A 57671-nucleotide genomic window follows, 5' to 3' on the forward strand; every position below is an offset into this window, starting at 1 on the left:
CTTGCACATCGACCTGGACGTGCTCGATCCCGCCCACCTCGCCGGCGTCTCGCGGGCCGCTCCGTTCGGGCCGAACCCGCGCCCGATCCGCGAGCCCGCGCCGGATCGGGCGCGGGCTCGGCGAACGAGGGCGGGTTCGGCGAAATCGTCAGCGGTCGAAGAGGGACCAGGACGGGCGGGGGGAGTCCGTCGCGTCGCCGTCCACGGCGGGGCGCGCGTCGGCGATGAAGCGGTCCAGCTCCTCGCCGTGGGCGACCTTCGCGGGGTGGGGGCCGGCGGCCATCAGGCGCGGCAGCCACTCCACCGGCAGCGGGCGCGCGGAGGCGGCCATCACGAGGTTCCCGAACCGGCGGCCCTTGAGCACCTGCACCTCGGCGAGCACGGCGAGCTCGGGCAGCACCCGGCGGATGGTCGCCGCCTGGCGCCGCGCGAACGCGAGTCCCGCGCCGTCGGCCGCGTTCACGAGCAGCACGCCCGTCGGCGCGAGCAGCCGCGCGGCCTCGCGGTAGAACTCCACGGTCGTCAGGTGCGCCGGCGTCTGCGCGCCCGAGTACACGTCCGAGACGAGCAGATCCACCGAACCGTGCATCCCCTGCGGCAGCCGCGCCAGCCCCTCGCGCGCGTCGCCGATCCGGATGCGGATGGCCGCCCCGCGCGGCAGCGGCAGCGATTCCCGCACGAGATCCACGAGCGCCGGTTCGAGCTCGATCACCTGCTGCCGCGATCCCGGCCGCGTCGCCTCGATGTACCGCGGGATCGTCAGGCCGCCGGCGCCCAGGTGCACCGCCGTGAGCGGCCCGCCCGGAAGCAGGTCGATGACGGCGCCCATGCGCGCCACGTACTCGAAGTGCAGGTGCGTGGGATCGTCCGGATCGACGTGCGACTGCGGGGTGCCGTCCACGTCGACCTCGTAGCCCGCCGCGTACTCGCTCGGCAGGATCCGCGCGATGCGCCCGTCCGACAGCCGCGCCGTCGGCACCTCCCGATCCGTCCCTCGCTGTCGTCCCACGGCTCGAGCGTACGTCGCCCAGAGCAGGCCGGTGGCCGACCTAGGATATATCGCATGCCGGTTCCGCAGGGTGCAGGGGTCCATCGTCGAGGGCTTCTGCGCGACGACGTCTATACCACCATTCGCGACGCGATCGTCCGGGGCGACTTCGAGCCGGGGGAGCGGATTCGGGATCTCGATCTCGTCGACTGGCTCGGCGTGAGCCGCACGCCGATCCGTGAGGCCTTCCTGCAGCTGGAGCGCGCGGGGCTCCTGGAGTCGCGGCCGGGTCAGGCCACCATCGTCGCGCCGCTCGACGGAGAGCAGGTGCGGGGGGCGCAGGAGATCGCCGCTGTGCTGCATGGCCTCGCCGTGGAGTCGGCGGTGCCCAGGCTCGAGCGGGACGACCTGGCCGCCATGGAGGAGGCCAACCAAGCCCTGGCCCTGGCCCTGGACGCGGGGGATGCCGACGCGGCCATCATCGCCGACGACGCGTTCCACGCCGTGGCGCTCGGCGCGAGCGGGAACCCGCGCATCGCCCTGCTGCTGGAGGAGGTGGCGCCGCTGGTGCGCCGCGTGGAGCGGTTGCGCTTCGCATCGGCTCCGGGCCGTGACTCGGTTCGCCAGCACGCAGAGATCCTCGCGCTGTGCGCAGCCGGAGATGCGCAGGCGGCCGCAGACGCGACGCGGCGCAACTGGCGAACGCTCTCACAGACGCTGGCCGACCTCGCGTGACCGCGGATTCGCCCGGGACGAGCAGGCCCCGGGCGAATCGCGATCACGCCGTGAACAGGCCGGCGTACGCGGGCAGCGCGGGCTGGCCGCCCAGATGTGCATAGAGCACGTGGGAGTCGGACGGGATCGTGCCGTCGCTCACGAGGTCGATGAGTCCGGCCATCGACTTGCCTTCGTAGACCGGATCCGTGATGACCCCCTCGAGGGATCCGACCAGGCGCATCGCCGCGAGCGTCGCTTCGTCGGGAATGCCGTATGCGGGGCCCGCCCAGCCCGCGCGCACGTCGATGTCGTCGTCGGTGAGCTCCCGCTCCACGCCGATCATGGTGGCGGTGCGGCGCGCGATGCGCGCCACCTGGTCTCGCGTCTCGTCGATCTTTGCCGATGCGTCGATGCCGATGATGGTGCGAGGCCGGTCCTGCGCCGCAAAGCCGGCGATCATGCCTGCGTGCGTCGAACCCGTCACCGAGCACACCACGATGGTGTCGAAGAAGACCCCGAGCTGCCGCTCCTGCTCCTGCACCTCGAACGCCCATCGCGCGAACCCCAGGCCCCCGAGCGGATGGTCCGAGGCCCCCGCCGGGATCGCGTAGGGCGTGCCGCCACGCTCCCGGACATCGTCGACGGCACGCTCCCAGCTCGGCTTGAATCCCACGCCGAAGCCCGCTTCATCCATCCGCACCTCGGCGCCCATGATGCGCGAGAGCATGATGTTTCCGGTGCGGTCGTTCAGCGCATCCGGCCAGTCGACCCACTTCTCCTGCACGAGCACGGCCTTCAGTCCCAGGTGTGCCGCCACGGCGGCGACCTGCCGCGTGTGGTTCGACTGGTAGCCGCCGATCGAGACGAGCGTGTCGGCGCCCTTCGAGAGCGCGTCGGGGATCAGATACTCGAGTTTCCGGACCTTGTTCCCGCCGTACGCGAGCCCGCTGCTGACGTCCTCGCGCTTGGCCCAGATGCGCGCACCGCCCAGGTGGCGGCTGAGGCGATCGAGCGGATGGATCGGCGACGGGCCGAAGGTGAGCGGGTGTCGGGGGTAATCGCTGAGCGGCATGACGTCCTTCCGGAACGATGACAGATGTTGCACGCAATATACAGAATGCCGACCCACTCGCGTGCGGCGTTCACCGCGATCCGCCCCGCGGCGCGGGCTTATACCGGGCGGAAACGGGTTGGTCAAGGATCCGGGTGGACATGGCGCGTCGCATGGGGCTATAGTTGGAAGTTGCGCTCCCTGGATTCCCCCATGCCCTCAAATGGTGGTCGGCTGGCGCCTCAAGATCCCCGCAGATGATGGCGGGTGGATCGAGGCGGAGGATCCGGGTCGCACCTCACCTGTCGACAAGGAATCTAGTAGCCCTCACCGGGCTCATGGAGGTCATCCCCTTGGCTGCTGCGCGCAAGAACGCATCCACCACCATCACCAAGAACGGACGCGTCGCAAGTCGCCTCTCGTTCGCCAAGATCAGCGACACGCTCACGGTCCCCGACCTGCTCGCGCTGCAGACCGAGTCCTTCGACTGGCTCGTCGGAAACGACGCCTGGCGCCAGCGCCTCGAAGAGGCTCGCGCCGCCGGCCGCACCGACATCGCCGAGCAGAGCGGCCTCGAGGAGATCTTCGAGGAGATCTCGCCCATCGAGGACCTCTCCGAGACGATGCAGCTGTCGTTCACGAACCCGTACCTCGAGCCCGAGAAGTACTCCATCGAGGAGTGCAAGGAGCGCGGCAAGACCTACGCGGCCCCGCTCTACGTCGAGGCCGAGTTCATGAACCACCAGACCGGTGAGATCAAGACGCAGACGGTCTTCATGGGCGACTTCCCGCTCCAGACCGACAAGGGCACGTTCATCATCAACGGCACCGAGCGCGTCGTCGTCTCGCAGCTCGTGCGCTCGCCCGGTGTCTACTTCGACAAGACGCCCGACAAGACCTCCGACAAGGAGATCGTCTCGGCGCGCGTCATCCCGAGCCGCGGCGCGTGGCTCGAGTTCGAGATCGACAAGCGCGACCAGGTCGGCGTGCGCATCGACCGCAAGCGCAAGCAGTCGGTCACCGTCTTCCTCAAGGCCCTCGGCCTGACCACCGAGGACATCCAGCGCGAGTTCGCCGGCATCGCCTCGATCGAGGAGACCCTCGCGAAGGACACGATCCTCACGCAGGAAGAGGCGCTGCGCGACATCTACCGCAAGCTGCGCCCGGGCGAGCAGGTGGCCGCCGAGGCCGCGCGCTCGCTGCTCGACAACTTCTACTTCAACGCCAAGCGCTACGACCTGGCCAAGGTGGGTCGCTACAAGATCAACCAGAAGCTGGGCCTCGACCTGCCGCTGAGCGAGTCGGTGCTCACCGTCGACGACATCGTCGCGACGATCAAGTACCTCGTCCGCCTGCACCGCGGCGACGAGACCTTCGAGGGCATCCGCCGCGGCGAGAAGGCCGAGATCCGTCTCGACGTCGACGACATCGACAACTTCGGCAACCGTCGCATCCGCGCGGTCGGCGAGCTGATCCAGAACCAGGTCCGCACCGGTCTGTCGCGCATGGAGCGCGTCGTCCGCGAGCGCATGACCACGCAGGACATCGAGGCGATCACGCCGCAGACCCTGATCAACGTGCGCCCCGTCGTCGCCGCGATCAAGGAGTTCTTCGGCACCTCGCAGCTGTCGCAGTTCCTCGACCAGAACAACCCGCTGTCGTCGATCACGCACAAGCGCACGCTGTCGGCGCTCGGCCCCGGCGGCCTGTCGCGCGAGCGCGCGGGCGTCGAGGTGCGAGACGTGCACCCCTCGCACTACGGCCGCATGTGCCCGATCGAGACGCCGGAAGGCCCGAACATCGGCCTGATCGGCCGCCTCGCGACCTTCGGCCGCATCAACTCCTTCGGCTTCATCGAGACGCCGTACCGCCGCGTCGTCGACGGCCGGGTCACCGAGCAGATCGACTACCTCACGGCGGCCGACGAGGAGAGCTTCAACATCGCGAACGCGAGCGCGGTGATCAACGCCGACGGCACGTTCGCCGAGAAGCGCGTGCTCGCCCGCCAGCGCGGCGGCGAGGTCGACCTCGTCGACGTCGAGGACATCGGCTACATCGACGTCTCGCCGCGCCAGATGGTGTCGGTCGGAACGTCGCTGATCCCGTTCCTCGAGCACGACGACGCGAACCGCGCGCTCATGGGCGCGAACATGCAGCGTCAGGCCGTGCCGCTGATCGAGTCCGAGGCGCCCGTGGTCGGCACCGGCATGGAGTCGTACGCGGCGGTCGACGCCGGCGACTCGATCATCGCCGACAAGGCCGGCGTGGTCACCGAGGTCTCGGCCGACTACATCACGGTCCAGCTCGACGAGGGCGGCACGCAGGACTACTTCCTGCGCAAGTTCGACCGCTCCAACCAGGGCAACAGCTACAACCAGCGCGTCATCGTCGCGGCGGGCGACCGGGTCGAGGTCGGCCAGGTCATCGCCGACGGCCCGTCGACCGAGAGCGGCGAGCTGGCGCTCGGCAAGAACCTGCTCGTCGGGTTCATGTCGTGGGAGGGTCACAACTTCGAGGACGCGATCATCCTCAGCCAGAACCTGGTGAAGGACGACACCCTCACCTCGATCCACATCGAGGAGTACGAGGTCGACGCCCGCGACACCAAGCTGGGCAAGGAGGAGATCACGCGTGACCTCCCCAACGTCAGCCCCGAGCTGCTGAAGGACCTGGACGAGCGCGGCATCATCCGCATCGGCGCCGAGGTCCGCCCCGGCGACATCCTCGTCGGCAAGGTCACGCCGAAGGGCGAGACCGAGCTGAGCGCCGAGGAGCGCCTGCTGCGTGCGATCTTCAACGAGAAGAGCCGCGAGGTCCGCGACACGTCGCTGAAGGTGCCCCACGGTGAGCAGGGAACCGTCATCGCGGTCAAGGAGTTCAACGCCGAGGAGGGCGACGACGAGCTCGGCTCGGGTGTCAACCGCCGCGTCGTGGTCTACATCGCCCAGAAGCGCAAGATCACAGAGGGCGACAAGCTCGCCGGCCGCCACGGCAACAAGGGCGTCATCGCGAAGATCCTCCCCGTCGAGGACATGCCCTTCCTCGCCGACGGCACGCCGCTCGACGTCATCCTCAACCCGATGGGCATCCCGGGCCGCATGAACTTCGGTCAGGTGCTCGAGACCCACCTGGGCTGGATCGCCAAGCAGGGCTGGAAGATCGAGGGCGAGCCCGAGTGGGCCATGCGCCTGCCGGAGGAGGCCCGCGAGGTCGCGCCCGGCACGAAGGTGGCGACGCCGGTGTTCGACGGCGCGACGGAGGACGAGATCGCGGGTCTGCTCGACTCGACGCTCCCCACGCGCGACGGCGACCGCCTGATCGACCGCTCGGGCAAGGCGCAGCTGTTCGACGGCCGCACGGGCGAGCCCTACCCGGCTCCGATCTCCGTCGGCTACATGTACATCCTGAAGCTGCACCACCTCGTGGACGACAAGATCCACGCGCGCTCGACGGGTCCGTACTCGATGATCACGCAGCAGCCGCTCGGTGGTAAGGCGCAGTTCGGCGGCCAGCGCTTCGGCGAGATGGAGGTGTGGGCCCTCGAGGCCTACGGTGCCGCGTACGCGCTGCAGGAGCTCCTGACCGTCAAGTCGGACGACATCCTCGGCCGCGTCAAGGTGTACGAGGCGATCGTCAAGGGCGAGAACATCCCGGAGCCCGGCATCCCCGAGTCCTTCAAGGTGCTCATGAAGGAGATGCAGTCGCTGTGCCTGAACGTCGAGGTCCTCTCGGCCGACGGCACGACGATCAACCTGCGCGACACCGACGACGAGGCCTTCCGCGCCGCCGAGGAGCTCGGCATCAACATCTCCAGCCGATTCGAGTCCGCCTCGATCGACGAGATCTGATCCAGCCAGCCGATTCAAAGATTTCCCTACAGGAGACATCAATTGCTCGACGCAACCACTTTCGATGAGCTTCGCATCGGCCTGGCCACCGCGGATGACATCCGTCGCTGGTCCTTCGGCGAGGTCAAGAAGCCCGAGACCATCAACTACCGCACCCTGAAGCCCGAGAAGGACGGTCTGTTCGGTGAGCAGATCTTCGGACCCTCGCGCGACTGGGAGTGCGCGTGCGGCAAGTACAAGCGCGTGCGCTTCAAGGGCATCGTGTGCGAGCGCTGCGGCGTGGAGGTCACCAAGAGCTCCGTCCGCCGCGAGCGCATGGGCCACATCGAGCTCGCCGCGCCCGTCACGCACATCTGGTACTTCAAGGGCGTGCCCTCGCGCCTGGGCTACCTGCTCGACATGGCGCCGAAGGACCTCGAGAAGGTCATCTACTTCGCCGCCTACATGGTGATCTCGGTCGACGAGGAGGCGCGCCACCGCGACCTCCCCACGCACGAGAACAACCTGCGCCTCGAGATCAAGAACCTCGGGGACCGTCGCGACGCGAAGATCGCCGACCGCCTGCAGAAGCTGGAGGACGAGCTCGCGGCACTGGAGGCCGAGGGCGCGAAGGCCGACCAGAAGAAGAAGCTGAAGGACGCCGCCGAGAAGGAGATGGCGACGATCCGCAAGCGCGCGGACGAGAACATCGCTCGTCTCGAGCGCGTGTGGGAGGAGTTCCGCGGTCTCGAGGTCGGGCAGCTCAAGGCGGAGGACGACGTCTTCCAGGAGCTGCAGGACCGCTTCGGCCAGTACTTCGAGGCACTCATGGGCGCCGAGTCGATCCAGCGCCGCCTGGCGGAGTTCGACCTGGCCGCCGAGGCCGAGTCGCTGCGCACGCAGATCGCCGAGGGCAAGGGCCAGCGCAAGATCCGCGCGATCAAGCGCCTCAAGGTCGTGCAGTCGTTCCTGACGACGGGCATGAGCCCGGCGTCGATGGTCCTCGACGTGGTGCCGGTGATCCCGCCGGAGCTGCGCCCGATGGTCCAGCTCGACGGCGGCCGCTTCGCGACCTCCGACCTGAACGACCTGTACCGCCGCGTCATCAACCGCAACAACCGCCTGCGTCGCCTCATCGACCTCGGTGCCCCCGAGATCATCGTGAACAACGAGAAGCGCATGCTGCAGGAGGCCGTCGACGCGCTGTTCGACAACGGCCGCCGCGGTCGTCCCGTCACGGGCACCGGCAACCGCGCCCTGAAGTCCCTGAGCGACATGCTCAAGGGCAAGCAGGGCCGGTTCCGCCAGAACCTGCTCGGCAAGCGCGTGGACTACTCGGGCCGTTCGGTCATCGTCGTCGGCCCGCAGCTCAAGCTGCACCAGTGCGGTCTGCCCAAGCAGATGGCGCTCGAGCTGTTCAAGCCGTTCGTCATCAAGCGCCTGATCGACCTCGGTCACTCGCAGAACATCAAGGCCGCCAAGCGCGCCGTGGAGCGCACGCGCCCCGAGGTGTGGGACGTGCTCGAGGAGATCATCCGCGAGCGCCCCGTGCTGCTGAACCGCGCCCCCACGCTGCACCGCCTGGGCATCCAGGCGTTCGAGCCGCAGCTCGTGGAGGGCAAGGCCATCCAGCTGCACCCGCTCGTCTGCGCGGCGTTCAACGCCGACTTCGACGGCGACCAGATGGCCGTGCACCTGCCGCTGTCGGTGGAGGCCCAGGCCGAGGCGCGCATCCTCATGCTCGCCTCGAACAACATCCTGAAGCCGTCGGACGGCCGCCCGGTCACCCTGCCCTCGCAGGACATGATCATCGGCCTGCACCACCTGACCACCCTCAAGGAGGGCGCGAAGGGCGAGGGCCGCGTGTTCGGATCGGTCGCCGAGGCGCAGCTGGCCAAGGACGAGGGCACCCTCGACCTGCAGGCCAAGGTGCGCATCCGCATCCCGGGCCTGACGTTCCTCGAGGGCCAGGCGCCCGAGGGCTACGAGACCCACGGTCTCGTGGACACCTCGCTCGGTCAGGCGATCTTCAACGACCAGCTGCCGAAGGGCTACCCCTTCGTGCGCGAGCAGGCCGACAAGGGCAAGCTCTCGCAGATCGTGAACAAGCTGGCCGAGGAGTACCCGAAGGTCGTCACGGCCGAGACGCTCGACAAGATCAAGGACGCCGGCTTCTACTGGGCCACCCGCTCGGGTGTCACGGTGGCGCTGAGCGACGTGCTCACCCCGCCGAACAAGCGCGAGATCGTCGCCAAGCACGAGAAGCTCGCCGAGAAGGTCAACGCGCAGTACGCGAAGGGCCTCATCACCGACGCCGAGCGTCGCCAGGAGCTCATCCAGGTCTGGACCGAGGCCACGGACGAGGTCCAGAAGGCCATGCGCGACAACTTCCCGGAGGACAACACCATCAACCGCATGGTGACCTCGGGCGCGCGAGGCAACTGGCTGCAGATCCGCAACATCGCGGGTATGCGCGGCCTGGTGAACAACCCGAAGGGCGAGATCATCCCGCGTCCGATCATCTCCTCGTACCGCGAGGGGCTGTCGGCGGCGGAGTACTTCACCGCCACGCACGGTGCCCGCAAGGGTCTGGCCGACACGGCCCTCCGTACGGCCGACTCGGGCTACCTCACGCGTCGTCTCGTCGACGTCTCGCAGGATGTCATCATCCGCGAGGACGACTGCGGCACCTCGAAGGGCCTCGAGTACCCGATCGCCGCGTTCGACGCGAGCGGCACGCTCGTCAAGGACGCGAACGTCGAGAACTCGGTGTTCGCCCGCACGCTCGCGACCGACGTCGTGGCCGAGGACGGCACCGTCCTGGCCGCCGCCGGCTCGGACGTGGGCGACGTGCTGATCAACCAGCTCGTCGAGGCGGGTGTCGAGTCCATCAAGGTGCGCTCGGTGCTCACCTGCGACTCGGCCGTCGGCGTCTGCGCGCAGTGCTACGGCCGCTCGCTGGCCACCGGCAAGCTCGTCGACATCGGCGAGGCCGTGGGCATCATCGCGGCCCAGTCGATCGGTGAGCCCGGCACGCAGCTGACGATGCGCACGTTCCACACCGGTGGATCGGCCTCGGCGGACGACATCACGCAGGGTCTGCCCCGCGTGCAGGAGCTGTTCGAGGCCCGCACCCCGAAGGGCGCCACGCCCATCGCGGAGGCGGACGGTCGCATCACGATCGAGGAGACCGAGAAGTCCCGCAAGGTGCTCCTCACGCCCGACAACGGCGACGAGGTCAAGGTCTACCCGGTGCTGAAGCGCGCGACGCTCCTCGTCGAGGACGGCCAGCACGTCACGGTCGGTCAGCCCCTCCAGGTCGGCACGCTCGACCCGAAGGAGATCATGCGCGTGCAGGGCGCCCGTGAGGTGCAGAAGTACCTCGTCGGCGGCGTGCAGGGTGTGTACCGCTCGCAGGGTGTGCCGATCCACGACAAGCACATCGAGGTCATCGTGCGCCAGATGCTGCGCAAGGTCACCGTCGTCGACCACGGCGAGACCGACCTGCTGCCCGGCGAGCTGGTGGACATCAAGCGCTACCAGGAGATCAACCGCGCGACCGTGGCCGAGGGCAAGCGCCCCGCGTCGGGTCGTCCGGAGCTGATGGGCATCACGAAGGCGTCGCTCGCGACGGAGTCGTGGCTGTCGGCCGCGTCGTTCCAGGAGACCACGCGCGTCCTCACCGAGGCGGCGCTCCAGGGCAAGCGCGACCCGCTCGTCGGCCTCAAGGAGAACGTGATCATCGGAAAGCTGATCCCCGCCGGCACCGGCCTTGCGAAGTACCGCAACGTCGTGGTCGAGGCGACGGACGAGGCCAAGAGCGAGCGGTACCCCAACCGCATCTTCGCCTCGGACGGCGCGTTCGCGGAGGGCGACTACGGCTTCGTCGACTTCGACGCGTTCTCGTCGGACGACTTCACCCCGGGTTCGTACAACTGACCCAGCGGTGAGGCCCTGAAAGCGGCCCCCGGCTTCGGCCGGGGGCCGCTTTCGCGTCCGCTCCCTCCGCGAACCCGCGCTCGATCCGCGAGCCCGCGCCGGATCCCGCGCGGGTTCGGCGAACGAGCGCGGGGTCGGCGGGGACACTGCCGCTACTGTGAGGCGGGTGAGTTCAGCCGTGATCGCCGCCGAGGGGCTGCGCAAGACGTACCGCGTCAAGGGGAAGCCCGACTTCGTCGCCGTGGACGGGCTGTCGTTCGAGGTCGCGCCGGGGGAGTCGTTCGGGCTGCTCGGGCCGAACGGCGCCGGCAAGTCCACCACGATGCGCATGATCGGCGCCGTCTCGTCGCGCACGGGCGGCGAGCTGTCGATCCTCGGGCTCGATCCGGATCGCCACGGCCCGGAGATCCGCTCCCGTCTGGGAGTGGTGCCGCAGCAGGACAACCTCGACGGCGAGCTCAACGCTCGCGAGAACCTCTACATCTACGGCCGCTACTTCGGCCTGCCCGGCCGCGTCTGCCGCGAGAAGGCCGACGAGCTGCTGGCGTTCGCGCAGCTCGAGGAGAAGGCGAAGTCGAAGGTCGATCAGCTCTCCGGCGGCATGAAGCGCCGGCTCACGATCGCGCGCGGCCTCATCAACGACCCGCGCATCCTGCTGCTCGACGAGCCGACCACGGGCCTCGACCCGCAGGCGCGGCACGTGCTGTGGGATCGCCTGTTCCGGCTCAAGGAGCGCGGCACCACCCTCGTGCTCACGACGCACTACATGGACGAGGCCGAGCAGCTGTGCGACCGGCTCGTCGTCGTCGACAAGGGACGGATCATGGCCGAGGGCACGCCCGCCTCGCTCATCCGCACGCACTCCAGCCGCGAGGTACTCGAGGTGCGCTTCGGCTCCGCGCAGAACGCGGCAGCGGCGGAGCGGATCGAGGGCATCGGCGAGCGGGTGGAGGTGCTGCCCGACCGCGTGCTCGTCTACGCCGCCGACGGCGAGGCCGCGCTCGAGCAGGTGACGGCGCGCGGACTGGAGCCGATCACGAGCCTCGTGCGCCGCTCGAGCCTGGAGGACGTCTTCCTGCGTCTCACGGGAAGGTCGCTGATCGAATGACCGCCCGGCCCGCCGCGCCCGCCGCGGCCGACATCGACGAGCTCCGCGCCGAGGCGATGGCGTGGGGCAGGGCACCGCGCACCCGCGGCACCTGGTACGTCGCCGAGCACATGATCCGCGCGATGCGCGCGTACGGCTGGACGATCCTCGTCGGATCGGTCGGCCAGCCGATCCTGTACCTGCTGGGCCTGGCCGTGGGGCTCGCGGCGCTCATCCAGGTGCCGATCGACGACGGCGGCGAGCCCGTGCCGTACCTGCTGTTCGTCGCGCCGGCGCTCCTCATGACGGCCGCGCTCAACGTGGCGGCCGAGGAGTTCACCTACCCCGTGCTGGCGGGCTTCAAGTGGCGCCGGTTCTTCTACGGCTTCAGCGCGGCGCCCCTGTCGCCGCGGCAGATCGCGAACGGCGTCATCGTGGCGGCCGTCGCGCGCATGGCCGTGACGGTGGCGTTCTACCTGCTCTTCGTGCTCGTCTTCTTCGCGTGGCTGCACCCCGATGCCACGCGCATGGCGACGGCATGGCTGATGGCGCCGATCGGCGTGCTCGCCGGGCTCGCGTACGGCGGCCCGATGCTCGCCTTCGCCGCTTCGCTCGAGGACGACCGCGGGCAGCTGCAGCTCGTGCAGCGCTTCGTCTTCATGCCGATGTTCCTCTTCTCCGGCACGTTCTATCCGCTCGCGACGCTGCCGGTGTGGCTGCAGTGGATCGGCTGGATCTCGCCGCTGTGGCACGCGTCCGAGCTGGGGCGGGTCGTGGCGTACGGCAAGCCGATGGACGCGGCGGGCGTCGCGCTGCACGCGGGCTTCCTCGTGCTGCTCGCCGGGCTCGGCGCCGCGCTGGCGTGGCGCATGTTCCGTCGGAGGCTCGCCTCGTGAGCGCGGCGGTGCAGACCGAGGAGCGCCGGCGCACCGGCGGCGGCGTGCGGGCGCTGTGGGCGGGCAACCCGCTCGCGGTCGTGCAGCGCGGCCTCATCGCGGCCCGCTCGTCGAGCTGGGCGATCGTGCTGTCGGGCTTCTTCGAGCCCGTGTTCTACCTCGCGTCGATGGGGATCGGGCTGGGCGCGCTGATCGGCGACGTGCAGACCTCGCAGGGCGGCGAGGTGCCGTACGCGGCGTTCATCGCGCCCGCGCTGCTGACCGTGTCGGCGATGAACGGCGCGATCTACGACTCCACGTGGAACGTCTTCTTCAAGCTCAACTACGGCCGCCTCTACGAGGGCATGCTCGCGACCTCGCTCGGCCCGCTCGACGTGGCGCTCGGCGAGATCCTGTACGCGCTGCTGCGCGGCCTGCTCTACGCCACCGGCTTCATGGTGATCATGCAGCTGCTCGGGCTCAACCTGGCCCCCACCGCGATCCTGGCCCTGCCCGCCGTGCTGCTCGTGGCCTTCGGCTTCGCGAGCCTCGGCATGGCGATCACGAGCTACATGAAGACGTTCCAGCACATGGACTGGATCAACTTCGTGCTGCTGCCGATGTTCCTCTTCAGCGCCACCCTGTACCCGATCGACATCTACCCCGAGGCGATCCAGGGCATCATCATGGCCTTCCCCCTGTGGCACGGCGTCGAGCTGGTGCGCGGGCTCACGACGGGCATGCTGAGCGCGGGCATGCTGTGGCACGTCGCGTACTACCTCGTGATGATCGCGGTCGGGCTCGTGTTCACGACGCGGCGGCTGCGCAGTCTCTTCCTCGACTGAGTCGCGCACCGGTCGAGCTCCTCCCCGACCGCGCCGGTACCCCGGCGGAGCGGCGACACGCCCGGGCCGTGCGCCGGCGACGGCGAGGCTCCCCGGCGGCGCGGATGTGCCGCGGTACGCTCGCGCGGAGGGGATCCGCCCCGCCGTGAGGAGTGCAACGGATGAGTGACGCCCAGGGGAAGAACGACCCGGCCACCGGCGAGCCCATCGAGGAGCGCGCCGCCGAGGCCCCCGCCGAGACCCAGGCCCCCGAGACCCAGGCCCCCGAGGCGCCGGTCACCGAGACCAGGGCCGCCGAGGCGCCGGTCGCGGAGGCGCCGGTGGACGAGCGCCCCTCCGCCCTCGCGGACGCGATCGGCGAGGACCCCGACGTGACGGGCGAGGGCGCGCGGCCCGCGGCCGCCGAGCAGGCGGAGCCCGCCGCGTCGCAGGCCGAGCCCGTCGCCGAGCAGGGGCCGGCGGCCGAGGCGCCCTCGGAGCCGGTCGCCGAGGCGCCCACGCGCTCCGCGCGCCGTTCCGCCGGCGAGCCGGACGCGCCGTCCGACCCCGTCGAGCCCGCGCCCGCGCGTGCCGGTGCCGCCGAGCCGGCCGCGGCCGAGCCGACCGACGCCGAGCCGGCCGCGCGGCCCGCTCCCGACTACGCCGCCCTCGCCGCCGAGCTCGACGCACTCGACGCGCGTCACGGCACCGAGGGCGCCGAGCCGGCGCCGCGTCGCGAGGCCGGCACCGCGTCGTCGGGCAGCCCGTGGTTCGAGCGGGCCGACGAGACGCAGACGTTCCGGGCCACCGAGCCCGAGGGCGCGCCGGCGGTCACCGCGAGCGAGCCCGCCGCCGAGACGGTCGCCGCGCCCGCGCCGCAGCCCGTGTTCGTCGAGGCCCCCGAGCCGCCGACCAAGCGCGGCAACCGCGGCGCCGCCGGGCTGATCGGACTGCTGGCGGCGGTCGTGTTCGCCGTCCTCTACTTCGCGGCCGTGGCCGGCTACACGGCCCTCACCGACGGCTTCGCCTCGGTGGACGAGCTGTCGACGTTCGCGCTCGAGACCGTCGCGTCGGTGACGTTCTGGATCCCGGTGGTCGCGTTCTTCCTGGGCTTCTGGCTGCTCGGGGCGATCGTCAACCGCGCCCGCTGGGGCGCGTGGGTGCTGCTCGGGTTCTTCGTCGCCGTCCTCACCTACGCGGCGCAGGTGTTCGCGCCCGTGATCGCGGGGCCGTTCTGGATGATCACGCCGAGCGAGGCGGCCGACGTGGTGCAGGAGGGCGTGCTCGCGCCGCTGGCGATCGCGGCGTTCGTGATCGCGCGCGAGGTGACGATCTGGTTCGGTGCGTGGGCGGCCAGGCGCGGGGCCAAGATGAACCGGCTCAACGCCGAGGCGCAGGAGGAGTACGAGCGGACGCTCGAGGCCGGCCCGTCCGCCTGACCTCCGCTCGCCGCCTCTCCGCCCCGTCCCAGGAAACCTCCCGGGGCGGGGCGGAGACTTGTGACATGGCGGACGCGCGGAGCGGGGGCGGAGCGGGCCCGCTGCTGCTCGCTCTCGCCGCCGTCTCGTACGGCGCGCTCGTGATCTGCGCGACGGGATTCGCGGCGCTGCTCACCGACACCGACGTCCTTCCCGTGCCCGGTCTCGGCCCGGTGCCCGGCGTGCTCGCCGTGCTCGTCTCGGTGCTGGCGTTCGCGGGCACGCTGTGGCCGGTCGTGCGGCTGGAGCGCCCCGCCTTCACGGGCGCGGTGCCCGTGGCGCTCGCGGCGGCGCTGTCGCACCTGGTGGCGCTGTGGCTGCTCGCGCTCGCGTTCGGCGCGGGCGCCGCGGCGGCGACCGCCGCGGTGGGCGGCGCCGTGACGGGATGGGCCTCGGTCACCTTCCTGCTCGCCGCGGCCGTGGCCGCGTGGGGAGCGATCGCGTTCCGCCGCACCGAGGCGCGCCCGCCGCGCTGGCCGTGGGAGCGCGAGGCCGACGACGAGTAGCGCGGGCGGGGCGCGCGGGCGATCGAGGCGGCGGAATCTCGGGGAATCGCGGGATCGCGCCTACTCTGGGACCGTGGAGCGTTCGCTCGAGACCCAGGTGAGCCAGGCGGTCGACGCCTGGCTGCGGTGGCTGCCGCGCTGGGAGCCGGCGACGCACCGCGGCAGGGTCGCCCCGTGCCGCCGCTGCCTGGGGTCGCCCGTGCTGTCGGCGGCGGGCCTCGGATCGGACGTGCCGCACGGCGTGCAGCACGGGCTGTCGACGCGCATCAAGACGATCGTCGACCGGGCCGTGGCCGAGTACACGTCGCGCAACCTGCCCCTGCTGCAGACCGAGCTCGATCAGCAGGCCGCCCGCAACCGCGCGCGCAGCTACCGCCCCGCCGAGGGCCTCGAGCCCGAGTTCGAGGGGCTCCCGCTCGATCCGGATCCCGTTCCCGGCGCGCCGTTCCTCTTCACGATCGAGGGGCTCGCGAACGAGGCCGAGCAGGAGGTGCCGAGCCTGCCCCCGCTCAGCGAGGAGGCCAAGGCCGCGCTGCGGCAGGAGGTCGGACTCGCCGACGAGTACGCCAACCTCGTGGGGCGCGAGGTGTGCGGGCTGCTGCTGCAGCACCGGCTGCGCATCCAGGCCGGCGTGGCGGAGTTCGTCGAGCCGCAGATCGAGGCGATGCTCGCGGACCTCACGAAGTCGCTCGACGCTCCGCTGGACCCCCGCGATTTCGCCTGAGCGAGCGGAGCGAGCCGCCCCGGGAACGCGGGGAGACCAGGGGATCGGCGGTGGCGGGGACACGCCCGGCGCGTTGCTACGATGGTCGAGCGCTGCCCGCCCTGCTCGGCGGGCCGCGGATCACGCACGCCGCCACGGGGGAGGACGATTGGCTGAGCGTCTGCCGGCCCAGCCGCCCGTGCTGCCGGGCCTGAACTACGTGCGCCCGCTCGGGTCCGGTGGCTTCGCCGACGTCTACCTCTACGGCCAGGACATGCCGCGCCGCGAGGTCGCCGTCAAGGTGCTGCCGGATTCGCTGCACACCTCCGAGCTCGTGCGCATGTTCAACTCCGAGATCGACGTGCTCGCGCGCCTGGCCACGCACCCGTCGATCGTCACGATCTACGACGCGGGCCTCGCGCCTGACGGCCGGCCGTACATCTCCATGGAGTACTGCCCCGCCTCGTACGCCAAGCGCTACCGCCACGAGCGGATCCCCGTGCCGGAGGTGCTCGAGGTCGCCGTGAAGACCGCCAGCGCCCTCGAGACCGCCCACCGCACGGGCGTGATCCACCGCGACATCAAGCCGAGCAACATCCTCGTCACGGCGTTCGGCTCGCCCGTGCTCGCCGATTTCGGCATCTCGGCCTCGCTCACCGCCGCGGCGCGCGAGAGCATGGCGCTGTCGGTGCCGTGGTCGGCCCCCGAGGTCGTGCTGGAGCAGAGCAACGGCACGATCGCGAGCGAGGTGTGGGGGCTCGGCGCCACGATCTACTCCCTGCTGGCCGGGCGCAGCCCGTTCGAGCACGCGGAGCGCTCCGAGAACTCGCGCGAGCAGCTCACGCGGCGCATCGCGCGGGCGAAGTACGTCCCCGTCGGCCGCGACGACCTGCCCGTCGGCCTCGAGGCCGTGCTGCAGCGCGCCATGAGCCGCGAGCCCGGCCGCCGGCAGCCGAGCGCGCTGCAGTTCGCCGAGGAGATCCGCGTGGTGCAGGCCGGGGCGCGCCTCATCCCGACCCCGCTCGAGGTGCGCGTGGACGAGTACCACCCGTCGGCGCCGCTGGACCTCGAGGACGACGGGGCGCGCTGGGCGCCGCGGCCGAACGTGGCCTACCCGTCCACGCGGAAGTACCAGCCGCGGGCGCCGCAGCACCGCGACGAGGACGACACGTTCACGGCGCCCTCGCGCCGCCGCCGTCGCACGTGGCCGTGGCTGCTCGTCGGCGGCGTCGCCCTCATGGCGCTGGGCGCCGCGGCCGCCGTGTGGTTCGGGACGGTGATCTGACATGCGCCGCGCGCTCTGGGGCTGGATCACCGCGGGGGTCGTCACCGCGCTGATCGTGACGCTCGCCGTCGTGTGGCCGGGGCTCGACGCCCAGCGCACGCCGAGCACCGAGCCGGGCGTGTGGGCGCTGCAGACGGGCGAGAACGTGCGCTACGCGCGCATCAACACCGAGGTCCTCGAGCTCGACACCGTGCGGACCGTCTCGAACCCGTCCGGCATCGTCCAGTCCGAGCGGGGCGCGTTCCTCTTCGCGGAGAGCGACTCGCGGCTGCTCGAGATCGACACGGCGATGCCGATCGACTACGACGACGAGGCGCAGGCGACCGCCGACCGCACCCCCGGCGGCACCGTCGCGGTGGCGACGGCCGGCGAGTACGTGGCCTACCTCACCGACACCGGCACGGTGTTCGCCGGCGTGCTCGGCGAGGCCACGCTGCTCATCGAGCCGCACCCGGCCGAGGAGGACGAGTCGGAGGAGGGATCCGACGACGAGGGCTCCACCGCGCCGTCGTGGACGGCCGACGCGATCGCGATCGACGACGCGGGCGTGCTGTACGCCTACACCGCCGACGACTCGATCGTGACGCGCTACGACGTCGCGCAGCGGCGGCTCCTCGGCGAGGACGCCGCGCCGAGCGGGCTGACGAGCGAGGGACTCGAGCTGACCGCGGTCGACGGCACGTGGTTCCTCGTGGACGCGACGAGCGGTGAGATCTGGCGGCGCGGCCAGGCCGACGCCTTCCAGCCGGGCCTGGGCGGCGTCGTGGTGGCGGGCACGGCCACGGCGCGCGGGGAGTCGGCGTACCTCGCCGACGACCTCGGCCTCGTCGAGCTGCCCAAGGGCGGCGGGCCCCGCCGTGTGTTCGACGCGCCGGGCGGCGCACCGGCCGCGCCGCGGGTGTTCAACGGCGACGTGTACGCGGCCTGGCTCGACATCGCGGGCGGCACGATGTGGCGCATGCCCGTGTCGGGCGGGTCGGGCGGGTCGGACGGCACGCAGATCTCGCTGGACTACGGGGGGCTCGAGCTGCCGGAGGAGCGCGAGCCCGTCTTCACGTCGTCGGGGTCGCGCATGATCCTGAACGAGACGCGATCCGGCTGGGTGTGGACGATGCCGGACGGCACGCTCGTGCCGTCCAGCCAGGAGTGGGAGCCGGAGGACGATCTCGAGGAGGAGACCGTCGAGACGCAGGAGCAGGCCGAGGTCGTGACCGACCCGCGGCCGCCCGTGGCGGAGGACGACGCCTTCGGCGTGCGCCCTGGCACGCTCGTGAGCCTGCCGGTCATGCTGAACGACCACGATCCCAACCAGGACGTGCTCACGATCATGGAGGGCTCCGTCTCGGGGCTGCCCGCGGAGTTCGGGCGGCTCGCGATCACCGACGACGGCGGGCGGATCACCGTGGACGTCGCACCGGATGCGACCGGATCGGCGACCTTCCAGTACCAGGTGATCGACGGCACGCAGGAGGGCGGCAGGGCGTCGGAGCCCGCCACCGTCACCCTCACCGTGAGCGAGGGCAACCGCGCGCCCGTCTGGTGCGGCGTGGAGGGGTGCCTGGCCGAGTGGCCGAGCCCCGAGCTGGCGCCGGGCGGCACGGTCACCGTCCCCGTTCTCGACGGCTGGGTCGACCCCGACGGCGACCCGGTCGTCCTGCTCGACGTCGCGAACCCCTCGGGCGAGGGCGCGGCGTCGGTGACGCCCGACGGCGACGTCGTCTACCAGCACAGCAACTCGTCGAGCGGATCGAGCACGGTCGAGCTGCACGTCACGGTCGCGGACACGCAGGGCGCCCAGACCACGCGCTCGCTCGCCGTGAAGGTCGACCCGAACCCGCAGCTGCACGCCGAGTCGTTCGCCGTGCTCGACTCCGTCGGCACCATCGCGGTCGACGTCGAGCCGCACGTCACGGGCACCGAGGGGCGCCTCTCCGTGGAGTCGGCGCGCGTGCTCGACAACGCCGACGCGACGGCCGTGCCCTCGGCGTTCGGCATCGGGTTCGACTTCACGGCCGACGAGGAGGGCATCTATCTCGTCCGCTACACCGTGACCGACGGCATGAGCTCGGCCGAGGCGACGGCGCGCATCACGCTGCTGCCCGAGGACGCGCCCGCGCAGCTCTCGGCAGCTCCCGTCACCGCGTTCGTGCATCAGGGCGCGGACGTCACGATCGACGTCATGCCGACGGTCACCAACCCCACGCGCCGCGTGCTCATGCTCAGCGAGCCGCAGGTGTCGCCCGCCGACGGCGCGACGCTGCAGGTCGACGTGGTCGGCCAGAGCGCGCTGCGGCTCACGGGGACCACGGCCGACGGCGAGGCGGGACTGCTCGGCACGGTGCGGTACACCGTGAGCGACGGCACGCTCGACGACGGCGCGCAGGTGGCGGGGGAGGCGAGCGTCTTCCTGCTCCCGCCGGCGTCCGATCTCTCGCCGATCGCCGTCGACGACTCGGTCGTCGTGCGCGCCGGCGCGCAGATCGACATCCCCGTGCTCGACAACGACGTGGCGCCGGCCGGTCGCTCGCTCATGCTCGACCCGTCGGCCGTGCAGTCGTCGACGGATCGCGCGCTCGCCTTCGCCGCCGGCTCGGTGATCCGCTACCTCGCGCCGAAGGAACCGGGCGACTACCGCATCGACTACTCCGTCTACGCCGCCGGCGCGCCCTCGCTCGCCGACTCCGCGGCGGTGACGGTCCGCGTCGTCGGCGAGGAGGAGAACCGGCCGCCGCAGCCGCACCGGCTCGAGGGCCGCGTGCTCGCCGGACAGAGCGTGGAGATCCCGCTGCAGCGCTTCGGCGCCGATCCGGATGGCGACACGGTGGAGCTGGATCGCATCCTCACCCAGCCCGATGTCGGCTCGGCGTCGATCTCGGCCGACGGCGAGTCGATCGTGTACCGGAGCGCGCCCGGCTCCTTCGGGCAGGTCTCGTTCACGTACCAGGTGGTCGACGGCCAGGGGCTGCCGGGGACGGGCCGCGTGCGCGTGGGCGTCATGGACGCCGAGGCCGACCCGCGACCCGTGCTGTACACCGACTACGTGCAGGTGCAGGGCGCCGAGGACGCCGAGGTGACGGTGACCCCGCTCGCGAACGACATCGACCCGCTCGGCGGCGAGCTGAGCCTCGAGAACGTCGTGCCGGACGTGCCCGCCACGCTCTCGGACGGCACGGAGAACCCGCGCCACGTCGAGCTGATGGACCGGCTGAGCGTGGAGGGCGACACCGTGCGGGTGCGGCCGGGGGCCGAGTTCGGCACGATCTCGTACCTGTACGACGTCGAGACCTCGGGCGGCAACTCCGCCCGCGGTCGGATCGTCGTGTACGTCACGCGCGAGCGCGTGCCCGACTACCCGGTCGTGAGCGACACGCGCCTCACGCTCGAGACGCGCGACCGCTTCGAGAACGGCGTCGACGTGGTCGACGGATCGGTGGCGTGGAGCGGCGGCTCGGTCGACGACCTCGAGCTGGCGCTGTGGGGCGAGCAGGAGGGCGCCGAGGTCTCGGGCAACCGCATCTCCGGCGAGCTCACGCCCGAGGCCCGCGTGATCCCGTTCCAGCTCACGGGCCAGAGCACGAGCGGCGACGACGTCGCGGGCTACGGCTTCCTGCGCGTGCCGGGTGATCGCGCCGCGCTGGCCGAGAAGGCCGACGCGCCGCCGATCGAGGTGCAGGAGGGCGAGTCGGTCGAGTTCGACATGCGCGACCGGGTCGCCACGCCGCGCGGGCGCACCCTCGAGGTCGGCAGCGAGGTGGCCACGAGCGGCGCCCGCACGGCCGCCACCTGCAGCGTGCGCGGATCGGTCATCACGTACGCCGCCGGCGACGGCGCGCCCTGGAGCGACGCCTGCGCCGTGCCGGTGCGACTCGACGGCGACGAGGCCTGGACGGTGCTCTCGGTCGGCATCCGCGTCATCCCGAACGCCCCGCAGCCCGACCTGAAGGCCGCGGCCGTGACCGTGTCGCCGGGCGACACGGCGACGTTCGACCTGCAGCAGATGGTCACGTGGCCGGGCGGCCGCGTGGGCGACCCCGTGAGCTTCGGCTTCGAGTTCGGCGGATCCGCGCTGTCGGCGAGTGCGTCCGGCAGCATCGTGACCGTCACGGCGCACGACACCGCGCGCCCGGGCACGCAGGAGCGCGCCACCGTGACGAGCACGAGCCACGACGACGTCTCGCCCGCCTCGCTCACGTTCACGGTGGGCGACGCGCCGTCGCAGCTGCCGCGCGGCGGCACGGCCGAGCAGCTGTGCCGCACGACGCAGGGCGGGTCGTGCGACATCCAGGTGGTCGGCATCCCCGGCGAGACGAACCCGCTGCCCGGCACGCCGCTGCGCCTCATGTCGGTGCAGTCCTCGCAGGCGTGCGCGGGCGTGTCGTTCTCGGTCGCGTCCGACACGCACGTGCGCGCGTCGTGGGCACCCGGCACCCCCGGCGCCACGTGCCGCGCCCGCTTCGCCGTGGAGGACGCGCAGGGCCGCGTCTCGGGCGGCGAGGCGATGGGCACCGTGCTCCTCGACCTGCACGGCCTGCCGAACACCCCGGGTGGCGTGAACCAGATCGGGTACGACGACGGCCAGGTCATGCTGCGGGTCGACCCGGGCACCTCGCGCGCGGCGTACCCCGCCCTGCAGGGCTTCCGCGTGACGTGGAACGGCCAGGAGGTCGCGACGTGCTCGGCCGACGGCGCCTGCCCGGTCATCAACGCGCCCAACGGCGAGCAGCGCGACTACGTGGTGCGCGCGTTCAACTCCACGGGCGAGTCGGAGGGCTCGGTCCAGACGAGGGCCTGGGCGTTCCGCCCGCCGGCCGCGCCGCGCGACGTGCAGTGGCGGCCCGTCCAGACGGACGACGGGCGTGGCCACCTCGTCAACATTGATGTGACGGTCGCCGAGCCGCAGCAGACGGGCTCACTTGAGATCTGGAGCGCCGCCACTAACGAGATCACCCCGGTCGACGTGCGTGGCAGGTCTCGCGTGCGCATTGACAGCTTCAATGTCGGGTCGAACGACCTAACTGATATCACAATCACGCCTGTCTCGATCCACAACATTCCCGCGGGGCTGTCGGGCGTGAAGACCGGCGAGTCGGTCAGCATCAAGATGCACGGCGTCGGGGCGCCGACCGATCTGCGCATCACAAGCGCGAGCTCCGAGAACGTGGGCAACGGTCAGGCGCGCATCGATGTGGAAGCGTGGGCTGGCGCCGGCAGCTCCGCAGCGGGCACGAGCGTCGAGTACGGATTTGCGCTAGACGGGCAGCGTTGTTTCCCGAGCTCGTCGTCTCCGAGGGCGTCGTTCACGGTGCAGGATGGCCGCGAGTACGTTGTTCAGGCCTGCGCGCAGACGCGATACAACGACGACATCTACGGCTATGCCGGCCTTGTCAAGTCGCAACCCGTTCGAGCCGTTCAGAATCTACCCAAGCCGAAAGGCGCGACGTTCTATGTGAATCGCGACCCATCGCTCACGGTCGAGGGCGTGACCGCGACAGCTAGCTGGAGCATCAGCCCGGACAGCTTGGAGGGTCCCACTAGCGAGAAACCCCACGAGAATCACTACGTGTTTTCGACGGGTTGGGAGCACCGGTACGGAGCGGACCCCGACATTGGGGTGCGCTGGGAACACGACTGGTGGCCCGGTGTCTACTCGGAGTGGGGCGATGTTACTCCTCGCGGCAACTCGGCCCCGTATCAGGTGCGGGCACAGGTCAGTGTGCAAGGCAGCTGTGTGGGCGGGCAGCAGGCTCCCTCGCTGAGGGAGTCCTACGCCGGAGAAGGCCTCAGAAACAGCACGCTCACCGTTGGCAATGCGACGCCTCGTTATGAACGCTGGGATGAAGGCTGGTTCGGTGGCCGTTGGGAGACGATCCGCGCTGACGAGCCGGGAGTCGTGCCCCCTAATGCGGAGCGGGTCGTGTTCACCCCGACTCTCAGCTGGGACGGTGGGTCGTATGACATCCGCGGGACAGGCAGGAACGACATTGAACTGACCCTCTCCTGCACCCCGACCCAGACCACGCCGCCCGAGGACGAGACCGGCGGAGACACCGGCGGCGAACCCCCGACCCCGTGAGCACCACCCGAGAAGAAGGACACGCATGACGATCACGCAGGAGCAGGCGACCTGGTTCGCCCAGACGTTCTCGCAGCTCGCCGACAACGTCGAGCGGTCCGTGCTGGGCAAGCGCCACGTCGTGGAGCTGGTGCTCACGGCGATGCTGAGCGACGGCCACGTGCTGCTCGAGGACGTGCCGGGCACCGGCAAGACCTCGCTCGCGCGGGCGCTGGGGCAGACGGTGAGCGGCACGAACACGCGCATCCAGTTCACCCCCGACCTGCTGCCCGGCGACATCACGGGCATGACGGTGTACGACCAGAAGACGGGCGAGTTCGACTTCCACCCCGGCCCGATCTTCGCGAACATCGTGCTCGCCGACGAGATCAACCGCGCCTCGCCCAAGACGCAGTCGGCGCTGCTCGAGGTGATGGAGGAGGGCAAGGTCACGGTCGACGGCATCACCCGCCCCGTCGGCGAGCCGTTCCTCGTCATCGCCACGCAGAACCCCGTGGAGCAGGCGGGCACGTACCGCCTGCCCGAGGCGCAGCTGGACCGCTTCCTCATGAAGACGTCGCTCGGCTACCCCGACCACGCCGCCACCGTGCGCATCATCGGCGGCGCCGCGACGGCGACGGCCGACCTCGCGGCGATCATCGCGCCGCAGGCGATGGTGGGCATGGCGGCGCTGGCCCGCACGGTGTACGTCGACGCGCTCGTGCTCGACTACATCGTGCGCGTGGTCGAGGCCACGCGCACGGCCGAGCAGGTGCGCCTGGGCGTCAGCATCCGCGGCGCGCTCGCGCTCACGCGCGCGGCCCGCACGCGCGCCGCCTCGCAGGGCCGCACCTACGCGGTGCCCGACGACGTCAAGGCGCTCGCCGGCCCGGTGCTCGCGCACCGCCTCATCCTGCAGCCCGAGGCCGAGTTCGACGGCGTCACGGCCGAGGCCGTGATCGGCCAGGTGCTGCTCTCGGTGGCGCCGCCGGTGGACCAGCCCGCGGCCTGATCCCGAGCACATGGCACAGACCCGCAGCCGCACCCGCGCCCCCTCGTCGACCGCCTCGCGCACGTCGACGAGCTGGGGCCGCACGCGCACGCGCACGATCGGCCGCACGACCGCGACGACGAGGGGCCGGTCCAACCCGATCGTCACCGCCGTGTCGTGGTCGGCGGTGAGCGCGCGCCGCGCGGGGGCCGTGCTGCGCAGCGCGCGCGACTGGTGCCTCGAGGTCATCACGCCGGCCGGATGGCTCGTCGTCGTCGCGGCCCTCGCCGGCACGGCGGTCGGCTGGGCGCTGGGCTGGGTCGAGTGGCTCGTCGCCGGCCTCGCCGGCGTCGCCCTCATCGTCGTGACGGTGCCCTTCCTGTTCGGCAGCCGCGCGCACGACGTGAGCGTGAAGGTCGATCGCGACCGCGTGGTGGCGGGCGGCTCGGCCTCGGCCGAGGTGATCGTGCGCAACTCGGGAGCGCGCGCGACGCTGCCAGGCCGCATCGAGCTGCCCGTCGGCGACGGCCTCATCGAGGTGGACGTGCCGTTCCTGCGCGCCGGCCACGAGTCGACGCAGAACCTCGAGATCCCCACGCCGCGCCGCGGCATCATCCAGATCGGTCCCGCCGTCGAGGTCCGCTCGGATCCCGTCGGCCTGTTCCGCCGCGAGCGGGCGTGGGAGGACCGGCACGAGCTGTACGTGCATCCCCGCATCGAGGTGGTGCCCACGACGAGCGCCGGTCTCATCCGCGACCTCGAGGGTCAGCCGTCGCGGCGCATCGTCGACTCCGACATCTCGTTCCACGCCATCCGCGAGTACGTGCCGGGCGACAGCCGCCGGCATGTGCACTGGAAGTCGACGGCGAAGACGGGCCGGCTCATGGTGCGCCAGTACGAGGAGACGCTGCGCTCGCGCACGGCCGTGATCCTCAGCGTCGACCCCGCCGACTACCTCGACGCCGACGAGTTCGAGCTGGCCGTGAGCGCCGCCGCCTCGCTCGGCGTGCGCGTGCTGCACGACGGCCGCGACCTCGAGGTCGTCACCGGCGTGGAGCTGCCGCCCGTTGTACCGCGCGGCATGACGCTCGTGGAGCGGATCCCGGCGGTCAGCCCGCGCACGATGCTCGACGGCTTCTCGGGCGTCGACGCCCGCCCGCGCGCGACGCCCGTCGAGCAGATCGGCGACGTCGTCGCGGAGGACGACGAGGCCGTCTCGCTCGCCTTCCTCGTGGTCGGATCCGTCATGCCGCTGCGGCGCCTGCAGCGCGCGGCGCTCGCGTTCCGCGCCGACACGGCCGTGATCGCCGTGCTGTGCGACGAGCACGCCCGCCCGCGCGTGCAGGGCGTGACGGGCCTCACCACCGTCACGATCGCCGCGATCCAAGATCTCGGCGGCCTCCTCGTGAAGGGCGGGCAGTCGTGAGCGCCGGCCCCGGGGCGCCCCAGGCGCCGGGCGCGGTCACGTGGGGCGGCGCCGACCGCTCCCTCGGCGGCCGGATGCGCGAGCTGGCCTCGGCCGAGAGCGTCGCGGCGCTCGCCTGGCTCACCGCGATGACGGCGCTGGCGGGCTTCGCCGCCTGGCCGATCTACGAGGGCGGCGCGTACCTCGCCGTCGTCGCCGTCGGCTTCGTCGTCGCGCTCGCCCTCGCCGTGGCCGCCCGCGCGTGGCGCCTGCCGGGCTGGGTCACGGCCCTCGCGGCCGTCGGCGCGGTGATCGCCCTCGGCGTGGCCTTCGCCGTGCCCGGCCGGTGGGCTTCGCCCACGCCGTTCCCCGGCGTGCTCACCGACGCCGTGCAGGGCGCGGTGCTGGGCTGGAAGGACCTGCTCACCGTCGAGCTGCCCGTCGCCGAGTACCGCAACCTGCTCATGCCCGCCGTCGTCGTGTTCGTCGTCGGGCCGCTGCTGGCCGCGCTCGCCGCGCTCGCCGGCCGGGCGGGAATGGCTGTCGCCGCGGCGGTCGGCACCGCCTCGTTCGGCCTGCTGTTCGGCCACACCGTCGCGAGCCCGCCGCTGCCGCTCGGCACGATCACGGTGCCCGCCCCGCGCGAGCTCGCCCTCGGCCTGCTCGCTCTCCTGCTGTCGGTGGCGTGGCTGTCGTGGCGGGCGGGCAGCGCGCGCCGCCGTGCCCTGTCGCAGGCCGCCGAGCGCAGCGGGGTGCGGCTGCGCAGGCGCTCGCCGTGGAGCGCTGTCCGGCGCATCGCCGTGACCGCCGCCCTCGTCGCCCTCGCGTTCGGCACCGCCGGCGTCGCCGCGCCCGCGGCCGTCGAGAGCCGCGAGCGGATGGTGCCGCGCGCGGGGACCGGTCCGGAGCTGGCGATGCGCGAGGCGGTGAGCCCGCTCTCGGAATACCGCGCGGTGTTCGCCGACGGGGCGTACGAGCAGGAGCTGTTCCGCGTCACCGGATCGGAGCTGCCCGAGCGCATCCGGATCGCCTCGCTCACCTCGTACGACGGCGAGACGTACCGCGCGCTCGATCCCCAGTCCGAGGCGGACGACGACCTGTTCGTCCGCGTGCCCTCGTGGGGCGCCGCCGGCGGCACGAGCGCGCGGATCGAGGTCGGCGCGCTCCACGGCATCTGGCTCCCCACCTTCGGCGAGGTCTCGCGGATCGAGTTCGAGGGGGAGCGCGCCTCGACGCTGGCCGACGGGCTGTACTACAGCAAGGCGTCGGCGGGCGCCGTGCAGACGGCCCGCATCGAGCAGGGCACCGCGTACACGGTCGTGGCGCAGGAGTCGTGGGCGCCGCTGGCCGAGCTGACGTCGCCGCGGCGCAGCTCCGCCGTGCCGATCCCCGACTCGGTGGCCACGTGGGTGGAGCGCAACGACATCACGGCCGACGGCGCCGGGCTCGAGAATGCGGTGAGCCTGCTGCGCGAGCGCGGCTACCTCAGCCACGCCCTGCGCCTGGACGAGGACGCGGACCAGCCGCAGTGGATGGCCGACCTCGGCGACGGGTACCGGTTCCGCCCCAGCGAGTCCGGGCACTCGCTGGCCCGCATCGACGCGCTCTTCAACGACCTCATCGAGGCCGAGTCGACCCTGCGCGAGTCCACCGCCGCGGCGGTGGGCGACGACGAGCAGTTCGCGGTGGCCGCGTCGCTCGTGGCGCAGCAGCTCGGCTACCCCACCCGCGTGGTCGTCGGCACCCGCCTGCAGGCCGAGGAGGGGCTGCCGGCGTGCGAGGAGGGCGTGTGCCGGGGCGCCGATCTGGCCGTGTGGCTCGAGGTGCAGGGCGCGTCGGGCGCGTGGGCGGCGATCGATGCCACGCCGCAGTGGGAGGAGCAGCTCGACATCGAGGAGCAGCAGCTCCAGGATCCGAAGGTGCCGACGCAGGTGCGCCCCGACGATGCGAGCGAGATCCAGCCTCCCGATCCGATGCAGCAGAGGGCGCAGGACAGCGACGAGCAGGATCGCGGCGCGGGCGACGAGGCGCTCTGGGCCGTCGCGCGCGGGGTGGGCATCGGCCTGCTCGCGGCGCTGCTGGCGCTCGGGCCGTTCCTCGTCGTGATCATCGCGAAGGCGGTGCGGCGCTCCGGTCGCCGGGCCGCAGCCGCGCCGGTGCAGCGCATCGAGGGCGGCTGGGAGGAGTACGTCGACACCGCCGTGGACCACGGGCTGCCGGGGCAGGGCGCGCGCACGCGCTCCGAGCTGGCGGCGCTGTACGCCACGCCGAACGCCGGCGCGCTCGCCGCCGTCGCCGACCGCGCGGTGTTCTCGCGCGGCGACATCGCCCCGGACGAGGCCGACCGGTTCTGGCAGATCGTGCACGAGGAGCGCAAGGCGCTCGGCGCCGGCAGGTCGTGGTGGGCCCGGCTGCTCGCCGCGGTCTCGCTGCGGTCGTTCTTCGGCGGGACGGGCAGTTCTCCCCGTGGCGGCGCCGGGCGCGGCGACGTAGCGTGAGCCTCGGGGTACGGGAGGTCGGAATGGGCGACGTCACGCCGTGGGTCATCGCGGCGGTTCCGCTTGTGCTCATCGCGCTCGTCTGGTTCTGCGCCGCGCTCGCCCAGCTGTTCGAGAAGGCCGGAGAGGCCGGATGGCAGGCGTGGGTGCCGGTGCGCGGCGCGGCCGTCTTCCTGCGGCTGGGCGGCTTCCGCGCGTGGTGGCTGCTGCTCGCGCTCGTGCCCGTGCTGGGGTGGATCGCCCTCGCGGTGCTGGCCGCCGTCTCGGCCCACCGCATCGGCCGCGTGCTCGGCTACGGCCCCGGCATGACGGTGCTCGCCGTGCTCGTGCCCCCCGTGTGGCTGAGCATCGCGGGCTGGGGCGCCGCCCGGTACGCGGGGAGCGAGCATCCCGCTGTGCGGCGCCTGCGCGCGGGTGTGGCCTCGCGCCGCCGCTCCGCCGAGCCGGACGGGCCGTGGCCGTTCGGCGACACCCCGTCGGGCGTGCGCGTCGGCGCGCCGAGGCCCGGTGCGGTCGCGCCCTCCTCCGGACCGGGCGCCGCGCCGCGCCCCGTCCCGAGCGCCTCACACGCGATGCCGGTCGCCGCGCCGCCCGCGCCGGTCGCCGCGCCACCGGTGCCGGTCGCCGCGCCTCCGGCGCCGGTTGCCGCCGCGCCCGCGCCCTCGGTGCGCGCGCTGTCCCTCGTCGCTCCGGGGTTCGCGCCGCGCCCGCCCGAGCGCGAGCCGCTGCGTCCCGCCTCGTCGTTCGCCGGCCGCGCGGCCCCGCCCGACGACACCCCGCGCGAGACCACCGCGGGCGATGTGCTGCCGCGAGACGTCGTGCGGCCGGCGATGCGCTCCGGATCGCGGGATCCCGAGGTTCCCGCGGCCATCTGGGCTCGGCTGGAGGGGCGCTCGCCTTCCGATCGCGCCCCCGCGAAGGCCGCCCCCGCCGACGCCGCGCCGCTCCCGCCGCGCCCCCCGATCCCCGCGGCGCGGTCCGCCGCACCCGCGTCCAACCTCGTGGCGCTGCCGCCGCGCCCGCCGCTGCCCGCGCCCGCCGGCGAGCCCCTCACGGTCGAGGCGATGCTGCACGCCGACACCACGGAGCGCGGCGTGCGGTTCCGCCTCGTCCTCGACGGCGGTGAGACGATCGACCTGAACCGCAGCGTCGTGATCGTGGGACGCAATCCGGCGTCCGATCCCGAGTACCCGGAGGCGCAGCTCGTGCGCCTGCAGGACGGCACGCGCACGCTGTCGAAGACGCACGCGCGCATCGAGCGGCGCGAGGACGGATGGATCGTGGTGGACCTGGGCTCGACGAACGGCGTGTTCGTCGTCGACATCGACGGCAGCGAGTACGACACGACCCCGGGCGCGCCCGCCCGCGTGCCGGAGCGTCTCGTGCTGGGCACCGTCGAGCTGCGCGTGGCGGGGGCGGCGTGAGCGCGCGCGACGAGCGGCCGGACGACGGCGCGGACGAGCAGACGCGGCTGGTGCGCCGGCCCGCGGAGCCGGAGGCGGGCGTGGATGAGGCGACGCGGGTGGTGACGCGCGGGCCCGTGGCGGCGGAGCCGGGCGTGGATGAGGCGGCGCGGGTGGTGACGCGCGGGCCCGTGGCGGCGGATCCGGGCGTCGACGACGCGACCCGCATGGTGCCGAGGCGCGACGCCGAGCCGGTCGCGGAGTCGCCGGCGGACGATGCGACGCGGGTGGTGGCCCGCGGCACCGCGGAGTCGCCGGTGGACGATGCGACGCGGGTCGTCGCGCGCCGCGATCCCGCCGCCGACGAGACCCGCGCCGCGCGCCGGCGCCGGGCGCTCGCGCAGGGCGGCGACGCGCCGCAGGAGCCGATCGCCCCGCCGCAGGAGCCGGTCGACGACGTGACGCGACTCGTCCGAAGGGATCCGCGCCCCGCGGGGGCCGAGCCCGCCGCGGCGCCGGTCGCCCCGCCGCAGGAGCCGGTCGACGATGCCACGCGGCTCGTGCAGAGGGCCCCGCGCCCGGCCGTCGAGCCCGACGCGGCGACCGCGCCCGAGGGGCTCGACGAGGCCACGCGCATGGTGGCCAGGCGCACCGCCGACCACCCGCTGCCCGCCGACGATCCGCTGCCCGACGAGGGCACGCGCATCGTGGTGAAGGGCGCGCCTGCCGACGAGGCGACGCGGATCGTGCGGCGGCCGCCGGAGGACGAGGCCACGCGCCTCACGCGTCCGTCGCCGCGACGCGACGACGACGGCGAGCCGGTGGTGCCCCCGTCGCCGCACCGCGAGTCGGTGCGGGTGCCGGACGCCGCATCCGCCGACGACACCCGCCTGCTCGTGCGGCCCGCGGGCGCGGGGGAGCACACGGCCTTCGAGGCGCCCACGACGTGGGCCACGCGCCCCACGCCCGGGGTGATCGCGCCCGAGTGGGCGCCCGTGCCCGAGCTCGACCTGCGCGACGAGGCCGCCGATCCCTCGCGCATGATCGAGGACGTGCCGGCGCCGCTGCGCGCGAGCGGCTGGGATCGCGACGTCGCCACCGTCCGCGACATCGACGCCGATGCGCAGCTGCGCGCGGCCCGGCGCGTGCGCCGCCGCCGCGCCTCGATCGTGGTGAGCGCCATGGCGATCGTCGTCGCGGCGTCGGCCGCGGGCCTCGCGGCGCTGATCGCCACCCTCTGAGGCGGCGGGCCCGCGTGCGGGCCGCCGGCGGCGATCGATTACGCTCGGTGCGGCGCATGTGCGCGGGGTGAGGGGAGAGCCGATGATCGCTCGACGCGCGACGGGTGCCGCCGCGGCGGCCGTGCTGACGCTCGCCCTGGCGTGCCTCTCCGTGCCGGCCGCGGCGGTCGCGCCGGGCTCATCCGCGCCGTCCGCGCCCGTCGCCACTGCGGCCCCCGGCCCGACGGCCCCGTCGGCGAGCGGCGCGGAGGAGGCCCCCGCCGGAGCCGCCGATCCGGACGCCGGCGTCGGCCCCGCGGAGGCGCCGGGTGCCGGTGACGCGGATCGTGCCGTCCCCTCCGATCCGGGCGCCGCCGATCCGGGCGCCGCCGATCCGGGCCGCGCGGCTCCGGCCACGGACGCCGGCGCTGCCGAGGCGACGCCGTCCGCCCCCGACGCGGGCGACGCAGGGCCCGCGGGTGCCGACGCGCTCGCGTCGTCGCTGCTCGCCGCCGATCCCGCCGTGCACGCCGTGGTCCCCGACGGCGCCGGCGGCACGATCGTCTTCGCCACGGCCGCCGAGCTCGCGGCGCACACCCGGGCCGTCATCGAGAGCGAGGGCCTCGCGCTGAGCGACATCGGCGCGCCGCTGCGCGCCGAGGCGGCGGGGGACGTGGTCGGCGGCGCCGGCTACGCGCTCGAGCTGGCCGGCGGAAGCCTGGCGTGCTCCATCGGCTTCAGCGCGTGGACGCCCGAGGGCGGCGACGCCGTGATCACCGCCGGGCACTGCGCCGGCGGGGTCGCGGGGCAGGACGCCTGGCTCACGCGCCCCTCGCAGGACGGGGGCGCGACCTACGAGCGGTGGCTTCCGCTCGGCACGGTCGCGTTCGCGCAGTTCGGCCTGCCGGGCGATCCGGCGGGGCGGACCGGAGCGCTCGACAGCATCGACATCGCCGCGATCGACGTGGACCCCGCCGCGGGGCTCACGCTCCGCCCCGCCGTGACCGACTGGACCACGGCCGCCGCCGACGATCTCGCGGCGTCCGCCACGCCGATCGCGCGCATCGGGCAGGCGCACGACGGGCTCGCCGTCGCGAAGAGCGGGCGCACGACGGGCGTGACGACCGGCACGGTGCAGGGCGGGATCGGCTGGGCGCGGGTCGGCTCGTCGATCGTGCACGGATTCATGACGACCCTCCCCGCCGGCGACGGCGACTCCGGCGGCGCCGTCTACGCCGGCGACGCCGCGCTCGGCGTGGTCTCGGGCGGCAACACCGAGTACACGTGGGTGGCCGACCTCGGCAACGCGCTGGAGCAGACCGGCGGGTACACGCTGTGGCTCGACCTGGCCGAGCCGACGGTGTCCGCACCCGCCGACCTGGGCGCCGTGCCCGCCGGATCCGCGCTGACGGGCACCGCGCACCCGGGCGCGATGCTGCGGATCGAGTTCGCCGCCGCCGAGACGGCCGCGGGCGGGCCGGCGCCGGCAGTGCAGGAGGTGCCCGTGGGCGCCGACGGCGCCTGGAGCTGGATGGCCCCGAGCGAGCCGGGCAGCTACACGCTGCGGCTCACCTCGCGCGACGGCTACAACGCGTCGGACCCGACGGAGGTGCGCATCGCCGTCTACGCCGCGGCGGAGGTGGCCGCGCTCGACGACTGCACGCCGGGGGAGGACTGCCTGGCCACCACGGGCGCCGCCGTGACGGGCCCGCTGGCCGCCGCCGGAGCGCTCTTCGCGCTCGCCGTGCCGCTGCTGTGGGCCTCCCGCCGCCGCGCCGCCCGATGAAGCGGAGTTGCTCTGGTCGCTTCATCTTCGTTCGCTGACGCTCACTTCGTTCAGCAACCGTGGGGTCACCGGCCGGTCGCACTCATCGGTGCTGAACGGAGCGGCGAAGCCGCGGAGATGAAGCGACCACCCCAACCGCTCAGCAACCGATGGGGTCCCACCGGGCCGGTTGCTGAACGGAGCGGCGAAGCCGCGGAGATGAAGCGACCACCGCAACCCGCGGCAATCGGCCCAGGCGGCGCCCCGTAGGCTGAAGGCGTTTCACGACGAAGGGACGAGGATGACCCTGGCAGGAAAGACCATTCTGATGTCGGGCGGGAGCCGAGGCATCGGCCTCGCGATCGCGCTGCGCGCCGCGCGCGACGGAGCCAACGTGGCGCTGCTCGCGAAGACCGACCAGCCGCACCCGAAGCTCGAGGGCACCGTGCACACGGCGGCCGAGCGGATCCGCGAGGCGGGCGGGCAGGCGCTGCCGATCGTCGGCGACGTGCGCAACGACGACGACATCGCCGAGGCGGTGCTGAAGACCCAGGGCGAGTTCGGCGGCATCGACATCGTCGTGAACAACGCCTCGGTGCTCGACCTGTCGCGCACGCTCGACGTCACGGCGAAGAAGTACGACCTCATGCAGGACGTGAACGTGCGCGGCACCTTCATGCTCTCGCGGGCCGCGCTGCCGATCCTGAAGGAGGCGCCGAACCCGCACATCCTGTCGCTGTCGCCGCCGCTCACGCTCACGCCGCGGTGGCTCGGCGCCCACACGGCGTACACGATGGCGAAGTACGGCATGACGATGGCCACGCTCGGCATCGCCGCGGAGTTCGCGCCCGACGGCGTGGCGGCGAACTGCCTGTGGCCCCGCACGACGATCGCCACCGCGGCCGTGCAGTACGGGCTGGGCGGTGACCGGATGATGGCGGCCAGCCGCACGCCCGAGATCTACGCGGACGCGGCGCACGAGGTGCTCACCCGCCCCGCGCGGGAGTACACGGGTCAGACGCTCATCGTCGAGGACGTGCTGGAGGCCGCCGGCGTCACCGACTTCTCGGGCTATGCGGCCGTGCCCGGCACGCCCGACGAGGCGCTGTTCCCCGACATCTTCCTCGACTGACGAGGCGGATCAGGCGCCGACCCGCCCGCGTTTGCCCTTATCACGTCGGGGCGCGTACCATGGTGAAGTGCGTGTTTCCGCGCGCCCTCGTGTCGTGTCTCGGCACAGCGAGACGGGCGGAGCGTCGCACAGGGACAGGACTGCGAACAGTCCACCCCCACGGCATACCCACCATCACGATTCCTCCGGTCATCCGGTGTCTCGGTGGGTCTGCGTGAAACTCACGCGCTGTCACCGTGCAGCACTGAAACAGGAGAGAACGTGCCAACCATTCAGCAGTTGGTTCGCAAGGGCCGCAAGCCGAAGGTCACCAAGACCAAGGCTCCCGCGCTCAAGGCGAACCCGCAGCAGGCGGGTGTCTGCACCCGCGTCTACACGACCACGCCCAAGAAGCCGAACTCGGCCATGCGCAAGGTCGCCCGTGTCAAGCTCCGCAACGGCACCGAGGTCACCGCCTACATCCCCGGTGAGGGCCACAACCTGCAGGAGCACTCGCTCGTGCTCGTCCGCGGTGGTCGTGTGAAGGACCTCCCCGGTGTCCGCTACAAGATCGTCCGCGGTGCGCTCGACACCCAGGCCGTCAAGAACCGTAAGCAGGCTCGCAGCCGCTACGGCGCGAAGAAGGGCTGAGACCAATGCCTCGTAAGGGACCCGCCCCGAAGCGCCCCGTCGTCAACGACCCGGTCTACGGCGCACCCATCGTCACGCAGCTCGTGAACAAGATCCTCGTCGACGGCAAGAAGTCGATCGCCGAGGCCATCGTCTACAACGCCCTCCGCGGCGTCGAGGCGAAGAACGGCCAGGACGCCGTCGCCACGCTCAAGAAGGCGCTCGACAACGTCCGCCCCACCCTCGAGGTCCGCAGCCGCCGCGTCGGCGGCTCGACCTACCAGGTGCCGGTCGAGGTCAAGCCGCACCGCGCGAACACCCTCGCGCTGCGCTGGCTCGTGAGCTACGCCAAGGGCCGTCGCGAGAAGACGATGACCGAGCGTCTGATGAACGAGATCCTCGACGCCTCCAACGGCCTCGGCGCCGCCGTGAAGCGCCGCGAGGACACGCACAAGATGGCCGAGTCGAACAAGGCCTTCGCGCACTACCGCTGGTAACCAGCTATTCACGCCGGTTCCGGATGATCGGAACGTCGGTCATCCGGAACCGGCTCTCAGATTCACCTGCGACAACGTAAGGAAACGCCCGTGGCACAGGAAGTGCTCACCGACCTCAAGAAGGTCCGCAACATCGGCATCATGGCGCACATCGATGCCGGCAAGACGACGACGACCGAGCGCATCCTGTTCTACACGGGCGTCAACCACAAGATCGGCGAGACCCACGACGGTGGCGCGACGACCGACTGGATGGAGCAGGAGCAGGAGCGTGGCATCACGATCACGTCCGCTGCTGTGACGTGCTTCTGGGACAAGAACCAGATCAACATCATCGACACGCCCGGCCACGTGGACTTCACGGTCGAGGTCGAGCGCTCGCTTCGCGTGCTCGACGGCGCCGTCGCGGTCTTCGACGGCAAGGAGGGTGTGGAGCCGCAGTCGGAGACGGTGTGGCGCCAGGCCGACAAGTACAACGTGCCCCGCATCTGCTTCGTCAACAAGATGGACAAGCTGGGCGCCGACTTCTACTTCACGGTCGACACCATCATCAACCGCCTGAAGGCGACGCCGCTGGTCCTCCAGCTGCCGATCGGCGCCGAGAACGACTTCGTCGGCGTGATCGACCTCGTCGAGATGAACGCCAAGGTGTGGCCCGGCGACGCCAAGGGCGACGTGACCATGGGCGCCAAGTACGAGACGACCGAGATCCCGGCCGACCTGGCCGACAAGGCCGCGGAGTACCGCACCAAGCTGCTCGAGGCCGTCGCCGAGACCGACGACGCGCTGCTCGAGAAGTACTTCGGTGGCGAGGAGCTCACGATCGACGAGATCAAGAGCGGCATCCGCAAGCTCACGATCGCGGGCGACGCGTACCCCGTGCTCTGCGGCTCGGCGTTCAAGAACCGCGGCGTGCAGCCCATGCTCGACGCGGTCGTCGACTACCTCCCCTCGCCCCTGGACGTGCCCGCCATCGAGGCGCACGACCCGAAGGACGAGGAGAAGATCATCGAGCGTCACGCGAGCGCCGAGGAGCCCTTCGCGGCCCTCGCGTTCAAGGTCGTCTCGCACCCCTTCTTCGGCCGCCTCACCTACATCCGCGTGTACTCGGGTCACCTCGACTCGGGCGCCCAGGTCGTGAACTCGACCAAGGGCAAGAAGGAGCGCATCGGGAAGATCTTCCAGATGCACGCCAACAAGGAGAACCCGGTCGACTCGGTCACCGCCGGTCACATCTACGCGGTGATCGGCCTCAAGGACACGACCACGGGCGACACGCTCTCGAACCCCGACCACCAGGTCGTGCTCGAGTCGATGACGTTCCCGGAGCCGGTCATCGAGGTCGCGATCGAGCCCAAGACGAAGGCCGACCAGGAGAAGCTGGGTCTCGCGATCCAGAAGCTCGCGGAGGAGGACCCGACGTTCCGCGTCGAGAACAACCCCGAGACCGGTCAGACCACAGTCAAGGGCATGGGCGAGCTGCACCTCGACATCCTCGTGGACCGCATGAAGCGCGAGTTCAAGGTCGAGGCGAACGTCGGCAAGCCGCAGGTCGCGTACCGCGAGACGATCCGCAAGGTCGTCGAGCGCCACGACTACACCCACAAGAAGCAGACGGGTGGATCGGGTCAGTTCGCCAAGATCCAGTTCAAGCTGGAGCCCCTCGAGGTCACGGCGGACAAGACCTACGAGTTCGTCAACGAGGTCACCGGTGGGCGCATCCCGCGCGAGTACATCGAGCCGACCAACCAGGGCTTCCAGGACGCCATGAACGTCGGCGTGCTCGCCGGCTACCCCATGGTGGGTGTGAAGGCCACCCTGGTCGACGGCGCCTCGCACGACGTCGACTCGTCGGAGATGGCGTTCAAGATCGCCGGTTCGATGGGCTTCAAGGAGGCCGTCCGCAAGGCGAACCCGGTCCTCCTCGAGCCGCTCATGGCCGTCGAGGTCCGCACGCCCGAGGAGTACATGGGCGACGTCATCGGCGACCTGAACTCGCGCCGCGGTCAGGTGCAGTCGATGGAGGACGCCCAGGGCGTCAAGGTCGTCAAGGCCCTCGTGCCGCTGTCGAGCATGTTCGGCTACATCGGCGACCTGCGCTCGAAGACCTCGGGCCGCGCCGTCTACTCGATGGAGTTCGACAGCTACGCCGAGGTCCCCAAGGCCGTGGCCGACGAGATCATCCAGAAGGGCAAGGGCGAGTAACGCGCCCGAGCCCCCACGGTTCGGCGGGGCCGCGCACGCCGCGGCCCCGCCACCCAAAACTTCACACAGAATCTCTCTACTAGACTGAGAACCATCCCCGTTGCAGGCCGGTCGCAAACCGGTGCCCGGCGCTGTGACAACGACCGTCCTGAGGAGGACCCAGTGGCTAAGGCCAAGTTCGAGCGGACCAAGCCGCACGTGAACATCGGAACGATCGGTCACGTCGACCACGGCAAGACGACGCTCACCGCCGCGATCTCGAAGGTGCTCGCGGACAAGTACCCGTCGGACGTGAACGTCGTGCGCGACTTCGGCTCGATCGACTCGGCCCCCGAGGAGCGTCAGCGCGGCATCACGATCAACATCTCGCACGTCGAGTACGAGACGCCCAAGCGCCACTACGCGCACGTCGACGCCCCGGGTCACGCCGACTACATCAAGAACATGATCACGGGTGCCGCGCAGATGGACGGCGCGATCCTCGTGGTCGCGGCGACCGACGGTCCCATGGCTCAGACGCGTGAGCACGTGCTGCTCGCCAAGCAGGTCGGCGTGCCCTACCTGCTCGTCGCGCTGAACAAGGCCGACATGGTCGACGACGAGGAGATCCTGGAGCTCGTCGAGCTCGAGGTGCGCGAGCTGCTCTCGTCGCAGGACTTCGACGGCGACAACGCTCCCGTCGTGCGCGTCTCGGGCCTGAAGGCTCTCGAGGGCGACGAGAAGTGGACGCAGTCGATCCTCGACCTGATGGACGCGGTCGACGAGAACATCCCCGACCCCGTGCGTGACAAGGACAAGCCGTTCCTCATGCCGATCGAGGACGTCTTCACCATCACCGGCCGTGGCACGGTCGTGACGGGTCGCGCCGAGCGCGGCACGCTCGCGATCAACTCCGAGGTCGAGATCGTCGGCATCCGCCCGACGCAGAAGACCACGGTCACGGGTATCGAGATGTTCCACAAGCAGCTCGACGAGGCCTGGGCCGGCGAGAACTGCGGTCTGCTGCTCCGCGGCCTCAAGCGCGAGGACGTCGAGCGCGGCCAGGTCGTCGTGAAGCCGGGTTCGGTCACGCCGCACACGAACTTCGAGGGCACCGCGTACATCCTCTCGAAGGACGAGGGTGGCCGTCACAACCCCTTCTACACGAACTACCGCCCGCAGTTCTACTTCCGCACCACGGACGTCACCGGCGTCATCACGCTGCCCGAGGGCACCGAGATGGTCATGCCCGGCGACACCACGGACATGACGGTCGAGCTCATCCAGCCGATCGCCATGGAGGAGGGCCTCGGCTTCGCGATCCGTGAGGGTGGCCGCACCGTCGGCGCCGGCACGGTGACCAAGATCATCAAGTAAGCACCGCTTACACGCAGGCGGGGTCGCACCTTCGGGTGCGGCCCCGCTTTCGCGTTCCCGGGCGGCCGTGCGTGCGCTCGGGAGCGACGGGCCGCCGTGCGTGGCCGGCGGGCGGGCTCGCGGAGGCGGGGATCAGCGGAACAGCGCGACGACGTCGGGCTCTCGGGCCAGCTCGTCGCCGATGGCGGCGGCGCCGGGCCCCGTGAGGTGCGTGGAGTCGTACATCATGAGGTCGGCGAGGTCCCCGCTCGCCGACGGCCGGCACTCGCCCGCCGAGCACATCGCGTCCCAGCGCTCCAGGTACCGGCCGCCGGCCGCCTCGGTCACCCGGGCGTACGCGTCGTCGACGTCGTGCTCGATCCTGAGCTCGTCGTGCAGCACGCGCCCGAGGTTGTCGGCGCTGTTGTGGCGCAGCACGATCTGCCACACCGGGTCGCGGAACTGCGGTCCCGCGCCCAGCACGACGACCTCGGGGCCCAGGTCGCTCAGCCACGCCACGGTCCGGCCGAATCGCTCCTCGGCGCCGGGATCGAGCCGCATCGCCACGACGATCACGTCGAGCTCGGGCGCCATCCGCTCGAGCTCCGCGAAGCGCTCGTCGTTCAGCTCGGGGCACTGCTCATAGACGTAGTCCGACTCGGGCATCTCGCGCAGGGGCGGGCAGCCCGGGTGCGAGGCGATGAGGAAGTTCGCCTCGGGTGCGATGCGCGCCACGACGTTGAGCCCGTCGGGCCCGAAGGAGTCCCCGATGACGAGCACGTTCCGCCGGCCGTCCTGTGGCTCGCCGCACACCGGCCCGTCATGCCCGCGGCACAGCTCGCGCGACAGGGCGAACCGCCCGTCGTCGACCTCCTCGCTCGTGAGGGCGGCGACCGGGCGCACGTCGGGCGCGTACACGGCGGGCGACGAGGCGTACCCCGCGGTGCCGAGACCGGCTCCGGCCACGACCACGGCGACGCCGAGCACCGGCGCCGCGAGCCGGCCGAACCGGCGCCACGCGGCCGCGGCGCTCTCGCGCGCGCCCGTGCCGTGCACGCGCAGGGGGCGCTCGATGAAGCGGTACATCGCCTCCGCGAGCAGCACCATGAGGGCGAGCAGGCCCAGGGTCAGCGGCAGCGTCACCCGCTCGGTGAGGTCGCGGGCGTAGACGAGCACGGGCCAGTGCACCAGATAGAGGCTGTACGAGCGCAGCCCGATGTAGCGCATCACGCGGTTGCTGAGGGCGCCGTCGAGGATCGCCGGGCGCCGGGCCGCGATCACGAGCGCGGTGCCGACGGTGGGCACGAGCGCCGCGAGCCCGGGGAAGTCGGTGCCCGCCTCGTCGAAGGCGAGCACGGCCCACGCGATGAGCGCGATCCCCACCAGCCAGGCGCCGGCCCGCGCGACGGTCACCGCGCGTGTGGGCCGCCACTCCACGCGATCCAGCCACACGCACATCGCGCCGAGCGCGAACTCGAAGGTGCGGAACGGCGTGAGGTAGAACGCCGCGGCCGCCCACTCATCCGTCGCCCACGCCGTGACGGCGACCGAGACGACGGTGAGGGCGGCGAGGATCGGCAGGGCGAAGCGCCGCAGCCTGGTGGCCACGAGCGCGACGAGAAGGAGCGGCCACACCAGGTAGAACTGCTCCTCGGCGCTGAGCGACCACATGTGCAGCAGCGGCTGGTTCTCGGACTCGGGCGCCCAGTAGCCGGATCGCAGCCAGAAGTGGATGTTCGCCACCGAGACCGCCGACGCCGCGGCGGACTGCGCGATCTCGGCGATCCGGAACGGCGGCAGGAGGACCGCGGCGGCGACGGTCGTGAGGACCGCCGTCGCGAGGGCCGCCGGGAGCAGCCGCCGCACGCGCCGCAGATAGAACTCCACGAACGAGAACGAGCCGCGCCGCGTGCCGTCGACCACCTGCCGGGTGATCAGGTAGCCGGAGATCACGAAGAAGACGTCGACGCCGACGTACCCGCCGGGCAACGCCGTCGCGCCGGCGTGGAACAGCACGACCGCCCCGACCGCGATCGCACGCAGCCCCTCGATGTCGGGCCGGTAGCCCGATGCCTGCCGTGCGTCTGTGGCCATCGCCCCGGTCGTCGTCAGCCCGCGCTCGCGCCGGTCGCCGTCAGCCGCGTCCCATCCCGGTGTACGTCCAGCCCGCCGCGCGCCACGCCTCGGGATCGAGCACGTTCCGCCCGTCGAACACGAACGGCCGCGTCACCTTCGCCGCGGTCTCGGCGGGGTCGAGGGACCGGAACTGCTGCCACTCCGTGACGACCGCCACGGCCTCCGCGCCCTGCAGCGCCGCGTCGAGCGAGTCGGCGTAGGCCAGCTGCGGGTGCATCCGCCTCGCGTTGTCCATCGCCTCCGGGTCGTACGAGACGACCTCGGCGCCGAGGCCCTTGAGGCGCACGGCCACGTCGAGAGCGGGCGAGTCGCGGATGTCGTCGCTGTCCGGCTTGAAGGCCAGGCCGAGCACCGCCACGCGGCGGCCGTAGACGATGCCGCCGAACGACTCGACCACCAGGTCCACCATCCGCTGGCGGCGGCGCAGGTTGATCTGGTCGACGTGCTTCAGGAAGGCCAGCGACTCGCCTCGGCCGAGTTCCTCGGCGCGCGCGGTGAACGCACGGATGTCCTTGGGGAGGCACCCTCCGCCGAACCCGATGCCGGCGTTGAGGAAGCGGCGCCCGATGCGGGCGTCGTGCCCGATGGCGTCGGCCAGCTGCGTCACATCCGCGCCCACGACCTCCGCGATCTCGGCCATGGCGTTGATGAACGAGATCTTCGTGGCCAGGAACGAGTTCGCCGCCACCTTCACGAGCTCCGACGTCGCGTAGTCGGTGACGAGCCGCGGGGTGCCGCGCTCGACGATCGGCGCGTAGACCTCGTCGAGGATCGCCGTGTCGGCCTCGCCGGTCTGTGCGGACACGCCGTACACGAGCCGGTCGGGACTCACCGTGTCCTGCACGGCGAGCCCCTCGCGCAGGAACTCGGGGTTCCAGATCAGATGCGCGCCCGTGTCGGCCAGCTCCGCCGCCGCGGTCGCGGCCGTGCCGACGGGGACCGTCGACTTGCCCACCACGAGGCTGCCGCGCCGCAGGTGGGGCTTGAGAGCGGCGATCGCCGCGTCGACGTAGTGCAGGTCCGCGCCGTTGCCGACCTTGCGCTGCGGCGTGTTCACGGCGATGAAGTGCACGCGCGCCTCGGCGGCATCGGCGATGTCGGACGAGAACGACAGTCGTCCGGAGGTGACCCCCGCCGTGAGCAGCTCGGGCAGGCCCGGCTCGAAGAACGGAGGCTCACCCGCCGCGAGCGCGGCGACCTTGCGCTCGTCGATGTCGATCCCGATGACATCGTGACCCAGCGAGGCCATGGCTGCCGCGTGGACGGCTCCGAGATATCCGCACCCGATGACGGCGAGCTTCATCCGCACCCCTTCCGGCCTGTGTGAGGCACAGTCAGTCATCCCAGGGTGAACGGCTCCTCGCGCCTGAGTGAACGGCAGGTGCCGTGGGCCGGTGCACGGCGCTGGCGGCGGCGGCGCGCGCCTGCCATGCTGAGACGGACGCGCTCTCGGTACGGGCGCGCACAACTCCTGGAGGGGGAACCATGGGTCTCGACGACCTCGTGAACAAGGGCAAGGGCCTGTTCGAGCAGAACAAGGACAAGATCGACGACGCGCTGAAGAGCGAGCAGGCCGAGGGCATCAGCGACAAGGTGCTCGACGGCGTCTCGGATCTCGCGAAGAAGGTCCTCCCGGACTCTGCCGACTCGAAGATCGACGAGGTTCGCGCGAACCTCGACGGCCGCATCGGCAACCAGTAGCGATCCGCCCGAAGCCCCCGGCGCCGACGCCGGGGGCTTCGTCGTGCCAGGGGTGTGGCCGCGCGGCTCGCGAGGAGATCCCGGCTTGAGAGGACGGATAGGGCGGAACGGATCCTCGGGAACGGGGATCCCCTCTCGATCCGGCCCGGCCGGGTGGCGGGGGATCCTCTGGGGCTTCGGCCCGTCTCCACGGCTCGCGAGGAGATCCCGGCTCGAGAGGACGGGTTGGGCGGGATGGATCCTCGGGAACGGGGATCCCCTCTCTATCCGGGTGGGCCGGGTCCCGGCGCTCGAACCGGGCGGCGGCTGGGCCGATCAGGCCGACGGCGCCAGGTGGAGTCCCTGCGCGATGGCGCGGAGGATCACATCGAGCACGCCGGGCCAATCGTCGTTGAGCTGGCCGATGCCCATGCGGATGACGGTGTAGCCGTGCAGGCGCAGGAGCGCATCGTGCCGGATGTCGCGCTCGCGCTGCGCGCCGACGTGATGGCCGCCGTCGAACTGCAGGACGAGGCGCTCGCCGATGAGAAGATCCACGCGGCTTCCGTAGAGCCACACCTGCTGGACGATTCGCACGGGCAACCACCTCAGACGGTGGATGATGATCGTCTCCGGCCCGGAGTCGGCGAACGGCGTCGCGCGATTCAGCAGCTCGCGTGCGGCGGGGCGCCACGGCAATCGCCGCAGGGCCCCGATGTCGATGAGCTGCGCGTGCAGCGCGCCCTCCCATGTCGCGAGCGCCTGCTCTCGAGGCTGGCATTCCGCGACCGCAGCGAGGACGTTCTCGATCGGATCGCTCAGCCGGCCGGGCTGGCGCAGCACGATGGGGCGGCTCCAATGCACGCGCCAACCCGAGGCACGCACGGCTCCCGAGTGCGCGGGCGCGGCGGCGTGCGGCGTGCGATCGCTGCCCGCCCAGATGCCGAGCCGCCTCGCCTGGGTCACGCAGGTGATCACGACGCCCGCCCGCGCGGCGTCGACGAGCATCGGATCCGCCCCGGGCGCGGCGAGCCAGCCTCGTCGGGGCCGCGTAAGCGCGCCGCTCGCGAGGGCGCGGCGGATCGCGTGATCGCCGACGCCCGCTTCGCGCGCATGCCGCGTGAGGGCGACGCCGCCCGCCGATCGCACGAACTCCACCGGATCCATGTCCCGATCCTGCGTCCCGTGGCGCTCCCGGCGGATGTTGTCCACAGGCGGATCGCCGCGCGAGCCGGATCGGCCGCCTGTGAGCGAACCCGACCGAGGGAACCATGAGTCGGGCCGCCTCGGTTCGAGAGGGGATTCCGGTTCCCGAGGGTGTTTCGCATCGGTTCGGTCCTCGGCAACGGGGATCTCCTCCGGAGCGGGGTGCAGCGCCCGGATCGCCCGGCTGGGAGTGGGCTGATCGGGTGGGGGCGGGGGCCGGGGAGCCGCGGAACGACGCGGATCGCGGCGCGACACGCCCGGGTTGCAGGAAAGTCCCGTGCGATGGCAGAATAGACAGGTTCCACATTCCCGCGTGCGCCATGCGCGGCGGGATCACTGTCACGACAGTGCACAGACGGCACGGGATCTCCGGATCCGGGATGCAGGGTTCTGGGCCGCGGGCAGGGAAACGATCACACACCCACTTGCTCGGCTTCTTGCCGCGCGCCCGTGGGACTGACATGTGAACAGAGGCCCGAAGGGTATCCGGAGGGTACGTGCGTCCAATGCCCGTGAGGTACGACGCTGAAGAGAGTGAGAGATAGATGGCGGGACAGAAGATCCGCATTCGCCTGAAGTCGTATGACCACGAGGTCATCGACTCCTCGGCGCGCAAGATCGTCGACACGGTCACGCGCGCGGGCGCCCAGGTCGTGGGCCCCGTGCCCCTTCCGACGGAGAAGAACGTGGTCACCGTGATCCGTTCGCCCCACAAGTACAAGGACAGCCGCGAGCACTTCGAGATGCGCACGCACAAGCGCCTCATCGACATCGTCGACCCCACCCCGAAGGCGGTCGACTCGCTCATGCGTCTGGACCTCCCGGCCGACGTCAACATCGAGATCAAGCTCTGAGGTTCGACATGGCTGACATCAACACGAAGACTTCCAAGGGTCTGCTCGGCAAGAAGCTCGGCATGACCCAGGTGTGGAACGAGAACGGCAAGCTCATCCCCGTCACGGTGATCGAGATCCAGCCGAACGTCGTCACCCAGGTCCGCACGCCCGAGAAGGACGGCTACAACGCCATCCAGATCGCCGCGGGCGCGATCGACCCCCGCAAGGTGAACAAGCCCCTCACGGCCCACTTCGAGGCCGCGGGCGTCACCCCGCGCCGTCACCTCACGGAGATCCGCACCGCCGACGCCGCTGACTACTCACTCGGTCAGGAGCTCACGGTGGACGGGACCTTCGAGGCCGGCCAGCTCGTCGACGTCGTCGGCACGAGCAAGGGCAAGGGCACCGCGGGTGTCATGAAGCGCCACAACTTCAAGGGCGTCGGCGCCTCGCACGGTGCGCACCGCAACCACCGCAAGCCCGGTTCGATCGGCGCCTCGTCGACCCCGAGCCGCGTCTTCAAGGGCATGCGCATGGCCGGCCGTATGGGCCAGGAGCGCGTGACCGTCCTCAACCTCACGGTCCACGCCGTCGACGCCGAGAAGGGTCTGCTGCTCGTCAAGGGCGCCGTCCCCGGCGCGCGCGGCCGCACCGTGTACGTCCGCAACGCTGTGAAGGGGGCCTGAGTTAGATGACTGACTCGACTCTCGCTCTGGACGTCCAGGGCACCGACGGCAAGAAGGCCGGCTCGGTCGAGCTGCCCGCCTCGGTGTTCGACGTCAAGACGAACATCCCGCTCATCCACCAGGTCGTCGTCGCGCAGCTTGCGGCGGCTCGCCAGGGCACGCACTCGACCAAGCGTCGCGGCGAGGTCTCGGGTACCGGCGCCAAGCCGTTCAAGCAGAAGGGCACCGGCCGCTCGCGCCAGGGCTCGATCCGCCAGCCCGAGCACCGCGGCGGTGGCATCGTCCACGGCCCGAAGCCGCGCGACTACTCGCAGCGCACCCCCAAGAAGATGATCGCCGCCGCCCTCGCGGGCGCACTGAGCGACCGTCTGCGCGGCGGCCGCCTGCACGTGGTCGAGTCGTTCGGCACGGAGGCACCCTCGACGAAGGCCGCGGCGAAGTACCTCGCCCAGGTCGCCCCGTCGAAGAAGGTACTTGTCGTGCTCGACCGCTCGGACGACTACGGCTGGCTGAGCGTGCGCAACCTCGAGAACGTGCACGTGCTCACGCCGGACCAGCTCAACGCCTACGACGTGCTCGTCGCCGACGACATCGTCTTCACCAAGGCCGCCTTCGACACGTTCGTCGCGTTCAAGACGGTCGCCACGAAGGAGGTCTCGGCATGACCGCCGTCCAGAAGGACCCGCGTGACATCATCCTGAAGCCGGTGGTGTCGGAGAAGAGCTACGGGCTCATCGACGAGGGCAAGTACACCTTCCTCGTGGACCCCCGTGCGAACAAGACCGAGATCAAGCTCGCGATCGAGAAGATCTTCGATGTCCAGGTCGCCTCGGTGAACACGATCAACCGCGTCGGCAAGGCGCGCCGCACCCGCTTCGGCACCGGCAAGCGCAAGGACACCAAGCGCGCGATCGTCACGCTCAAGTCGGGCACCATCGACATCTTCACGGCCGTCGCCTGACGCCCACGAAGGATTAGAGAGAACGAATATGGCTATTCGCAACTACAAGCCCACGACGCCCGGTCGTCGCGGCTCGTCGGTGGCCGACTTCGCGGAGATCACCCGGTCGACGCCGGAGAAGTCGCTGCTGCGTCCGCTCGCCAAGACGGGCGGCCGCAACAACCAGGGCCGCATCACCACGCGCCACATCGGCGGTGGACACAAGCGCCAGTACCGCGTCATCGACTTCCGTCGTGACGACAAGGACGGCGTCAACGCCAAGGTCGCTCACATCGAGTACGACCCCAACCGCACGGCGCGCATCGCGCTGCTGCACTTCGTCGACGGCACGAAGCGCTACATCCTCGCGCCGAACAAGCTGCAGCAGGGCGACATCGTCGAGTCGGGCCCGAACGCCGACATCAAGCCCGGCAACAACCTGCCGCTGCGCAACATCCCGACCGGTACGGTGATCCACGCGATCGAGCTCCGTCCCGGCGGCGGTGCGAAGATGGCTCGCTCGGCCGGCGCCTCGGTGCGTCTCGTCGCCAAGGACGGCCCCTACGCGCAGCTCCGTCTGCCGTCGGGCGAGGTCCGCAACGTCGACGCGCGCTGCCGCGCCACGATCGGCGAGGTCGGCAACGCCGAGCAGTCGAACATCAACTGGGGCAAGGCCGGCCGCAAGCGCTGGAAGGGCGTCCGCCCGACCGTGCGCGGTGTCGCCATGAACCCGGTCGACCACCCGCACGGTGGTGGTGAGGGCAAGACGTCCGGTGGTCGTCACCCCGTCTCGCCCTGGGGCCAGTCCGAGGGCCGTACCCGTCACGCCAACAAGGAAAGCGACAAGCTCATCGTGCGTCGCCGTACCGCCGGTAAGAAGCGCAAGTAGGAGTCAAGAAGATGCCACGCAGTCTGAAGAAGGGCCCCTTCGTCGACGAGCACCTGCTTCGCAAGGTTGTCTCGCAGAACGAGGCGGGTACCAAGAACGTCATCAAGACCTGGTCGCGTCGCTCGATGATCGTCCCGGCCATGCTGGGTCACACGATCGCCGTGCACGACGGTCGCAAGCACATCCCCGTGTTCGTGACCGAGTCCATGGTCGGCCACAAGCTGGGCGAGTTCTCGCCCACCCGCACCTTCCGCGGCCACGAGAAGGACGACAAGAAGGGCCGTCGCCGCTGACGCGGTGACGCAGAGGAGAAGAAATGGTGGAGTCCATCGCACGCGTGCGACACATCCGCGTGACCCCTCAGAAGGCTCGTCGTGTCGTCGCTCTCATCAAGGGCAAGCAGGCCGAAGAGGCCCTCGCCATCCTGAAGTTCGCGCCGCAGGCGGCGTCGGAGCCGATCTTCAAGCTCGTTGAGTCCGCTATGGCCAACGCGCAGGTGAAGGCCGACCGCGACGGCGAGTACCTGGACCAGCGCGATCTGTACGTTGCGAACGCCTTCGTGGACGAGGGGACGACGCTCAAGCGCTTCCGTCCCCGCGCCCAGGGTCGCGCGTTCCAGATCAAGAAGCGCACGAGCCACATCACGGTCGTGCTCTCGACGCCGGAGGTCGCGGACACGGCCGCTGCCGGCGCTGACAAGAAGGCGAGCAAGTAATGGGCCAGAAGGTCAACCCGTACGGCTTCCGCCTCGGCATCACCACGGACCACGTCTCGCGCTGGTTCTCTGACTCGACCAAGCCGGGTCAGCGGTACGCCGACTACGTGGCCGAGGACATCAAGATCCGCAAGCTCCTCACGACGACGCTCGACCGCGCCGGCGTGAGCAGCATCGAGATCGAGCGCACCCGCGACCGCGTGCGCGTCGACATCCACACCGCGCGTCCGGGCATCGTCATCGGCCGCCGCGGTCAGGAGGCCGAGCGCCTGCGCGGCGAGCTCGAGAAGCTCACCAAGAAGCAGATCCAGCTGAACATCCTCGAGGTGAAGAACCCCGAGGCCGACGCGCAGCTGGTCGCCCAGGGCATCGCCGAGCAGCTGAGCGCCCGCGTGGCGTTCCGCCGCGCGATGCGCAAGGGCCTGCAGGGTGCGCAGCGCGCCGGCGCCAAGGGCGTCCGGATCCAGGTCTCGGGCCGCCTCGGCGGCGCGGAGATGAGCCGCTCGGAGTTCTACCGCGAGGGTCGTGTGCCGCTGCACACGCTGCGCGCAAACATCGACTACGGCTTCTACGAGGCGAAGACCACCTTCGGCCGCATCGGCGTGAAGGTCTGGATCTACAAGGGCGACCTCACCAACAAGGAACTCGCGCGTGAGCAGGCGAACATGAAGCCCGCTCGCGACCGTGGCGGCCGTCGTGGCCCGCGTCGTGACGACGCTGCCCCGAAGGTCGCGGAAGGAGCTTCGGCGTAATGCTCATCCCCCGCAAGGTCAAGTACCGCAAGCAGCACCACCCCAAGCGGGATGGTCAGGCGACCGGCGGCACCAAGGTCTCGTTCGGTGAGTTCGGCATCCAGGCCCTGACGCCCGCGTACGTGACGAACCGTCAGATCGAGGCAGCTCGTATCGCCATGACGCGTCACATCAAGCGCGGCGGCAAGGTGTGGATCAACATCTACCCCGACCGTCCGCTCACGAAGAAGCCCGCCGAGACCCGCATGGGTTCCGGTAAGGGCTCGCCGGAGTGGTGGGTCGCGAACGTCAAGCCGGGTCGCGTCCTCTTCGAGGTCGCGGGCGTCAACGAGCAGCTCGCTCGTGAGGCCCTGACCCGTGCCATTCACAAGCTGCCTCTCAAGGCACGCATCATCAAGCGCGAGGAGGGCGACGCGTAATGGCGATCGGCACCAAGGAGCTCGCCGTCAGCGAGCTCGACACGTTCGAGGACCAGCGCCTCGTCGAGGAGCTGCGCAAGGCCAAGGAGGAGCTGTTCAACCTGCGCTTCCAGTCGGCCACCGGGCAGCTCGAGAGCCACGGTCGCATCCGCGCCGTGAAGCGCGACATCGCGCGGCTCTACACCGTCATCCGCGAGCGCGAGCTGGGCATCCGTGCCACGCCCGCTCCGGTCGAGGCGAAGGCCAAGAAGAGCAAGGCGAAGAAGGCCGCAGAGCCGGCTGTCGCTGAAGGAGAGGCTGAGTGATGGCCACCCAGAAGAAGGCTGGCGCCGAGCACGACGTGCGCGACGCCGACGCCCGCGGCTACCGCAAGTCGGCCCGTGGTTACGTCGTGAGCGACAAGATGGACAAGACGATCGTCGTCGAGGTCGAGGACCGCGTGAAGCACGCGCTCTACGGCAAGGTCATCCGTCGCACGAAGAAGCTCAAGGCGCACGACGAGCAGAACAGCGCCGGCATCGGCGACCTCGTTCTGATCCACGAGACCCGTCCGCTGAGCGCCACGAAGAACTGGCGCCTGGTCGAGATCCTCGAGAAGGCGAAGTAATCCATGATTCAGAATGAATCCCGCCTCAAGGTCGCCGACAACACCGGCGCGAAGGAGCTGCTCACCATCCGCGTGCTCGGCGGTTCGAACCGCCGCTACGCGGGCGTGGGCGACACCATCGTCGCCACCGTCAAGGACGCGATCCCCGGCGGCAACGTGAAGAAGGGCGACGTCGTCAAGGCGGTCGTCGTCCGCACCGTCAAGGAGACGCGTCGTCCCGACGGCTCGTACATCAAGTTCGACGAGAACGCCGCCGTGATCCTGAAGAACGACGGGGAGCCCCGCGGCACCCGCATCTTCGGACCGGTCGGCCGCGAGCTTCGTGACCGCAAGTTCATGAAGATCGTCTCGCTCGCCCCGGAGGTGCTGTAAGCCATGGCGAACATCAAGAAGGGCGACCTGGTCCAGGTCATCACGGGCGCCAAGCAGGACCGCGGCGGCGACCGCGGCAAGCAGGGCAAGGTCCTCGAGGTCATCGACGGCGGCAACCGCATCGTCGTCGAGGGCGTGAACTTCATCACCAAGCACAACCGCGTCGGCCAGACGCAGCGTGGCACCAAGACCGGTGGCATCGAGACCTACGAGGCCCCGATCCACGTGTCGAACGTCGCGCTCGTCGACCCCGAGACCAAGAAGCCGACCCGCGTGGGCTTCCGCCTCGAGGAGCAGGTCAAGGACGGCGTCAAGAAGACTGTTCGCGTTCGCTACGCGAAGAAGTCTGGTAAGGACATCTGACAATGAGCACGGACACCGCTGCGCAGGCTGGCAAGATCCAGCCGCGCCTGAAGCGGGTCTACCGCGAGGAGATCCGCCAGAAGCTGCAGGACGAGTTCGGCTACGCGAACGTCATGCAGACCCCCGGCCTGGTCAAGGTCGTCGTGAACACGGGTGTCGGCGAGGCCGCGCGCGACAGCAAGGTGATCGAGGGCGCCATCCGCGACCTCGAGCAGATCACCGGCCAGAAGCCGTACGTCACGAAGGCCCGCAAGTCGATCGCGCAGTTCAAGCTGCGCGAGGGCCAGGCCATCGGCGCGCACGTCACCCTCCGCGGTGACCGCGCGTGGGAGTTCCTGGACCGCCTGATCTCGCTCGCCCTGCCCCGCATCCGCGACTTCCGCGGCCTCTCGGACGCGCAGTTCGACGGGAACGGCAACTACACCTTCGGTGTGCAGGAGCAGTCGATCTTCCACGAGATCGACCAGGACAAGATCGATCGCGTCCGCGGCTTCGACATCACCATCGTCACCACGGCGAAGACGGACGACGAGGGCCGCGCCCTGCTGCGCCACCTCGGCTTCCCGTTCGTCAACAAGGCGACGCAGGCCGCCTGAGACCTCGGTCTCGGGTAAACCGCTGTGAATGCCGGGCTCCGGTTTTGCCGGGCCCGGCATTCTCGCGGACAATTGAAGATCGCATTTCTCACGTCGTGGAAGGTCGTCTGTCGTGTAACGGCAGCCGAAACCTCATGAACAAAGGAACACTCTTATGACCATGACAGACCCGGTCGCAGACATGCTGACCCGGCTGCGCAACGCGAACTCGGCGCACCACGATTCCGTGACCCTGCCGTCGAGCAAGCTGAAGACGCACATCGCGGAGATCCTCAAGCAGGAGGGTTACATCGCCGCGTGGGAGGAGACCGACGCGCGCGTCGGCAAGAACCTCACGCTCACGCTCAAGTACGGTCCCAACCGCGAGCGCTCCATCGCCGGCATCAAGCGCGTCTCGAAGCCCGGCCTCCGCGTGTACGCCAAGTCGAACGAGCTCCCTCGCGTGCTCGGCGGACTCGGCGTCGCGATCCTGTCCACCTCGTCTGGCCTCCTCACGGACCGCCAGGCCGAGCAGAAGGGCGTGGGTGGGGAAGTCCTCGCCTACGTGTGGTGATCTGACATGTCGCGAATCGGACGTCTTCCCATCGACATCCCCGCCGGCGTCACCGTGACGGTCGACGGGCAGCAGGTGGCCGTCAAGGGCCCGAAGGGCGAGCTCGCCCTCACCGTGGCCAAGCCCATCGAGGTCAAGGTCGAGGAGAACCAGGTTCTCGTCACCCGCCCCGACGACGAGCGCGAGTCGCGCTCGCTGCACGGCCTGACGCGCACCCTGATCAACAACAACATCATCGGCGTGACCGAGGGCTACACGAAGGGCCTCGAGGTCGTCGGCACCGGTTACCGCGTGGCGCAGAAGGGCTCGGCCGTCGAGTTCGCCCTGGGCTTCTCGCACCCCGTGACCGTCGAGCCGCCTGCCGGCATCACGTTCACCGTCGAGGGCAACAACAAGCTCACGGTGAGCGGCATCGACAAGCAGGCCGTGGGCGAGGTCGCCGCCAACATCCGCAAGATCCGCAAGCCCGAGCCCTACAAGGGCAAGGGTGTGCGCTACGCGGGCGAGCAGGTCCGCCGCAAGGCCGGAAAGGCTGGTAAGTAATCATGGCTGTGAAGTCGAAGTCCGTCGCGCGCAAGCGCCGTCACATTCGCCTTCGCAAGAAGGTCGCAGGCACGCCCGTCCGTCCCCGGCTGGTCGTGACCCGTTCGGCGCGTCACGTTTTCGTGCAGCTCGTCGACGACAGCAAGGGCCACACGCTGGCCAGCGCCTCCACCCTCGAGACCGAGCTGCGCTCGCTCGACGGTGACAAGACGGCCAAGGCCCGCAAGGTCGGCGAGCTTCTCGCCGAGCGCGCGAAGTCGGCCGGTATCACCGACGCGGTGTTCGACCGCGGCGGCAACCGCTACGCCGGTCGCGTCGCCGCGATCGCCGAGGGCGCCCGCGAAGGAGGGCTGAACCTGTGAGTGACAACAAGGAGACCCCAGTGACCGCCGATCAGGCAGCGACCGCCGAAGCAGCCGCTCCGGCCGTGGCCGAGCAGGCCGCCGGCACCGAGCCGCGCGACGACCGTCGTGGTGGCCGCGGTGGCCGCGACAACCGTCGTCGTGACAACGACCGCGGTGGCCGCGGCGCCGACAGCCAGTTCCTCGAGCGCGTGGTGACCATCAACCGCGTCTCGAAGGTCGTCAAGGGCGGTCGCCGCTTCAGCTTCACGGCCCTCGTGGTCGTGGGCGACGGCAACGGCGTCGTGGGCGTCGGCTACGGCAAGGCCCGCGAGGTGCCCCTGGCCATCTCGAAGGGCGTCGAGGACGCCAAGCGCAACTTCTTCCGCGTGCCCCGCGTGGGCAGCACCATCCCGCACCCGGTGCAGGGTGAGGCCGCCGCGGGCGTCGTGCTGCTTCGTCCGGCCGCCGCCGGTACCGGTGTCATCGCCGGTGGCCCGGTGCGCGCCGTGCTCGAGTGCGCCGGCATCCACGACGTGCTGTCGAAGTCGCTCGGCTCGTCGAACACGATCAACATCGTGCACGCGACCGTCGAGGCCCTGAAGCAGCTCGAGGAGCCGCGCGCGGTCGCCGCGCGCCGTGGCCTCGACTTCGATCAGGTCGCCCCGGCGCGTCTGGTCCGTGCGGAGGCCGAGGCCGCCGCCGCTGCGAAGGTAGGTGCCTGATGGCTGCGCGTCTGAAGGTGACGCAGATCAAGTCCAAGGTGAGCGAGAAGCAGAACCAGCGCGACACGCTGCGCTCGCTCGGTCTCAAGCGGATCGGCGACTCGGTCGTCCGTCCCGACGACCAGCAGACGCGCGGATACGTCCGCGCGGTCGCTCACCTCGTCCAGGTTGAGGAGATCGACTGATGGCTGAGAACAACTCCGAGCGCGGCAGCGTTCTGAAGGTCCACCACCTCCGTCCCGTCCCGGGCGCCAACACCGCGAAGACCCGCAAGGGTCGCGGTGAGGGCTCGAAGGGCAAGACGGCCGGCCGCGGTACCAAGGGCACGAAGGCCCGCAACACCGTGCGCGTCGGCTTCGAGGGTGGCCAGATGCCGCTGCACATGCGCACCCCGAAGCTGCGCGGGTTCAAGAACCCGTTCCGCGTCGAGTACCAGGTCGTGAACCTGGACAAGCTCGCGGAGCTCTACCCGCAGGGCGGCGACGTGACCGTCGCCGACCTCGTGGCCAAGGGCGCGGTCCGCAAGAACGAGAAGGTCAAGGTTCTCGGGAACGGCGACATCACGGTCGCGCTGAACGTGTCGGTCGACAAGGTCTCCGGCTCGGCAGAGCAGAAGATCGTCGCCGCGGGCGGCAGCGTCAAGTAACGCATCACAGAGGGGTCGGGATCCGGAAGGGTCCCGGCCCCTCTTGCGTTAGGCTGGTGCAGGCTCCGCCGCGGGCGGGGCCGCAAGTTTCCAGGGAGGCAACCCCTTGTTCAGCGCCATCGCGCGGATCTTCCGCACGCCGGATCTGCGGCGGAAGATCGGTTTCACCATCGGGATCATCGTGCTCTACCGGCTCGGTGCCCACGTGCCCGCGCCCTTCGTGCACTTCCCGAACGTCCAGAGCTGCATCGATCAGACGTCGGGCGCCGAGGGCCTGCTCTCCCTGGTCAATCTCTTCTCCGGCGGCGCGCTGCTGCAGCTGTCGATCTTCGCGCTCGGCGTCATGCCGTACATCACCGCGACGATCATCGTGCAGCTGCTGCGCGTGGTCATCCCGCACTTCGAGACCCTCTACAAGGAGGGCCAGTCGGGCCAGGCCAAGCTCACGCAGTACACGCGCTACATCACGATCGCGCTCGCGCTGCTGCAGTCGACCACGCTCGTCACGGTCGCCCGCACGGGGCAGCTGTTCGGCGTCACCGGCATCGCGGAGTGCAACCAGCTTCTCGTGAACGACGTGTGGTGGGCGCAGCTGCTCGTCATCATCTGCATGACGGCCGGCACCGGCCTCATCATGTGGTTCGCCGAGCTCGTCACCGAGCGCGGCGTGGGCAACGGCATGTCGCTGCTCATCTTCACGTCGATCGCCGCGACCTTCCCCGGCGCCATGAGCGCCATCTGGCAGGCGCAGGGCTTCGAGATCTTCCTGCTCGTGCTCGCCGTGGGCGTGCTGCTGATCGGACTCGTGGTGTTCGTCGAGCAGTCGCAGCGCCGCGTGCCCGTGCAGTACGCCAAGCGCATGGTCGGCCGCCGCACGTACGGCGGCACCAACACGTACATCCCGATCAAGGTGAACATGGCGGGCGTCGTGCCGGTCATCTTCGCGTCGTCGCTGCTGTACATCCCGGCCCTCATCGCGCAGTTCAACGCGACGCCCGACGCCGAGGGGAACGTGCCCGAGTGGGTCACGTGGATCAACACGTACTTCACGAACGGCGACCACTGGCTGTACATGCTCGTGTACTTCCTTCTGATCATCGGGTTCACGTACTTCTACGTGGCGATCACGTTCAACCCGGTGGACGTCGCCGACAACATGAAGAAGTACGGCGGGTTCATCCCCGGCATCCGCGCCGGCCGCCCGACCGCCGAGTACCTCGACTTCGTGATCACGCGCATCACGTTCCCCGGCGCGATCTACCTCGGCCTGATCGCGCTCATCCCGCTGATCGCGCTGGCCACCGTGCAGGCGAACCAGAACTTCCCGTTCGGCGGCGCGTCGCTGCTGATCATGGTCGGCGTCGGCCTCGAGACGGTGAAGCAGATCGACGCGCAGCTGCAGCAGCGCCACTACGAAGGACTCCTCCGATGACCACACGACTCCTCATCGTCGGCCCGCAGGGATCGGGCAAGGGCACGCAGGGCGTGCGGATCGCCGAGGCGTTCGGGATCCCCGTGGTCTCGACGGGCGACATCTTCCGCGCGAACATCAAGAACAACACCCCGCTCGGCCAGAAGGTGAAGGCGATCACCGACGCCGGTGACCTCGTGCCGGACGAGGTCACGAGCGAGATCGTGCGCGACCGCCTCGCGCAGGACGACGCGCGCGAGGGCTTCCTGCTCGACGGCTACCCGCGCAACACCGCGCAGGTGGCCCACCTCGACGAGTTCCTGTCGGGCCGCGGCGAGGCGCTCGATGCCGTCATCCTGCTCGACGTGCCCCGCGACGAGAGCCTGAAGCGGCTCACGCTGCGCGCCGAGCAGGAGGGCCGCTCGGACGACACGGCCGAGGTCATCGCGCGGCGCCTGGACATCTACGAGTCGGAGACCGCTCCGATCATCGACCTGTACGAGCCGCGCGGCATCGTGGATCGGATCGACGGCGTGGGCTCGCTCGACGAGATCACGGAGCGCATCTTCGCCGCGCTCGAGGCGCGCGGGCTGGCGCGCACCGCGGCCTGACGTGTTCCGCCGCTCCGCCTACAAGACCCCCGCGCAGCTGCGCGCCATGGTCGAGCCCGGGCTCATCACGCACGCGGCGCTCGAGGCTGTGCGCGCCGCGATCCGCCCCGGCATGACGACGCTCGAGCTCGACGCCGTCGCCGAGGCCGCGATCACCGCGCGCGGGGCGCACTCCAACTTCCAGCTCGTGCCCGGCTACCGGCACACGATCTGCGTGTCGGTGAACGACGAGGTCGTGCACGGCATCCCGGGGGAGCGCGTGCTCGAGCCGGGCGACATCGTCTCGATCGACTGCGGCGCCGAGACGGCCGACGGCTGGAACGGCGACTCCGCCATCACGATCGTGCTGCCCGGCGGCGACCCCGAGGTCGCCGCGCGCCGGCAGGAGCTGAGCGACGTCACCCGCGGATCGATGTGGGCGGGGATCGCCGCGCTCGCGACCGCCCGTCACCTCGGCGAGGTGGGCGCCGCGATCCAGGACCACATCGAGGCGAACCCGCTCTCCACGGGCGCGCCCGCCGGCATCCTGCGCGACTACGTGGGGCACGGCATCGGGCGCAGCATGCACGAGCCGCCCACGCTGTTCCACTACCGCACGCCGCAGGCCGGCGCGCGCGTGAAGCCGGGCCTGGCGATCTGCGTCGAGCCGATGATGACCTCCGGTTCGGAGGCGGTGTTCGTCGAGGACGACGACTGGACCGTGACGACCGAGGACGGCTCGGACGGTGCTCACTGGGAGCACAGCGTCGCCGTGCATGATGGGGGAGTGTGGGTGCTGACCGCGCCCGACGGCGGGGCAGAGGGCCTCGCGCCGTTCGGCATCACCCCCGTGCCCCTCGCCTGAACCCGCGCAAGACCGACGGAGGAACAATGGCCGCTGCCCGCAAGACCAACTGGGTCGCAATCTGGATCTCGGCGGCCGTCGTGGTCGCCATCGCGGTCATCGCGGTGCTCGTCGTGCAGATGAACCGGCAGGCCGTGTCGCTCGCCGAGTCGCCCGCCTCGGCGGTCGTCGACGAGGAGACCGGCGCCATCACGCTCGGCGACGGGCCGAACGTGCTCGAGGAGTACCTCGACTTCATGTGCCCGTTCTGCCAGGAGTACCACGAGGGCTACGGCGAGGAGGTCGCGCAGCTCGTCGAGGACGGCGAGGTGACGCTCAACATCCACCCGATCTCGATTCTGGACCGGTACTCGAACGACACGCAGTACTCCACGCGCTCCGCCGGCGCCGCGTACTGCGTCGCCGAGGCGAATCCGGACGCCGTGTACCCCTTCATCGACGCGCTGTTCCGCGACCAGCCGAGCGAGGGCAGCGACGGGCTGACCGACGAGCAGCTCGCGGCTCTCGCGTCGGAGGTCGGCGCGGGCGAGGCCGAATCGTGCATCGCCGACGGCGAGTACATGGACTACGTCACGAGGATGACGCCCGAGACCCCTGTCGCCCCCGGCGCAGAGGGCATCAGCACCCCGACGATCATCCTGAACGACGAGTTCGTGCGCCTGACCGGCGACCCGCAGGCCGACATCGTCAGCAAGCTGCAGTAGACCCGCGGGGATCGGCGGCACGGGTTTGCCGAAGCCGGGCGGGTGGTCTACCATGGATCTTTGGTGCCTTGCGCCTTTTTTCGGCGTGTCATCCGGCACCGATCCCCAACCACCGCAGACCGGCCGGTCTGCAAGAGAGCGATAGCGAGTTTATGGCTAAAGACGGTGTCATCGAGATCGAGGGCACGGTGTCCGAGGCGCTGCCGAACGCGATGTTCCGCGTGGAGCTGACGAACGGTCACAAGGTGCTCGCCACGATCTCGGGAAAGATGCGGCAGAACTACATCCGCATCATCCCCGAGGACCGCGTGGTCGTGGAGCTCAGCCCCTACGACCTCACCCGCGGCCGCATCGTCTACCGCTACCGCTGAGTCCGGCCGAGAAGTAACGGCCCCGTCCGCGGGGTACGAAGACAGCGACAGGAAGCATCATGAAGGTCAACCCCTCCGTCAAGCCCATCTGCGACCACTGCAAGGTCATCCGCCGCAACGGTCGCGTGATGGTCATCTGCAAGTCGAACCCGCGTCACAAGCAGCGCCAGGGCTGACGCCCCGACGCTGCTCGTGACGAGCCGCTCTGCTTGTCTGGCGGCTAAGGCCGCGAGGCAGCGCCAGGGCTGACGTCCTCCGCCTCGGCGGACCGCAGACTCACAACTCAACACACACCGGCAGGATCAGAACCCGCATCACGCGGGGGACACCTCG

The 57671-nt window shown here is 70.9% G+C and carries 54 protein-coding genes; 49 read left to right on the top strand and 5 right to left on the bottom strand.

Features of this window, described 5'->3' with window-relative positions; all coding sequences use genetic code 11:
* Window positions 1-148: 148 nt before the first annotated feature.
* Window positions 149-1009, bottom strand: coding sequence for a spermidine synthase (locus ACWDR7_RS08860; protein WP_449854557.1), 861 nt, complete (start codon window positions 1007-1009; stop codon window positions 149-151).
* A 54-nt stretch (window positions 1010-1063) separates the two neighbouring features.
* Here ACWDR7_RS08860 and ACWDR7_RS08865 point away from each other — a divergent pair, with 54 nt between their 5' ends.
* Window positions 1064-1723, top strand: coding sequence for a GntR family transcriptional regulator (locus ACWDR7_RS08865; protein WP_449854558.1), 660 nt, complete (start codon window positions 1064-1066; stop codon window positions 1721-1723).
* 43 nt (window positions 1724-1766) lie between these two features.
* Here the strand turns inward: ACWDR7_RS08865 and ACWDR7_RS08870 are convergent, their stop codons facing one another.
* On the bottom strand, window positions 1767-2777 hold the full coding sequence (locus ACWDR7_RS08870; RefSeq protein WP_449854559.1) for a 1-aminocyclopropane-1-carboxylate deaminase: 1011 nt from the start codon (window positions 2775-2777) through the stop codon (window positions 1767-1769).
* 317 nt (window positions 2778-3094) lie between these two features.
* On the opposite strand from ACWDR7_RS08870, the gene rpoB reads away from it, so the two are divergent.
* From rpoB to tuf, 21 genes are all read left to right on the top strand, one after another.
* On the top strand, window positions 3095-6604 hold the full coding sequence (rpoB, locus tag ACWDR7_RS08875) for a DNA-directed RNA polymerase subunit beta (RefSeq protein ID WP_449854560.1): 3510 nt from the start codon (window positions 3095-3097) through the stop codon (window positions 6602-6604).
* Window positions 6605-6646: 42 nt separating this feature from the next.
* Window positions 6647-10522, top strand: a complete 3876-nt coding sequence (gene rpoC / locus ACWDR7_RS08880; RefSeq protein WP_449854561.1) for a DNA-directed RNA polymerase subunit beta' — start codon at window positions 6647-6649, stop codon at window positions 10520-10522.
* 166 nt (window positions 10523-10688) lie between these two features.
* Complete coding sequence (locus tag ACWDR7_RS08885) at window positions 10689-11630, top strand: ABC transporter ATP-binding protein (RefSeq protein ID WP_449854562.1); 942 nt, start codon at window positions 10689-10691, stop codon at window positions 11628-11630.
* A complete protein-coding gene (locus ACWDR7_RS08890; RefSeq protein WP_449854563.1) occupies window positions 11627-12505 on the top strand; it encodes an ABC transporter permease in 879 nt (292 codons plus the stop codon). The genes ACWDR7_RS08885 and ACWDR7_RS08890 overlap by 4 nt, the downstream gene beginning before the upstream one ends.
* Window positions 12502-13329 (top strand): ABC transporter permease, encoded by an 828-nt coding sequence (locus tag ACWDR7_RS08895; protein ID WP_449854564.1) that lies wholly within the window; start codon window positions 12502-12504, stop codon window positions 13327-13329. The genes ACWDR7_RS08890 and ACWDR7_RS08895 overlap by 4 nt, the downstream gene beginning before the upstream one ends.
* Window positions 13330-13490: 161 nt before the next feature.
* Entirely contained in the window at window positions 13491-14747 is a 1257-nt protein-coding gene (locus tag ACWDR7_RS08900) for an ABC transporter (protein WP_449854565.1), read from the top strand.
* A 65-nt stretch (window positions 14748-14812) separates the two neighbouring features.
* Window positions 14813-15292 carry a hypothetical protein gene (locus ACWDR7_RS08905; RefSeq protein WP_449854566.1) on the top strand — a complete coding sequence of 160 codons (480 nt, stop codon included), beginning with the start codon at window positions 14813-14815 and terminating at the stop codon, window positions 15290-15292.
* Window positions 15293-15365: 73 nt separating this feature from the next.
* On the top strand, window positions 15366-16016 hold the full coding sequence (locus tag ACWDR7_RS08910; RefSeq protein WP_449854567.1) for a spermidine/putrescine ABC transporter substrate-binding protein: 651 nt from the start codon (window positions 15366-15368) through the stop codon (window positions 16014-16016).
* Between the two features lie 148 nt (window positions 16017-16164).
* Entirely contained in the window at window positions 16165-17280 is a 1116-nt protein-coding gene (locus ACWDR7_RS08915; RefSeq protein ID WP_449854568.1) for a serine/threonine-protein kinase, read from the top strand.
* Window position 17281: 1 nt separating this feature from the next.
* Complete coding sequence (locus tag ACWDR7_RS08920) at window positions 17282-23353, top strand: Ig-like domain-containing protein (RefSeq protein ID WP_449854569.1); 6072 nt, start codon at window positions 17282-17284, stop codon at window positions 23351-23353.
* A gap of 25 nt (window positions 23354-23378) precedes the next feature.
* Window positions 23379-24344 (top strand): AAA family ATPase, encoded by a 966-nt coding sequence (locus ACWDR7_RS08925; protein ID WP_449854570.1) that lies wholly within the window; start codon window positions 23379-23381, stop codon window positions 24342-24344.
* Window positions 24345-24354: 10 nt separating this feature from the next.
* Window positions 24355-25749, top strand: coding sequence for a DUF58 domain-containing protein (locus ACWDR7_RS08930; RefSeq protein ID WP_449854571.1), 1395 nt, complete (start codon window positions 24355-24357; stop codon window positions 25747-25749).
* Window positions 25746-28226 (top strand): transglutaminase domain-containing protein, encoded by a 2481-nt coding sequence (locus tag ACWDR7_RS08935; protein WP_449854572.1) that lies wholly within the window; start codon window positions 25746-25748, stop codon window positions 28224-28226. Before ACWDR7_RS08930 ends, ACWDR7_RS08935 begins: the two co-directional genes overlap by 4 nt.
* A gap of 23 nt (window positions 28227-28249) precedes the next feature.
* Entirely contained in the window at window positions 28250-29650 is a 1401-nt protein-coding gene (locus ACWDR7_RS08940) for a DUF5684 domain-containing protein (RefSeq protein ID WP_449854573.1), read from the top strand.
* Window positions 29647-30870, top strand: coding sequence for a hypothetical protein (locus ACWDR7_RS08945; RefSeq protein ID WP_449854574.1), 1224 nt, complete (start codon window positions 29647-29649; stop codon window positions 30868-30870). Before ACWDR7_RS08940 ends, ACWDR7_RS08945 begins: the two co-directional genes overlap by 4 nt.
* An 82-nt stretch (window positions 30871-30952) precedes the next feature.
* Complete coding sequence (locus tag ACWDR7_RS08950; protein ID WP_449854575.1) at window positions 30953-32635, top strand: hypothetical protein; 1683 nt, start codon at window positions 30953-30955, stop codon at window positions 32633-32635.
* A gap of 280 nt (window positions 32636-32915) precedes the next feature.
* On the top strand, window positions 32916-33746 hold the full coding sequence (locus ACWDR7_RS08955) for an SDR family oxidoreductase (RefSeq protein WP_449854576.1): 831 nt from the start codon (window positions 32916-32918) through the stop codon (window positions 33744-33746).
* 261 nt (window positions 33747-34007) lie between these two features.
* Window positions 34008-34376 (top strand): 30S ribosomal protein S12, encoded by a 369-nt coding sequence (rpsL, locus tag ACWDR7_RS08960; protein WP_449854577.1) that lies wholly within the window; start codon window positions 34008-34010, stop codon window positions 34374-34376.
* Between the two features lie 5 nt (window positions 34377-34381).
* Entirely contained in the window at window positions 34382-34852 is a 471-nt protein-coding gene (rpsG, locus tag ACWDR7_RS08965; RefSeq protein ID WP_067024837.1) for a 30S ribosomal protein S7, read from the top strand.
* Between the two features lie 90 nt (window positions 34853-34942).
* On the top strand, window positions 34943-37057 hold the full coding sequence (gene fusA, locus ACWDR7_RS08970; protein WP_449854578.1) for an elongation factor G: 2115 nt from the start codon (window positions 34943-34945) through the stop codon (window positions 37055-37057).
* Window positions 37058-37219: 162 nt separating this feature from the next.
* The gene (gene tuf, locus ACWDR7_RS08975; RefSeq protein WP_449854579.1) at window positions 37220-38413 is read left to right on the top strand and encodes an elongation factor Tu; all 1194 of its coding nucleotides are present in this window, start codon (window positions 37220-37222) and stop codon (window positions 38411-38413) included.
* Between the two features lie 132 nt (window positions 38414-38545).
* Here the strand turns inward: tuf and ACWDR7_RS08980 are convergent, their stop codons facing one another.
* Window positions 38546-40486, bottom strand: a complete 1941-nt coding sequence (locus ACWDR7_RS08980; RefSeq protein ID WP_449854580.1) for an acyltransferase family protein — start codon at window positions 40484-40486, stop codon at window positions 38546-38548.
* Between the two features lie 40 nt (window positions 40487-40526).
* On the bottom strand, window positions 40527-41831 hold the full coding sequence (locus ACWDR7_RS08985) for a UDP-glucose dehydrogenase family protein (protein ID WP_449854581.1): 1305 nt from the start codon (window positions 41829-41831) through the stop codon (window positions 40527-40529).
* 182 nt (window positions 41832-42013) lie between these two features.
* On the opposite strand from ACWDR7_RS08985, the gene ACWDR7_RS08990 reads away from it, so the two are divergent.
* The gene (locus ACWDR7_RS08990; RefSeq protein ID WP_449854582.1) at window positions 42014-42229 is read left to right on the top strand and encodes a hypothetical protein; all 216 of its coding nucleotides are present in this window, start codon (window positions 42014-42016) and stop codon (window positions 42227-42229) included.
* Between the two features lie 315 nt (window positions 42230-42544).
* On the opposite strand, the gene ACWDR7_RS08995 is transcribed toward ACWDR7_RS08990, so the two are convergent.
* A complete protein-coding gene (locus ACWDR7_RS08995) occupies window positions 42545-43375 on the bottom strand; it encodes a DUF559 domain-containing protein (RefSeq protein WP_449854583.1) in 831 nt (276 codons plus the stop codon).
* 584 nt (window positions 43376-43959) lie between these two features.
* Between ACWDR7_RS08995 and rpsJ the strand changes: the two genes are divergently transcribed.
* The 26 genes from rpsJ (at window position 43960) to rpmJ (ending at window position 57514) form a co-directional block, all read left to right on the top strand.
* Window positions 43960-44268 (top strand): 30S ribosomal protein S10, encoded by a 309-nt coding sequence (gene rpsJ, locus ACWDR7_RS09000; protein WP_449854584.1) that lies wholly within the window; start codon window positions 43960-43962, stop codon window positions 44266-44268.
* Between the two features lie 8 nt (window positions 44269-44276).
* Window positions 44277-44936: a 50S ribosomal protein L3 gene (gene rplC, locus ACWDR7_RS09005; RefSeq protein WP_449854585.1), complete on the top strand. Its 660-nt coding sequence runs from the start codon at window positions 44277-44279 to the stop codon at window positions 44934-44936.
* 5 nt (window positions 44937-44941) lie between these two features.
* Window positions 44942-45601: a 50S ribosomal protein L4 gene (gene rplD, locus ACWDR7_RS09010; protein ID WP_449854586.1), complete on the top strand. Its 660-nt coding sequence runs from the start codon at window positions 44942-44944 to the stop codon at window positions 45599-45601.
* On the top strand, window positions 45598-45897 hold the full coding sequence (gene rplW, locus ACWDR7_RS09015) for a 50S ribosomal protein L23 (RefSeq protein ID WP_449854587.1): 300 nt from the start codon (window positions 45598-45600) through the stop codon (window positions 45895-45897). Before rplD ends, rplW begins: the two co-directional genes overlap by 4 nt.
* A gap of 28 nt (window positions 45898-45925) precedes the next feature.
* Window positions 45926-46765 carry a 50S ribosomal protein L2 gene (gene rplB, locus ACWDR7_RS09020; RefSeq protein WP_449854588.1) on the top strand — a complete coding sequence of 280 codons (840 nt, stop codon included), beginning with the start codon at window positions 45926-45928 and terminating at the stop codon, window positions 46763-46765.
* An 11-nt stretch (window positions 46766-46776) separates the two neighbouring features.
* Complete coding sequence (rpsS, locus tag ACWDR7_RS09025) at window positions 46777-47058, top strand: 30S ribosomal protein S19 (RefSeq protein WP_261167062.1); 282 nt, start codon at window positions 46777-46779, stop codon at window positions 47056-47058.
* Window positions 47059-47081: 23 nt separating this feature from the next.
* Entirely contained in the window at window positions 47082-47480 is a 399-nt protein-coding gene (gene rplV, locus ACWDR7_RS09030) for a 50S ribosomal protein L22 (RefSeq protein WP_449854589.1), read from the top strand.
* Complete coding sequence (gene rpsC / locus ACWDR7_RS09035; protein WP_261167064.1) at window positions 47480-48232, top strand: 30S ribosomal protein S3; 753 nt, start codon at window positions 47480-47482, stop codon at window positions 48230-48232. The genes rplV and rpsC overlap by 1 nt, the downstream gene beginning before the upstream one ends.
* Window positions 48232-48651, top strand: a complete 420-nt coding sequence (rplP, locus tag ACWDR7_RS09040; protein WP_197220281.1) for a 50S ribosomal protein L16 — start codon at window positions 48232-48234, stop codon at window positions 48649-48651. Before rpsC ends, rplP begins: the two co-directional genes overlap by 1 nt.
* Entirely contained in the window at window positions 48651-48956 is a 306-nt protein-coding gene (gene rpmC / locus ACWDR7_RS09045; RefSeq protein WP_449854590.1) for a 50S ribosomal protein L29, read from the top strand. Before rplP ends, rpmC begins: the two co-directional genes overlap by 1 nt.
* Complete coding sequence (rpsQ, locus tag ACWDR7_RS09050) at window positions 48956-49258, top strand: 30S ribosomal protein S17 (protein WP_449854591.1); 303 nt, start codon at window positions 48956-48958, stop codon at window positions 49256-49258. The genes rpmC and rpsQ overlap by 1 nt, the downstream gene beginning before the upstream one ends.
* 3 nt (window positions 49259-49261) lie before the next feature.
* Window positions 49262-49630, top strand: a complete 369-nt coding sequence (gene rplN / locus ACWDR7_RS09055) for a 50S ribosomal protein L14 (RefSeq protein ID WP_449854592.1) — start codon at window positions 49262-49264, stop codon at window positions 49628-49630.
* Window positions 49631-49633: 3 nt separating this feature from the next.
* A complete protein-coding gene (rplX, locus tag ACWDR7_RS09060) occupies window positions 49634-49993 on the top strand; it encodes a 50S ribosomal protein L24 (protein ID WP_449854593.1) in 360 nt (119 codons plus the stop codon).
* A gap of 2 nt (window positions 49994-49995) precedes the next feature.
* A complete protein-coding gene (gene rplE, locus ACWDR7_RS09065; protein WP_449854594.1) occupies window positions 49996-50589 on the top strand; it encodes a 50S ribosomal protein L5 in 594 nt (197 codons plus the stop codon).
* Between the two features lie 154 nt (window positions 50590-50743).
* Window positions 50744-51142, top strand: a complete 399-nt coding sequence (gene rpsH / locus ACWDR7_RS09070; RefSeq protein WP_449854595.1) for a 30S ribosomal protein S8 — start codon at window positions 50744-50746, stop codon at window positions 51140-51142.
* A gap of 6 nt (window positions 51143-51148) precedes the next feature.
* On the top strand, window positions 51149-51685 hold the full coding sequence (gene rplF / locus ACWDR7_RS09075; RefSeq protein ID WP_449854596.1) for a 50S ribosomal protein L6: 537 nt from the start codon (window positions 51149-51151) through the stop codon (window positions 51683-51685).
* Between the two features lie 2 nt (window positions 51686-51687).
* The gene (gene rplR, locus ACWDR7_RS09080) at window positions 51688-52047 is read left to right on the top strand and encodes a 50S ribosomal protein L18 (protein WP_449854597.1); all 360 of its coding nucleotides are present in this window, start codon (window positions 51688-51690) and stop codon (window positions 52045-52047) included.
* Window positions 52044-52751 carry a 30S ribosomal protein S5 gene (gene rpsE / locus ACWDR7_RS09085; protein ID WP_449854598.1) on the top strand — a complete coding sequence of 236 codons (708 nt, stop codon included), beginning with the start codon at window positions 52044-52046 and terminating at the stop codon, window positions 52749-52751. Before rplR ends, rpsE begins: the two co-directional genes overlap by 4 nt.
* On the top strand, window positions 52751-52936 hold the full coding sequence (gene rpmD, locus ACWDR7_RS09090; RefSeq protein WP_449854599.1) for a 50S ribosomal protein L30: 186 nt from the start codon (window positions 52751-52753) through the stop codon (window positions 52934-52936). The genes rpsE and rpmD overlap by 1 nt, the downstream gene beginning before the upstream one ends.
* Window positions 52936-53397, top strand: coding sequence for a 50S ribosomal protein L15 (gene rplO, locus ACWDR7_RS09095; protein WP_449854600.1), 462 nt, complete (start codon window positions 52936-52938; stop codon window positions 53395-53397). Before rpmD ends, rplO begins: the two co-directional genes overlap by 1 nt.
* Before the next feature lie 106 nt (window positions 53398-53503).
* Window positions 53504-54829 (top strand): preprotein translocase subunit SecY, encoded by a 1326-nt coding sequence (gene secY, locus ACWDR7_RS09100; RefSeq protein WP_449854601.1) that lies wholly within the window; start codon window positions 53504-53506, stop codon window positions 54827-54829.
* Window positions 54826-55419 (top strand): adenylate kinase, encoded by a 594-nt coding sequence (locus ACWDR7_RS09105; protein WP_449854602.1) that lies wholly within the window; start codon window positions 54826-54828, stop codon window positions 55417-55419. Before secY ends, ACWDR7_RS09105 begins: the two co-directional genes overlap by 4 nt.
* A 1-nt stretch (window position 55420) precedes the next feature.
* On the top strand, window positions 55421-56263 hold the full coding sequence (gene map / locus ACWDR7_RS09110) for a type I methionyl aminopeptidase (protein ID WP_449854603.1): 843 nt from the start codon (window positions 55421-55423) through the stop codon (window positions 56261-56263).
* Between the two features lie 26 nt (window positions 56264-56289).
* The gene (locus ACWDR7_RS09115) at window positions 56290-56967 is read left to right on the top strand and encodes a DsbA family protein (RefSeq protein WP_449854604.1); all 678 of its coding nucleotides are present in this window, start codon (window positions 56290-56292) and stop codon (window positions 56965-56967) included.
* A 152-nt stretch (window positions 56968-57119) separates the two neighbouring features.
* Window positions 57120-57338, top strand: a complete 219-nt coding sequence (gene infA, locus ACWDR7_RS09120; protein WP_029151296.1) for a translation initiation factor IF-1 — start codon at window positions 57120-57122, stop codon at window positions 57336-57338.
* A gap of 59 nt (window positions 57339-57397) precedes the next feature.
* Window positions 57398-57514, top strand: a complete 117-nt coding sequence (gene rpmJ / locus ACWDR7_RS09125) for a 50S ribosomal protein L36 (protein WP_055821300.1) — start codon at window positions 57398-57400, stop codon at window positions 57512-57514.
* Window positions 57515-57671 lie beyond the last annotated feature (157 nt).

This window comes from Microbacterium sp. NPDC003461 (assembly GCF_053588335.1).

Coding starts and splice junctions, on each gene's coding strand:
- ACWDR7_RS08865 (WP_449854558.1), top strand. CDS start 1,064: ATGCCGGTTCCGCAGGGTGCAGGGGTCCATCGTCGAGGGCTTCTGCGC.
- ACWDR7_RS08870 (WP_449854559.1), bottom strand. CDS start 2,777: ATGCCGCTCAGCGATTACCCCCGACACCCGCTCACCTTCGGCCCGTCG.
- rpoB (WP_449854560.1), top strand. CDS start 3,095: ATGGAGGTCATCCCCTTGGCTGCTGCGCGCAAGAACGCATCCACCACC.
- ACWDR7_RS08890 (WP_449854563.1), top strand. CDS start 11,627: ATGACCGCCCGGCCCGCCGCGCCCGCCGCGGCCGACATCGACGAGCTC.
- ACWDR7_RS08900 (WP_449854565.1), top strand. CDS start 13,491: ATGAGTGACGCCCAGGGGAAGAACGACCCGGCCACCGGCGAGCCCATC.
- ACWDR7_RS08905 (WP_449854566.1), top strand. CDS start 14,813: ATGGCGGACGCGCGGAGCGGGGGCGGAGCGGGCCCGCTGCTGCTCGCT.
- ACWDR7_RS08920 (WP_449854569.1), top strand. CDS start 17,282: ATGCGCCGCGCGCTCTGGGGCTGGATCACCGCGGGGGTCGTCACCGCG.
- ACWDR7_RS08925 (WP_449854570.1), top strand. CDS start 23,379: ATGACGATCACGCAGGAGCAGGCGACCTGGTTCGCCCAGACGTTCTCG.
- ACWDR7_RS08930 (WP_449854571.1), top strand. CDS start 24,355: ATGGCACAGACCCGCAGCCGCACCCGCGCCCCCTCGTCGACCGCCTCG.
- ACWDR7_RS08940 (WP_449854573.1), top strand. CDS start 28,250: ATGGGCGACGTCACGCCGTGGGTCATCGCGGCGGTTCCGCTTGTGCTC.
- ACWDR7_RS08950 (WP_449854575.1), top strand. CDS start 30,953: ATGATCGCTCGACGCGCGACGGGTGCCGCCGCGGCGGCCGTGCTGACG.
- ACWDR7_RS08955 (WP_449854576.1), top strand. CDS start 32,916: ATGACCCTGGCAGGAAAGACCATTCTGATGTCGGGCGGGAGCCGAGGC.
- rpsG (WP_067024837.1), top strand. CDS start 34,382: ATGCCTCGTAAGGGACCCGCCCCGAAGCGCCCCGTCGTCAACGACCCG.
- ACWDR7_RS08980 (WP_449854580.1), bottom strand. CDS start 40,486: ATGGCCACAGACGCACGGCAGGCATCGGGCTACCGGCCCGACATCGAG.
- ACWDR7_RS08985 (WP_449854581.1), bottom strand. CDS start 41,831: ATGAAGCTCGCCGTCATCGGGTGCGGATATCTCGGAGCCGTCCACGCG.
- ACWDR7_RS08990 (WP_449854582.1), top strand. CDS start 42,014: ATGGGTCTCGACGACCTCGTGAACAAGGGCAAGGGCCTGTTCGAGCAG.
- ACWDR7_RS08995 (WP_449854583.1), bottom strand. CDS start 43,375: ATGGATCCGGTGGAGTTCGTGCGATCGGCGGGCGGCGTCGCCCTCACG.
- rpsJ (WP_449854584.1), top strand. CDS start 43,960: ATGGCGGGACAGAAGATCCGCATTCGCCTGAAGTCGTATGACCACGAG.
- rplC (WP_449854585.1), top strand. CDS start 44,277: ATGGCTGACATCAACACGAAGACTTCCAAGGGTCTGCTCGGCAAGAAG.
- rplD (WP_449854586.1), top strand. CDS start 44,942: ATGACTGACTCGACTCTCGCTCTGGACGTCCAGGGCACCGACGGCAAG.
- rplW (WP_449854587.1), top strand. CDS start 45,598: ATGACCGCCGTCCAGAAGGACCCGCGTGACATCATCCTGAAGCCGGTG.
- rplB (WP_449854588.1), top strand. CDS start 45,926: ATGGCTATTCGCAACTACAAGCCCACGACGCCCGGTCGTCGCGGCTCG.
- rpsS (WP_261167062.1), top strand. CDS start 46,777: ATGCCACGCAGTCTGAAGAAGGGCCCCTTCGTCGACGAGCACCTGCTT.
- rplV (WP_449854589.1), top strand. CDS start 47,082: ATGGTGGAGTCCATCGCACGCGTGCGACACATCCGCGTGACCCCTCAG.
- rpsC (WP_261167064.1), top strand. CDS start 47,480: ATGGGCCAGAAGGTCAACCCGTACGGCTTCCGCCTCGGCATCACCACG.
- rplP (WP_197220281.1), top strand. CDS start 48,232: ATGCTCATCCCCCGCAAGGTCAAGTACCGCAAGCAGCACCACCCCAAG.
- rpmC (WP_449854590.1), top strand. CDS start 48,651: ATGGCGATCGGCACCAAGGAGCTCGCCGTCAGCGAGCTCGACACGTTC.
- rpsQ (WP_449854591.1), top strand. CDS start 48,956: ATGGCCACCCAGAAGAAGGCTGGCGCCGAGCACGACGTGCGCGACGCC.
- rplN (WP_449854592.1), top strand. CDS start 49,262: ATGATTCAGAATGAATCCCGCCTCAAGGTCGCCGACAACACCGGCGCG.
- rplX (WP_449854593.1), top strand. CDS start 49,634: ATGGCGAACATCAAGAAGGGCGACCTGGTCCAGGTCATCACGGGCGCC.
- rplE (WP_449854594.1), top strand. CDS start 49,996: ATGAGCACGGACACCGCTGCGCAGGCTGGCAAGATCCAGCCGCGCCTG.
- rpsH (WP_449854595.1), top strand. CDS start 50,744: ATGACCATGACAGACCCGGTCGCAGACATGCTGACCCGGCTGCGCAAC.
- rplF (WP_449854596.1), top strand. CDS start 51,149: ATGTCGCGAATCGGACGTCTTCCCATCGACATCCCCGCCGGCGTCACC.
- rplR (WP_449854597.1), top strand. CDS start 51,688: ATGGCTGTGAAGTCGAAGTCCGTCGCGCGCAAGCGCCGTCACATTCGC.
- rpmD (WP_449854599.1), top strand. CDS start 52,751: ATGGCTGCGCGTCTGAAGGTGACGCAGATCAAGTCCAAGGTGAGCGAG.
- rplO (WP_449854600.1), top strand. CDS start 52,936: ATGGCTGAGAACAACTCCGAGCGCGGCAGCGTTCTGAAGGTCCACCAC.
- ACWDR7_RS09105 (WP_449854602.1), top strand. CDS start 54,826: ATGACCACACGACTCCTCATCGTCGGCCCGCAGGGATCGGGCAAGGGC.
- ACWDR7_RS09115 (WP_449854604.1), top strand. CDS start 56,290: ATGGCCGCTGCCCGCAAGACCAACTGGGTCGCAATCTGGATCTCGGCG.
- infA (WP_029151296.1), top strand. CDS start 57,120: ATGGCTAAAGACGGTGTCATCGAGATCGAGGGCACGGTGTCCGAGGCG.
- rpmJ (WP_055821300.1), top strand. CDS start 57,398: ATGAAGGTCAACCCCTCCGTCAAGCCCATCTGCGACCACTGCAAGGTC.